Here is a 56,086-nt window from a genome sequence, read left to right as displayed (position 1 = left end):
CTTCGCGATGTTGTGATTTGAGACCAATGCGAACGTTCGCGCTACTCGCGTGTGCGGCTCGCTCCTGGAGCGAGCTTAATCAACCAAGGGCCGAGTTCTTCCATAACAACGCATACGCGAGGCGCACTGCGGTGGGCAGGAGCTGGTGTTCTAGCAGTGCGCGCATCAAGCACGACCGCTATGTCGCGCTGTTCGAAGCGGCTGCGCTAGTCCGGTTTCGTCACTTCGATCGGGTGAATGGAAATCGGCCGAACATAGACTGCGAATATCCGCTTACCAAGGATCTAGCATCAAAAGCGGAGGCGTGACCTTTCCGAGCAGGAACAGGAACCGGCAAACTGAGGCTCCATTGGTTCCTGAGGTGAAATCCCCAAGGGCCATGGCCGGGAGCCTTGTTCACAGTGAGGGACACTGGAGATTCTGAAAAAGGACGGCCAACTTGCACAGTTCCCGTGGCATGCTGGCAGGTCGCCGTATCGAGATGCATGTCCACGATGGAGCAGATGTAGGATCCGTCGGTTGCAAGACCGACGAGCGGTTGCTCGAGTGTTCTGCGTATGGCGAAGATGTCTGGGAATCGAGCTATATCTCCAGGCGAGCCTTCACGATTGAAATGTCCGCCTACTCTAGCGATAGGGCCTCGGACCTCGAAGGAGTCATTGTCGGAACGTATTCGGGCGAGCTGCTTATTGAAACCGTACATAGTTTGCCCAATGACAACGGGCGGTAATTGATCGAGCAGCAGATATGGCATGAAGCAAAATCTGACTTGTCGCAAATAGGGTACGTTCTCGAGCTCAATATCTGGAACGATATTGAATATCTCACAGTAGTTTGTGCCGCCGAACGGCAAAATTCCTGGGCGGACGTTTCGCTGATGAGCAAATACGAGTACGACTTCGTGAGTTTTCGCCGACTTGGCCCCGTGGAGTTTCATGCCCACGGGCAGCATCGATTTAACAGCGTCGATCGGCACGTCTACGATCACGCAGAAGGCGCTCATGTCGCCAACTCCGCCGGCCGATCGACTGGCAACCTCTCGCAAGACTTGCAGGCCAGGAAGAATGGCCATGGGGAAGTTGAAATCTTCGAAATCCGTGGCATTGGGCATGCTGATTTTAACTCCCCTGATTGCGCCAGCGGCCGCACGGCCCGCCATGACGGAAGCTTCCACACATCCTGCGTTGAGTCCTGTCCGGACCCAATCGCCTGCCAGATAAAGATTCCCTACACCGGAATCGTCCGCCCTAATTCGGTTAGTTACGCTGCCCGCAACCGACAGGACGTAGCGATCTGAAGGGTTTATGTTCACCCTCAAATACTGGGCGGCGAGCCGCGCCTCCCCGCAACGGCCTTCAGGATCAAAAAACAAGTCCCACTGCAAGCCGGCGGTCGTGACTAGGTTCGGCCAGAGTGCTCCAAGTCTCGTCTGCACCCACTCTCGGGCAAGCGCCCTCGCATATTCAAGCTGCCTCTTTGGATAGTCTGGGTCCGGAGCCGGTGGAGGCGGTGATTTGGTCTCAGGAAAGCTTCCAACGAAGTACGCTAAGCCGCGTGGCGGCGCCGTTGTCCACGTTTCAGTTGGCAGCATCAACGACAGGTCACCCCAACTGTCGAGGGGTCTCGCAAATCCGGACAGGATGGTTTCGTCGCCTCCTTTCCAACCCAATTCCTCCGTCGTCTTGGTTGTCCAGAGCTGCAGTGCCATAGTTGGCGTCGTCCTGATCGCACCAACCATGCTTTTCCATGCAGGAAGATGCTCGACGAGTTCTGCACAAATTCGATCGAGCGCACCGATCGAGATTCCAAGTACAATTACATCGAATTCACTGCCAACCCTGAGAGATTTGTGATCGACGTCTCTCCATTCCGTCCAGGCCGATTCCAGGTCGTACGGTGCGAGAGCATGGTCTTCATTTAGCAGCTCATATTTCGGATGGGTGGGCCATGTATCGAGGGCGATGCCCGGGCCATTCGGAATCGAGATCAACGGGCAGTACGGGACGTTTCCTATGGTTGTTGCCTGGACGCCAACTTCAATTCTCTCGATGAAAGTTGCGTCAGCTGAAAGGACAAGGCTATCCACCCGATGGAAGAACTCGAATGTTACGCCCCGCGCCCGCAACAACCGAAACAGCGGCGCAAAGATGAGTTCTCCCATAGTCGCTTTCATGACATAGAAGAACGATCCTTTGTACCCGAACATCAGCTTAAGCAATACGCGTGTCCCTGTTCCGGCGCCGACGTTCTGATTACCGCGCAAGTATCCGAACACATAGTCATAGCAGCCTCGTACGACGGCTGAGTTCAGAGCATCATCTGAGCAAAGATGGGACCGCATCCAGTCTGACCACTCGAACTCATCGATGTGATCAAACCCGTACCACATCACTCCATCAGCGAGCATCCCCAGCGCGATCGTGAAGGCGAGTTCGATGAGGATGAACGCGTGTCGCAGATCATCTCGGCCAACAATATCGCGTTGATACTCGCGAAGCGCATCTAGTGCAGTCCGTAATCTCTTCTGTAGTATCTCGCTTTGTGCGGCGGAGATGTCCTTCGGATCGTCCGGCAATGTGTCGGCTTCGAGTTGCACATCTTCAAAGGCACGGGCGAGACGTCTAGCGGACATAGCAGCTGAGGCATCATGAACATCATGAAACTCGGCGGGTAAGTCCGCATTCTGAATATAGCTGACGGAGGCCCCAATCAGAGATTGAAGATAATCGACGAGTGTGACGAATTCGTCCTCATCGAATTCTCCCGGCTTACCCGCGCGCGGCGGTAGATCAAACGACCAAGGATGCCAGTCTCCTCCAAACTCTTCCATCAGCGTGCAGCGATCGAGCGCACAGAATGCGGCATCACGCGAGCCGAAGGGAACCGCATACCCCAAGCGCTGCAAGGCGTCGTAGCAACGGTCTACTAAAAAGAATGAATTGTCATAGAACCCGGTCCACACATGTAGGCCGTGTTCCTCTGCGCGATAGCCCCAGTGGGCATCGCGTCTCCCAACTGCTCCCTTTCCGCCAAGACGCCAACCCAGAGTGTAGACTGTGATGTCAAACATCTCGCCGCTGCTATCGAGTTCTGTCAACTCGAATGCAGCGCTCAGCGCTCCGATTCCTCCCCCGAGCACCGCGACTTTCTTCTTGACCATGATTGAGCGTTCCTTACAGGCCTATCTGCGCGAGTATGGCCAAGACAGTAGAGCGCGCAATCTCGCATGGGCCGTAAGTCTGGTGCTGCATATGCAAGAACGTTTCGCCGGGCACAGGTCGTTCCTCTCCGGAGATCGCTCTCGCAGCCTGCATGCCGGACATCACCGCTGCCTCAATGCATTCGGTGTTCAACCCGCTTCTTATCCAGGATCCGCAAAGAAAAAGGTGCTCGAATCCAGACTCGTCAGTCCCTAGACGGAAAGCGGTCGTGCCAGCCGCTGTGGCAATGCAGCAGTCTGATGGATTGACGTTCGCTCGGACGACTTGGCCGGCTAGTCGCTCCTGCCCCTTTTCGTTGCCCGGCGAATAGAGAACATCCCAGTCAAAGCCTCCCCGTGCAAGTACGGCGGCGGGCCAAAGCGTGGCTGCCTTTTCTTGAAACCAGTAGACAGCGAGAGATTTTCCGAGTCGTGTGGCGTGTTCTGGTACGTCGGCCTGGGTCGCGGGGTTGCGATAGAGCTGGGTGTCCATGACATCGCAGATGTAGTGCAGAGATTTTGCTTCTGATTCGAACCTGCCAAGCAATTGAGACATGTCCGCCCAGACGCCGAGCGGCTGGGGTGTACAGACCATGGCAGGCTTTGGTGCTGTCCAGCCAAGTTGACTTAAGGTCCGCTTGCTCCAAACCTGGACTGAAATACTTGGTACAAGAGGTAGCTTTTCCGCCATTGTTCGGAAGCGCTGGTTTATCTCAAAAAGCTGATTGCAGGGGCCCTCCGCAGAGTTGAGTTTTTTGAAAGCGCCCAGCGGAATAGCGAGCACAACGTCGTCAAAATCCTGCCCTAGTTCGCGGCAGACCGAGCCAACCCTTTGACGGCACCAGTGCGACTCCAAGTCTGTCCCCGCGGCTTTGAGCTCCCTGCCGTGTTCGATCACATCCCAATCGGGTGCGGCACCCCATGTCAGCAAACCGTCGCGAAGCTCGACCGGTTCGTAGTCGGCGGGATCAATGCTGAGCTTTACCTGTTGATCGAAATGAAGGCGTTCGATGGACCTGTGGTCGGCGCTGAGATCGATGTTTGTGAGCTTATGAAAAAAGTGAAACCTGACTCCTCGATGCTGCAGGACTCGAAATAGCGGTGCGATGAGCACGTCGCCCATACCGGCGTAAAGCTCCCACGCCAGGGCGCCCTGATAGGTGCCTAGCATCCGCAAGACGACCTGCAAGGCGGTGCCTGCGCCATAGCTTGCGCGCCCTCGTTGCCCATCGGGGTACTGAAACATCGTGTCATAGAGAGCGAAGAGAGCTGGCGATCGGCTCACGGAATCTTCCCTTGCGCCATGGATTACCAGCCACTGGCGGAAGTCCAGCCTGTCGAGGTCGTCAATCTGACGCTCTGCAAACAGCAAATCGACGATTAGCCCATTGGCAAGGGCCGAAACTATGTCGAGCGTCTGCGCAAGAACCTCACCTGTGCCAGTTCGCGAAAATTCAATATCAAGGACAGCGCGAGCTGAATGGCGAAGTGCGCCGGCAATGCCCTGGATCTGATCGAAATGTGACCAAACCCGATCTTCTTCAATGCACTTGCCCCATCCGATCACTGTCCTGAGATATTGACTAACGCGCATCGGAGTTTGGAATCTTACTGGATCGGCCTCGGTATTCCAGTCTACCGCAAGGAAACGTTGGAGAACCTCTACTGAAAATTGAGGCTCCAGATGCGCCAGGTGTTGATCCGATTGGATCTGCATCTCAAAACAGCTGGCAAAAAGCTCGAGGATTCGGACAAGGCTGCTCCAGACGCTGAGATCTGCCGATCCCGTCCCCGGCAACTCGTCATTGGTCGGAAATGACAGCTCGTAAACCTTCGGCTCGCCATCACCGCCGTTCCCAATCGGTGTGAAACGCTGTGGCTGAACAGCCTGCTCAGCGCAGATTATCTTTTGTCCGTGCGGAGGCTTCCATTCTTTGTACACTTCCCGCAATAGCCGAAATGCATTCTCGTAATATCCGAACCAGATGTGGAGGCCGTGCTCGACGTTACGACCGCGCTCATCCCTGCCGCTCGCGCATTTGCCCCCGAGCCGCCAACCCATCTGATAAACAGTCACACGATGCTTCGCTCGAAGGTCAGGGGTACGCGTGAGTTCGAAGGCGGCGCTCAAGCCCGCTATTCCTCCGCCCACAATCAAAATTTGCCTTTCCGCCAAGTGTGGTCCCCGCGCAAGCTTCGGCCACTATTGCAAAGCGCACCTCACGTGAGATGCTTCGGCACTAGCGCCAATTTGTTCAAAGATGGATTCAGCTCGATTTAGGTAGGATAGTCTCGCCGGATCGTTGATTGCCATTGAGTTGCCAATCTCATAGAGGGCTCTTGCCCGCTCGTGGCTCATTTCCAGGTGCCGTGCGGTCGCAGCGGCACGCTCCAACTCCCGCCGTGCCTTCGTGGGCCGCGATAGACGCAGTTCCAGCCTTCCCCTCATCAAATGAGCGAATGGTCGGCATATCGGAGAAGTTCGTGCCAATCGCGAAAGATGCTGACAGGCAAGAACGGCCCGCTGGCGAGCTTGCGAGGCATGTGGTTCCGCGTTGCCAGCTAGCTCCAGGCAATTCAAGGAAACGTCAGCGACTCCAGCGGCGCCATAGGCATAACCGCCCCACACAACGCTACATTCCCGGAGAACCTCCAGACCGCGATCGGCCGTTTCTGCTGCCTTGTCTATCTCTTTTCGGTGAAAGTGCGCGACGGCCCCAATGCCGAGACAAAGTAAACGATCGGTACGAATCTGTCTTTCATCGGCGATTTCCCGCAGCAAGCGCAAATCATCGGCACTTGAGCGCCCGGTCAGCGTATCAATGAGAACGCGGGCGGAAAGGCTCCAGGCGCGTACTTGCGCCGAAGACCTGTCCGATATGTCTGCACTTATGCTTCGAAGTCGGTTGTTTGCACTCTCGATGTCGCCGCGAAGGATGGAGACAAAGATGGCCATAACCTCGCTATTGAGCGCGCGGGTGCGGTCTCCGAGCCTGGAATAAAGCGCGGCGGCGGCATTCGCATGCTGCTCGGCAATGGACCATTCACCAAGCCCATATGACAAGACTCCAACCACAAGCTCAACACGAGCCTTTTCAGGCAACCCCCCTCGCTCATCAGCGAGCTGTAATGCGTGACGGCTGTAATAGCCCGCCGGACCGACAGCTCCCGACATGGCAAGACCAAGCGCCAGGGCGCCGTAGCCTCTAATAATTTCCGGAAATGAGTTGCATTGCTCGGCAAGATTGAGCGAAGCCAACGTACCGTTAAGTACAGCTAACGAATCATTTTGAAAGAAATACTGCTCGGAAAGATGCTCATAGATGTGAGACGCACGCTGTAGCCTGATGCGTTCACGATCATTCGATTGTTGATGGGCTCTTCGCCAAAGCCGTGCGCCAAGTTGAGCTGAGCCATTGTATATTGCGGCGCGGACCTTCTGCGCGGTGGTCGCGGGAAGCGGCTTTTGCAGAATGATCATGGCTCGACCATAGTGCTCCGAGGAGCTGCCATACTCGGACAACTCGTGATAGGCGTCGCCGAACATGATTTCCCATCCGATCAACCGGTCCGGATCAATGTTTAAGGTTGCTCGCTCGATGAGCTCGAAAATCCGGTCCAAATATCTGATCGAATCTCGATTGCCGTAATTATGAAGCGCCTGTTCAGCAGCAAGTTCAAGATAGCGAACGGCCCGCATCGGCTCCTCCGCCTGCCCCCAATGGCGGGCAAGCTGAGCGTAATATGATTGCAGATCGCCGGATTGCGATTCCTCAATTAAGGTTGCGATCTGTTTGTGTAGCGTTCTTCGCTGCGCAAACGACAATAGGTTATAGATTGCCTCCTGGCTCAAAGAATGTCGGAAAGTGTAAGTCGCTCCGACTCCGGCTCCCTGTTGAGTTGTGAGGAAGTCATTCTCAACGAGCCGTCTGAGTGTGTCACTTATCGCTACATCATAAGGCTGCTCCGGCGCGACCTTCAGGAGCATATCGACGTTGAAGGCATCGCCAATGACGCTTGCAATCTTGAGCGCGAGTTGATCTGTCCTTGATAGGATATCGACGCGGCTGACGATCGCGCGTTCGAGGGTTGTCGATAGCGCTATGCTTGCCTCGCGGGGCTCGTCAAATTTGCAGACACCATGAACGACAGATAGCTTACCTGTATCGCGAAGAGATAGCACGAGCTCCTCGCAAAAGAACGGGTTTCCTGCGGCATAGCGATCGACGAAATCGACCAGAGATCGAGGAATCTCAATTGCATGGAGGCGCTCTCGGATAATCTCGCCAAGTGCAGCGCCTTCCAATGGCTTAAGTTCAATCTCAAGGGTCGGAACAAGCTTTGACAATTCCGGTGGCGGCGGTGCTTGCGGGGCAAACTTGCGTCTGGTCAGTATGATCAGACAGTCACGAAGTCGACGTGCGGCAACGCCCAACAACTCTAGTGACGAGCTGTCAAACCAATGAAGGTCCTCGAGTATCAGGATTCGGGATGATGATCTTGTGATCAGCGCAATGATCACTTCTTCGATAGCGGCGGCACGCGCTGCGCCGCTAATTTGCTCGGTGAGCTCGGTTTGCGGAAATCCGAGCGGGATTACCTCATCAAGCAGGGGCAGCCAGCTTAGGAGCTTAGAGTCGTCCGTTAGGAGTTTCGAAGCTAGGCTACGAGCTGGAGTTGCGTCACTGTTTGGATGAAATTTGAGGATTTGCCGCAGGACATTCCGCCAGACGAAGAAGGGCGTGGATTTGTCTATCGCCGTAGCGAATCCTTGGAGAACGCGACGGCCGTTCGCTTCGCAGGATGAAAGAAGATCTGCAATTAGATTTGATTTTCCGATGCCAGGGTCGCCCACGACCATCACGAGCTGCCCACGCTCGAGTTTCACGTCATCGATACATTGCTTGAGGGTTGCTCGCTCAAGATCCCTACCGAATACTCTGCAAATAGTGCTGCGTCGAATCGAATTTGCTGGGGCAATCGGACTAAAGCCGAGGACTGGTGTCGCAATCCCCTTGATGTGCAAGCGGGGCAGCACAGCGAATGCGATCCGCTGACCCACGGCCTCGGCCGTGGCGGAATCGCAAATTACCTCTCCCTGGGCTGCATCGGCAAAAAGGGCCGCGAGGTTCATTGCATGCCCATTCACTCCGTATTCTCGACGCGTTCGTCCACCATACGTGCCGCAGAACAGACGGCCAGTGGCGATTCCGACGGACGTGTTGATGCCCTGTGCAGTCAGTTGCCGGCGAATAGCAAGGGCAGCTTCAACCGCCCGCAATGGATCTTCCTCGTGCGCAAAAGGCGGGAGACCGAAGATGAGCGTAACGCTCAGCCCTTTGTCGTCCATAATGACCTGATGAAGGGTGCCCTCCAATCGTTCTGATATAGATTGCACCTCCAACAGGCCTTGCTGTACGCGGGATAGCGTTTCAGGGTTGAACCGGATGTCGAGCAGCGAGATTCTCACGATTGTGAGGGTTCGAAATTCACCGATCCAATCGTCGCTCCCTGAGCCAATGCGATCACGCAGGACTCTGGGAATGAGCCTATCGATCACCGCGTGAGGAATATCGGATGGAGAAGTGTGCGGCGGAAGGTTTGACGGTTTCATCCCGACGAGGCGAATTCCTTGAGAGGTGAGTTCGCCATCAAACTGCCCGTCCAACATAGCGGCAGCTGCATCACAAAGCAAAATTTCTCCGACGCTAGCTTTGCGATAGGCCGTGCCAACTTGATAGATTGGTTCGCCAACTACAAAAAAATGCCAGTTGTTGTTTAGCCCGCCCATTTTGCAGAAGTGAACGCTGCCTAGATCAATTGCCGTGCGCTGATTGATTTTTCCATGACGCGCGGCCACGGTTTTCATGGTTTCGCGCAGCGCAAGCGCGCATTGCGCTGCCCGTCCAGTGGCTTGCTTCAGGTCACTATCGGCCCAGATAGCGAGAATTGCATCACCAGCGAAGGCGGCGATGTCACCGCCATATGCGTCGATCACGTCTGTCAGTGGTGAAAAATAGTCATTGAGGAGATCGCTGAGTTCCTCGGCGCCGTGCTTGCCCAGTTGTTCGGTCTTGCTCGTGAATCCTGCTAGGTCAAAGAGCAGGACGGCCGCCTTCCGCTCTTCAACCCACGGCTCGTCAGTGCAATAGTTGCCGCTGCACAAAAATGCGCGGACCCATTTGGGGAAAAAGGCGGCGAATTCTCTCACAGGCGTGCCCATCGGCTTCAAACCCGGTCTGGATTTGCGAGCGTCCTGAAGAAGCGCATCGCATTGGAACCCCAATCTTGATCAAAATCAACAACTATGCGCGCAAAACGGTCAACCCGAGACGTAAGCAACCCATTGACATGCCCATCGGGTTCTGGATCGGCAGACTTTGCCGCTTGCCACTGCTGCAGCAGCGATGGACGCAATAGGTCGCATGACCTCGGCAGACCTGGTGGACATGGCCTAGCTGAGGCTGGGCGGTCTGAAACGGTGGCTTTAACATCTTAGGTCCGAGTAGCGATCGCGGCAGACGGAGCCCGCGAGATTAAACATGATGCCTGCGGGGGCTCCGAAATGAGCATTGGCGGCGGAACGCAGGCATTCCAATAACCTCAAGTATTGCCAAAGTCGGATATTCCCGAGCCCGAGAGAGCCTCAGCTCGTACAGAGCGAGGTGCTCTCGCCCTACCGAGAGCACCTGGATGCCACTGGCCTTTGGACTTTCGTGGCCGAACTCGACCACGACAGCCGCATGGCCTTGTTTGCGCATTGCACGGCATTGACCGTCAATGCGGTGAGACTGCCGTGGGAGCGACGGCCGCGAGCGATGGCAACAGCGGATCGGCTGGCGGAAGCTGTTTCCCTCGACATGACCGGCTATTGGCGGCCGACGGTCCGCAGCTATCTTGGCCGTGTCACCAAGGCGCGCATTCTGGAGGCGGTCTGCGAAGGTGTGAGCGGCGAGGTCGCCGAGCGAATGGTGGATATGAAGAAGGTCGATATGGCGGAGGCTGCCGAACAGTTGCTGGCCCCGACCGGTTGGCTGCCTTCGCTCCTGAGAACGGGGAAGCCGGAGGATCGGACCGACGCTTCAACTGACGCGCAGGACAGCGACGCGTATTCGGAGGCCGCGGAATGAGGACTGAGCCGGGGCCGTAGGCGGGCCCCGGCGGGTTCTAAATTTTTGGCCGCGCGCCTGACCAGCGCGCGGCCAAGCCTTTTGCGCACAGCGGCGAACACTGAAGCCTTGTCATGATGGCGGCCACGATCGCTCTGATCTACTTTGGCTGCGATGGAGCAAGGGCTGCGGTCGTGAAGGCCGATCAACAGCGAGGGATGAGGCCGGTCGATTTGATTGTATGATGACCGAGGTCTGCGAGGGCCTGCCCGGTGGATCACTCCGGCAGCACTTCATCCGACACGCGGGAATGCGACGAAGGGGCGCTAGCGTTTGCCAGGATGCGTCTTTCTTGCCTTTGATGCGCGGCCGTCAGCGTGTGTTCGACCGATCCAAGCGCGTCCTTGTTCTGCGTCGGTGTCGGCCGCCATGGTTGTCTCCGTCAGTTCGTTCATCGGGAGCGTCCAACGCAACCTCGAATGGGCTGATCAGGCCCGAGGGCCGGCTAACGCCTCGATCGCCTTCCCGCAACGGCTGCGCCTGCTTTTTTCCCCTGCCGCGAAGTGGCGGCATTCCTCGCGGGAAGACAAAAAAGCAGGCTATCGCCGTCCTCCGCTGGCGCTGCGGGCCTGACGGCTGCGGGCCGATCGCTCCTCGGGCCAAGGATCGCCATCGAGGCTGCGATGGGCGCGGCCCGAGCAACAAACGGAGACCACCATGGCTACCATCGGCACCTTCACCGCTTCGGACAACGGCTACATCGGTTCGATCAAGACGCTGACGCTCAACATCAAGGCAAGGTTCGCCCCGTCCGAGAAGGACAACGACAAGGCGCCCGACTACCGCATCTTCGCCGGTACGACCGAGTTCGGCGCCGCCTGGAAGAAGACCGCTCGAGAAACCGAACGCGAATACCTCTCGGTCAAGCTCGACGATCCGAGCTTCCCGGCCCCGATCTACGCCTCGCTGGTGAAGGTCGAAGGCGACGAGGGCTTCACCCTGATCTGGTCCCGCCGCAACGGCGACTGATCCCTCGGGATCATCGGCCCCGCCTCCTCGGAGGCGGGGCTTTTTGCGTTTCTTGCGCCGCTTTGGAAGGAAGCAGAAGTGCATTTTCCTTTTGAAGAGAGTGCTAAGGGCTCCGCCCTCGCGCGGGCAAGGGTGAAGCACACTTCGTGTGCCGGCCGGAGCGGTCTCCCCGGTCTTCCGCGCAGGAGATTCATGACGACGTCGTCGTCAGGCGCGTGCAGACGCGCAGCCGCTGGCTGCGCCCTTGGCAGGCGGGTGATCCCCCTCCGCTCCGGCTGCCCTTGCCCTTGCTACCCCCGGTCTCGCCGACGGGCAGAGTTGCAGCGCAGCGCTGCGCTTCAACCTCAGCCCATAGGAGAATGACCATGAGCATGATGACCTTGTCCCAGAGCGAACAGCCTGTTTCGGGCGGTTTCCACGTGGATGTATCGCGTGGCCAGCGTATCGGCCGTGTGTCGTCCGAGTGGTTTGCGCGACCGGACGATGAGCGTTACCTGAATTTACCGGACCTCTACGAAGCCGTGCGAGGTCGCGCCGAGCGCGCGCAGGCGCGGACGGTGGAAAGCCGGGCTATCCGGGTGGAGGCGAGCCGCGAAAATTCCGAGCGGCTTGCCCTGACGGTTCCGGGGCGTGACGAGCCGGTGTCGCCAACCCACTGGAGCTTTGGACAATTGTGCACGCTGGTCGGCGCGCCGACCTCTTACCTGCGGCAACTGCCCGCAGCCCTATCGGCCATCAACCTGCAACACGGCTTGCTCTCGCATCGCGCCGAGCTCGTGAAAACCTTGGAGGCCGATAACGGACGGGTCGAGCTTCGTGCTGTCACCGGGCCGGACTACGGCCGCATCTGGGATCATGAGTTGGTCGCGGCCGTCATGAAGATCGCGGGCAATGGCACGGGTGACACGCGGTGGAAGGTGCCGGGCGTGATGGACTGGTCAACCATGACCCACAATCCCTTTGTGGACGTGACCAAGGACACGACGACGCTTTACGCCAGTGACCGCGACGTGTTCCTGTTTCTGGTCGACGATACCAACCCGATCGAGGCGGGGCGCCTGCCGGATGGCTCGCCGGATTTGTATTTCCGGGGGTTCTACTGCTGGAATAGTGAAGTCGGCAGCAAGGCCCTCGGGATTGCCAGCTTCTACCTCCGCGCCGTCTGCATGAACCGCAATCTGTGGGGCGTGGAGAATTTCGAGGAGATCACCATCCGGCATTCCAAATTTGCGGCTCAACGTTTCGCCCATGAAGCAGCACCCGCGCTGACGAGCTTTGCCAATTCCTCGCCTGCGCCGTTCGTTGCAGGCATCAAGGCCGCTCGCGAGCGGATCGTTGCCCGCACCGACGAGGACCGGGAGACTTTTCTCCGCAAAGGCGGGTTTTCCAAGTCCGAGGCCTCAAAAATCATCGAAACAGTTCTCGGCGAAGAAAACCGTAAGCCGGAAAACATCTTTGATTTCGTGCAGGGCATTACCGCGTTTGCTCGGGGCAAGGCCCATCAGGACACGCGACTTGAACTGGAAGCCAAAGCAAAACGCTTGATGGAGCGTGCAATCTGAGACGTGAGCCGCGCACTCGGGAACGGTTGCGCGGCGTTGCTCGATGCCTGGCGCATCGCCGCCGATCCGGCAAGCCGGATCGGCGGCGATGACGCGTATCCGCGTGCGCTCGCCGGGCCTGCGGCCCGGCTCGCGATAGCAAAGAATAAATTTGGGCGGACGCTCGTAAACGCACGCCGCGGATCAGCGCCTCGATGTCCGCTGCGCGCGCTCTGCCGCCGAGAGGGGCGGAATTCCGGGCATCTCTCAACCGCCGCCCAAGAGGGACATTGCCGCCACGGCTAGGTGCCCAAGGCTAGGTACCTAAGGGAATAGCTGCGACGGCGGTCGTCGCAATGAGAATAACTGTCACGAGGGCCCCTAAAACATAGAGAATCGTTCTGATGCTGCCGCCTTTGGCCGCTTTGCCGCCGCCCAGATAGACCGCGACGTGGATGAGACGAATTGCGACATAGACCCAGACGAGCGCGGCGAGCGTAAAGGCACTGACCCCTACCATCATGGCCAGGATTGCCGGGACGATAAACGGCGGCAGTGCCTCCACCGTGTTCATGTGGACGCGATCAATCCGGTAAAGCAAGTTGTCGTCATCCGCCGGCAGGACAGGCCCGGAGAGCGCGCCGGCCCTGCCTTTGGACGATCCTGAATGAATCGCCAGCAAAATGGACAAGAGGCACAGGATAAGCACCCCGACAACACTAGGCGAGTAAGCTGCCATGCAGGCCTCCGCAACTGCGATAACGTGGCATTGGATACGCGAACATCATGTCTCGCGAGCAATCCGCTCGGCGAACCGTTTCAGATAGAGCGGCCAACCCTGATCGCCTTCGATGCCGTCGCGCACACCTTCCCAACCTTGGCCATGTCGTTCGAGGTGACGGTGCTCAAGCTCTAACCTTGTCCGGCTTGGCGTTTCGGCGATGAACCGGACCTCCCATTCACTTGTCTTGTCGGGATCGGTCTCGATCTGCCATCGTGGGCTGATATCCCAGCTTAGGAGCACGCGATCGGGCGGCTCAAAAGCCAACACACGCGCCCAGCGGCATTCGCTGCCGTCCGCGCCACGATCATATACGTAACCGCCCACACGAGGCTCAAACACCGTCTCTACGATGGGAACGGAGAGCAGATTGTGTTCACGTGGCTTGAAGCTGCCGAAGTCTTCCGTGAAGATCTTGAACGCGCGCTCAATCGGCGCCTCGACCACGATCGATTGTTTGATGGGCGCGGCCGATACAGTTCTGCTCACTGCTAGTCCTCCCGTGATCTTTCGACGGCGATCTTGTAAGCCGCCAGTGTGTTGCTCCAGAACCGGTCGAGCCAAGCGCGCATCTGGCTGAGCCCTGCCGGATCGATGTGATAAACATTGCTGGCGCCCTTCGGCTCAGCGCGAACCAACCGAGATTCGCGCAACACCTTGAGATGCTGGGAGACAGCTGACTGGGAGACGGTTAGCTCCCTAGTGATTTCAGCGACAGTGCGAGGCCTTGCCCCCACCAGTTCGAATATTCGTCTACGGGTCGGATCCCCTAGAGCAGCCAACTGCACACTATCTTTGGCCATGGCCGGCCGACCCCCACCCGCCAACGTTACGGGACTTTGCCGAACGGCGACGTCTCGCAAGATAATAAGCGATAGCTAATGATTAGCCTAAACTTATGAACGCGTCAATGTTCTGAGTGAGGTTTCTTTCGTAGGCGAAAACTTCAGCTACGGATCAAGAGGCTAGGAACTCATGGCCATCTGGTTCGCCTTCCTCATGGAGCAGACGTCAATCCAAGGGGCGTTACTTCGCTGAAGGGCCGGAAGCGAAGTGGGTGTGGCTTCTAGCCTGCTGGCCGATCTGATCGTACGTGTGCAGAAACGCACATTCGAAGATCAGGCATACGGGACGCGTCGCGTCTCGGGTTGAACTTCCGGTCATTTCTGCCATCGCGCAATTTCGTGGACATAATGCTGGCGGCGAGGCAGTTAGTCTGGCGGAGGGCCGATGCCGGCGCGGTACGCCCGACCCTAACCTCTCGGATCGCCGAGCTTTCACCTGAGGCAGACCTTACGACGACATGAAATATCTCGTGGCCTCGTCATTCGCTGCATTGCAGCTCCTCGGCTTCATCTTTCTCTCTGGTGCCGGCCACGGCTGGCTCGCTGGCGCGTTTAGTTGTCTACCGTTGGCCCCTATCTCGTTCGCAGCTTGGTTCAATGCACTCCGCGCCGAGCCATCACTTTCTATCTCCAATTACCTGCTCATCGCCGCTGGCCTGGTGCTCGCGGCTACTGCATTTGCAACGCGAGCGGAAGGGACGAGCCATTTTTTTGCGTACTGGCGGGTGCAAGGTCCTTTAGCGGGAGCGATCATTGCTCTCCTCTACTTCAATTGGATATTCGCTTGCGGGCTGACTTGGTGGCGCAATCGCAGCTTATGATGTAATCAGCCTTCCGTCCGGCGCATGAACCTTCGCTTCTTGCGGCTCGGCAATCTGGATATCCGCCCCCTCTCAGCGGTCCTCTCGCAAGCGTACGCCTGGCTCGAAGGAAAGCGCAGAAATCCGGGCGCTTCTCGCCAAGATCGAGACCGGGCTGAAGTTACTCGGCACCGAGGATCCCGGTGCTGCGGACGAAGACCAATAGCCGTTTTTGGGGAGCAGAGGAGTGAGAGCGCCAGCTTCACTCAAGCCTTTTGCTCGCGGCGCTTCCCGATGAAGGCCCCCAGCTCGGGGAGCAGGGGCTATGAGCTGGGGCCTGTACGGGGTTCGCCCCTTGGGGCAGGGCGTCGGGAAACCTGGCACTGGCGCCATCGTTCCTCTGAGCGCAATGAAGTTCTTCGGATCCGGTCGCGCGGAAGGAGCCGAGTCTGCACGTCCGCGACGCCTTTCGTTGACGCGGGATCGGTAGCCGCCTTCAGGCTTCTCCGGAGCCGGAGAATAAAACTGTCGGAGGCATGGCGCGCTGGGGCGGCAGGGACCGCCCGCTCGCTGCGCCTGGCCTGCTCTTGAGATCGTAACGCTTGGCCAGGTCGAGCAGCCGCCGCTTAGTGAACGGATCCGCATTCTCCGCAAGATCGCGCGCCCGTTGCGCAAAGCCCATGTAGAACTCTTCCACGACACACCCCCCGCAACATCACCGAAAGCCCGATTTCAATAGCTTGCCGAACGTACGTCAAGCCTAGATCGAGGCGCTTGCGAAGCCATTGAGGGTGCGACTAAGATCGGGACAGCGGGGGAAATTAAGATGCGTTATCTGATCCGGAAGGCGTGCCCGGGGTGCGGCAAGCCGCTGGTGGCTGTGCCGGATGACGTCGCCGGGGGCCGGTTACGCTACGTCTGTACCGTTTGCGAACAAGACCCGCTGCACAACCCGACCGTCCGCAACTGGGCCGACAGCCCGCTGAGGCCTCCGGAGAAGTAACGCTCGTGTTCAGTGTCGGAGAGCGGGACCCGGAGTGCCTAGGAGTCCGGGCTCCGCCTCGCCACGCCATCGGGACCGAAGTGCCGACGCGAGTCAATCCTAGGCTTGGTCCTTCGGTTCGCTTTGACCCACCTCAACTTCCCGAGAGGGCACTAGGTAATCATCCGTAATTTCGTGGGCGGGGCGCAAGGTGCATCGTGAAACCGCATTCGGTTCGGCCGCGTTGTCGAGGAACGCAAGATCGATCGCCACCGGCGTGTCGTGTCATTTGCGCCCGGCAGCGTCTTTGCCTTCGTCCGTTGGACCTCCAACGACTTTGGGACAATCATTTCGAGGATCGACATCTTGCGCGCGGTTGCGCCTGGCCAGCGCTGTTCCACCGTCCCTTATGTGAGGCCCGGCGGAGAGATTCTGCTGCGCCTGTCAGGCTGGCCGAAGGTCGAGCGCCTGCTGCAGATGATCGATGCCGTTGAGGCACTCGGCATCGATGCCGCTGATGTCGCGCCTGATCATTGGCATCACGTTCATAACCGCCTCTCCGTCAACGAAAACCCGCGTCCCTACACGAAGGCGCGCCACCAGGCCTGGCTTCACCGTCAGAGGGTAATGCGATGACGGGACGCCTCAAGATGCTGGCCACAACGTTTGGGGCCGCTGCTGCGCTCGTCGCGACGGTCGTCCTGGAACCACTTCCGCTCTACATTTGGATCCGCGAGCGTGCCGATCGGTCTCTATCGCCTGCGACCTGCGGATCAATTCCAAGTCACTGAATTGGTCGCGGTGCAGCCGCCGGAGCCGCTTGCGACTTTCCTCGACCTGAACGGATATCTGCCGATTGGCGTCCCCATGCTCAAACGCGTGCTGGCGCTCCCCGGTCAGACGGTTTGCAGAATCGGCCTCACGATTTCGGTGGATACCATCGCGATGGGCGAGGCGAAGGATCGCGACGGACGAGGCCGGCCACTGCCAAAATGGCAGGGTTGCCGCCTCGTTGGCAACGGCGAGCTTTTTCTCATGAACTGGCAGTCGAACGACTCTCTTGATGGCCGCTATTTTGGATTTCTTCCAGCATCGGCCGTGATTGGCCGAGCGCTGCCGGTGTGGACCTGGGAGGAGTGAACGTGCCTGTTCCACGTGTTCACCCCGCCATTCCTCTGTTCGATCGATTGCGGGATCATTCCTCCGTCCCGATCAATGTCTGCAAGGCCGGCGCGCGCAGCGGCAGTCCAGGGCGGCCGGATGGCCGGCGCGAAGCGGCTTTACCCTGGACGGGCGCGAGCACGACGGCATACTTGGCTCAGTCGGGCGTGCGTGTTCGGGCCGTCGTATCGTTGCTGCTGATTTTGATCGCGCCGCATAGTACTGCTCTGGCGGGGAATGGATCGGCTGCGCTTCGAGCGGTCTCCCAGGCGAGCAACCCGTTCGCCGCGTTCGTCGACGAAGCCTCAAAGCGCTTTCCAGTTCCGGTGAACTGGATCGTTTCAGTCATCAACGTCGAGAGCGCTGGAGACGTGCATGCCAGGTCGCCAAAGGGCGCAATGGGCCTGATGCAGATCATGCCGGCGACCTGGGCGGAGCTTCGCGAGCGCTATAATCTCGGCAGCGATCCCTACGACCCGCGCGATAATATTCTGGCCGGCACGGCATATCTCCGTGAGCTACTCGATCGCTATGGTTCGCCTGGCGTGTTTGCCGCGTACAATGCGGGACCATCTCGCTACGAAGAGCATCTCGCTGGCGGCCCCTTGCCAGACGAGACGCGAGCCTATGTAACAAAGCTTGCAAATCTGCTTGCCATCGAACTGCCGCCGACGTGGATCGCCGGCCGGCAGTTATCGACAGCTGCAACGTTGTTCGTCTCGCGATCCGATCTGATGAAAACACGCGATCGGCCGCCGACGCTCATGCCTTCGAGCAGCGGCAAAACTGCAATTTCGGTGCGCGATGTTTCGCAGATTGTGCCCAAGTCTAATGGCGTCTTTGTCGCTCGATCAAATTCGGGAGCATCGCAATGACCGGGTGGGCGGGTTCGCAAGGGATGGCGCGCTTCAGCGAGCAATTGGCGGAACGGCGAGAGCAGTGGGCAGGCACGACAGCAGGACGGCTCTTCAAATCGGGCTTCGAAATAGCGGTGCACGGGGATAATGCGGCCGTGGCCAAATCCGGATCCTGGTGCAACGACTTGGAAGGTCGTTGCCACACAGGAGAGCTCCGATGAAACTCTATGTTGGATTGGACGTCGGTCTTGAAGAAACCAGCCTTTGCATCGTCGACAGCGAGGGCCTCACGGTCCGCGAAGTTAAGGTCAGCACCGAGCCAGAGGCGATCCGCTTCGCTGTGGAGAACTACGCGGATCGCCTCGATAGAGTTGGAGTCAAGGCGTCATCGCTTGGTATCTGGCTGTATCGCGAATTGCAGCCAGCTGGACTTCCAATCATCGTCGTGGAGGCACGCCACATGCGCGTTTCGCTGTCGACGATGCGCAACAAGACGGACCGAAGCGATGCGCGCGGCATCGCGCAGATGATGCGGTTGGGCTGGTACCGCGCCGTCCATGTCAAGAACATCGACATGCAGAAAATGCGCACGTTGTTGACCAACCGGAAGCTGCTCAAGCGCAAATTGATCGACCTCGAGAACCACGTTCGGGGGGCACTGCGGGCCTATGGATTGCTGGTCGGAGCGGTTGCCCGAGGTGCCTACGAAGCTCGCACCGCGAACTGATCGAGCATTGCGACCCGGTTTTTGTGATGTCTATCCAGGTCATGTTGGACGTGCGCCGCGCTCTCCTCGAGGGCTATGATCGGCTACATCGCGTGCTCCTGCAGGTCGTCCAGCATGATCCAGTTTGCCGGCGTCTGATGACGGTTCCAGGCGTCGGTCCGGTCGTTGCCTTGTCATTCAAAGTTGGCGTTGATGACCCTCATCGCTTTACCCGATCACGCACCGTGGGCGCCCATTTTGGGCTGACGCCGAAGCGTCACCAGTCTGGGACGTCGATCGATTTTGAAGGTCATATCAGCAAACAGGGCGATATCTCCGTGCGGGAGGCGCTCTGTGAGGCGGCTGCCAGCCTGCTGCTTCGGGTCAGAAAATGGTCGGCACTGCGAGCGTGGGGCCTGCGGATCGCCAAGCGTTCGAGCATGCTCTGTGCGATTGCCGCGGTGGCGCGAAAACTCGCAGGCATTCTGCATCGGATGTGGGTCAGCGAGACCGATTTCCACGTCGGATTCGGTGCCAAGATCACGCAGCGGCTGCGCTTAAAGCCGGCGCAATAATCACTGCGCAGGCGAGTCAGGAAGGCGCTGGGGTTACGCCCAGCATGTTGAGGAGGAACGAAATTAGAGATCCGCGCGCGCGGTGAGCGTCCCCCTGGCGGGGCCGCGAAGCGGGGAATGTCCGCTATCTCTTGCCTGCTGCCGCCCTTCGGGGACGAGAGCGCAAAACTGCTTGGATCGCCCTGTTTACGAACCTGATGAAGAGCATGCGACGGCCTAAGTGCTGAACGCGAAGGAACGCATGGACCCCGCCTGGTGAATGCTGACCGCAAGCGCGATGTGGTGACGTTTGTGCGTTGTTGATGCAGGGAGTCTGTAATGGCTGAAGCGCGAAGAGTCGAAGAAAAGCGTAGGAATGAGTGGACTTTGAACGCCCGATTAGGAAGGCGAGATAAAAGGGCCTCGCCTGTCGAACCGCAAGCCATTGACATGGCTTGGGTTCGGGCGTGCCGGTCGGTCGGGGCGCGTGCCGCGCCCGGGATTTTCGCCAGTAGATTCAAGCATCTTTTCGGCAATGTAGGCGCCGTTGCGCTTTTCGAGGCCCAGTCATGACCGTGGGCGACAGCGATCTGCGTATTCGGCCCGGGCGCATTCGCGGCACCCGCGCGCCGAAGCCCAAGAGCTTCATCAACCAGGTGCTACGCGCAGCGAAGAAAGCCGGACACACTTCGGGTCAGGCTGCGGCTGGCAGACGATCTGCCGCCTATGGGCGCTCGACGTTTGGCCGCGGCCGGCTTGCCTTTAGTCGCAGCCGGTTGTTCAGCCCGACACGGCGCGTCATGGTGAAGGCGCGCGTGGTTCGACATAAAGGGCGCGCCTTCCGCTCAGCACCACTGACGGCCCATCTCTCATATTTGAAGCGCGATGGCGTGACCCGAGGCGGCGAGCGAGCTGAGATGTTCGATGCCGGCAGCGACCGTGCAGATGGCACGGCTTTCGCAGAACGCTGCAAGGAAGACCGGCATCATTTTCGGTTCATCGTCTCGCCCGAAGACGCCGGCGACATGACCGACCTCAAGGCTTTCACCCGCGATCTCGCCAGGCAGATGGAGACCGATGTCGGCACGCGGCTCGATTGGGTGGCCGTCGATCACTGGAACACGGACAACCCTCACGTCCATTTTCTCATTCGAGGGGTCGACGAGGAGGGAGCCGATCTCGTGATCTCCCGTGACTATATCAGCCGGGGCCTGCGCTCACGCGCCGAGGAACTGGTTGCGATCGAACTGGGTCCAAAGCCGGAGCACGAGATCCGAAATTCGCTGGAAAGAGAGGTCAGGGCAGAGCGATGGACGCGGCTAGATCAGGAAATCAGGCTGGCCGCTGACGAAACCGGCTATATCGATGTTCGCCCCGAACATTCTGGCAGTTCTGATCCCGAAATCCGGCGCCTGATGGTGGGTCGCCTTCAGCACCTGGAAAAGATGGGCCTTGCCGCGTCCGCCGCACCCGGGGAGTGGATGGTCGGGCTTGAGGCCGAGCGTAGCCTGCGCGACCTCGGCATGCACGGCGACATCATCAAAACCATGCACCGCGCCTTTACCGAGCGTGGGGAAGCGCGCGGCGTTGCCGACTACGTCATCGAAGGTGGACAGCCATTGTCCCAGATCATCGGACGACTGGTCGATCGGGGATTGCATGATGAGCTGACGGGCGAGGCCTACGCCCTGATCGACGGAACAGATGGACGCGCGCACCACGTGCGCTTCCGTGGGGTCGAGTCCTTCGAACAGGCGCCGCCAGTCGGCGGCATCGTCGACGTCCGGCGCTTCGGCCAAACCGGCGATCCGCGCCCCACCATGGTGCTCGCAACCCGCTCCGATCTCGATCTCAGCGGGCAGGTCACCGCAAGAGGAGCGACCTGGCTCGACCACCGGCTGGTCGAACGCGACCCCATGCCGCTTGCCATGGGCGGGTTCGGCCGCGAGACCCGCGACGCCATGGAAGCCCGTACCGAGCATCTGGTCCAGGAGGGCCTGGCACGGCGGCAGGGCCAGCGTGTCATCCTGCAGCGCGACCTCCTCAACACGTTGCGCCGACGCGAACTGGACGAGGTGGCAGCAAAAATCTCGGCCAATACCGGCCTGCCTCGGATGAACGCCGCCGCCGGAGAGCATGTGGCGGGCACGTATCGCCAGCGCTTGACGCTCGCCTCGGGACGCTTCGCCATGATCGACAACGGACTCGGCTTCCAGCTCGTGCCCTGGTCGCGCGAACTCGAAAAGAAACTCGGCCAACACGTCACCGGCGTCGTGAAGGACGGCGGTGGCATCGAATGGGGCTTTGGTCGGAAGCGCGACCTTGGCCTGTAGCTATCTCGGCAATTGAGTTGAGGAAGGGCGTTCGCGATGTCCGGAACCAAGATCCTCTGGGGACAGGTGATCGTTGTCGTCCTCATTATTTTTCTGGCCATCTGGGGAGCAACCGAGTGGACGGCTTGGCGGCTCGCCTGGCAACCAGAGCTTGGGCGGCCCTGGTTCGAACTGTTGAGCTTTAAGGTCTACTATCCGCCCGTCTTCTTCTGGTGGTGGTTCGTCTACGACGCCTATGCGCCACAGGTCTTTGTCGAGGGTGCTTTCATCGCGGCGTCGGGGACCTTCGTTTCGATTGCCGTGGCGATCGGCATGTCGGTCTGGCGGGCGCGTGAAACCAAGGATGTCGCCACCTTTGGGTCGGCGCGCTGGGCCGATGCTGAAGAGGTTCGAGCGGCGGGACTTCTCGGTCCGGACGGCGTGGTGCTGGGTAAGCTCGACCATGACTACCTCCGCCATGACGGACCCGAACATGTGTTGTGTTTCGCACCTACCCGCTCCGGCAAAGGCGTCGATCTTGTCGTCCCCTCGCTGTTAGCCTGGCCCGGCTCGGCCATTGTTCACGACATCAAGGGTGAGAATTGGCAACTGACCGCCGGCTTCGCTCGCGGCACGGCCGCGTTCTGTTGTTCGACCCGACCAACCCCAAGTCCTCAGCCTACAATCCGCTCCTCGAGGTCCGGCGTGGGGAGTGGGAGGTTCGCGACGTCCAGAATGTCGCCGACGTGCTGGTCGATCCCGAAGGCTCCCTCGACAAGCGGAACCATTGGGAGAAGACCAGTCATTCGCTCCTGGTTGGCGCCATTCTCCACGTCCTCTATGCCGAAGTGGACAAGACCCTGGCCGGCAACGAAGCAATCGAGGAGTAACGATCATGAAAACCTACCTCATCAATCACCTACGCATTCCCGGCGATGTGCCGAACGGTGCCGCTCTCGATTATCTGGATCAGGTCGAGGCGACGGTGGCGCCTATGAGGGCAAGTGGCTTGCAATGGGGCCGGGGACGGTCGCAGAAGGCACCTGGCCGTGCGCGGTCGTGCTGATGAAGTTCCCGAGCCGGGAGCAGGCAGACAGGTGGTACCATTCGGCGGCCTATCGGAAAATCCTGCCGTTGCTCAACAACGCGATATCGGACGTCATATTCATCGACGCGTTGCCGGAGGGCTTCACTGTCAAAGCCTATGCGGCCGATGTTCGCCGCCAGATCGGTGCGACGCCCCATCCGGCCGGCTGATCGCCGATATCTTTTCCGAAACCTTAGAAAGGATCGTCCGGTATCGGCGCGGTCTACGCCGAGCGCCTCTCCAAGCGCGGCTTCGATCTCGTGCTCGTCGCCCGTAGAAAGGACAGACTTGCGGAGGTTGCCGATCTGGTTCGGTCGGAGACGGGGAGCAGGGTCGAGACGGTCGTCGCTGATCTGGCGGACGCGACTGATCTCGCGCGCATCGAGGCGGTATTGCGCGACGACCGCGTGACATGCTCGTCAACAACGCAGGCATTGCCCGCGACCGGTCCACTGCTCAAATCCGATGTCGACAAGATGAGCGCCATCATTGCGCTCAACACGAACGCGCTCACCGGCATTGGCGAAGTACCGATGCCCAATCGTGACGTGAGATATTCTCTTATTGCGTTCTTACCTGTTGCTCCAAAGATCGAAGCGCGATGCTGAGAGTCTTGCCGGCGGTTCCAAACCTCGGAGATTCCGATGAGCTTCTACAACGACTTAGTGCTGCCGAGACTTCTCGATCTGGCGATGAGCAACAAGCAGCTCCTGCCCATTCGCGAGCGCGTTATCGGCGCCGCCGAGGGCCGCGTTCTGGAGATCGGCGTGGGGGCTCGGGCCGCAACTTGCCGTTCTATCGTTCGCCCGCGACGGAAATACTGGCGCTCGAGCCCTCTCCCAAGCTGATCGCCATGGCTCGCGGAGCCGTGAATGCGAGCTTGCCCGTGCAATTTTTCGAAGCTTCCGCGGAAACCATCCCACTCGACGATGGCACCTCGACAGCGTCGTGACGACCTGGACGTTGTGCAGCATTCCGCAGGCAGCTTCAGCGCTGCGCGAGATGCGCCGTGTGCTTCGGCCCGGCGGCAGGCTCCTATTCGCCGAGCATGGCATGGCGCCTAGCGGAAGCGTGCGTTGGTGGCAGGACCAGTTGACACCGGCTTGGCGGCGCATCAGCGGCGGCTGTCACCTCAATCGTCCCATCCGCTCCCTGATCGAGGACGCAGGATTCCGCATCGACCGGATCGAGGCCGGCTACATGCCCGGACCGAAGCCGATGACCTTCATGCACGAAGGCAGTGCGCGGCCCGGCTGATTGAGCTTGCACGACGCATGGGGCTCGCACTGAAATTCACGCCAATTCCGTGATGAAATCCGATGGCGACGATGGTGAGGTCCCTTTCGGGGGCTCGCCCGACAGGTTTTTGAGTCTCTAGGCGAACGATCGGAGAAAATATCGCAGATTTGGCCGGTGTGGGGAAAGGCGGTAGCGCTCTACTGACTCGAACCCCCGACAGATCATACCGGAGTGTGACAGTCTAACACGCGGCGCGGGACCGGTTGTCTTCGACGCTTGGTCAGTGAACCTCGCCCCAGTCCCATCACTCCCCCCTAAGATCATCTCTGCCTCTCTGGGCCGTTCTTCTTCAGGAACGCCGCAACGATATCGCAACGAATTAGGTGAAACGACCGTGAACAAAACGGGACGGGAGCGTCGCCATCGCAAGAAAATCAATAACTTAGAAGATGTTCACTGCGTTCGGGACGCTATGTGCGGTGAACGGCTTTGCCTAATGCTTCCCGATCAGGCTACCGCTTGAAATAGCAATTTGAGATGGTTGCATGTCCCCGATTTGAACCTATCAATCGATGGCCTTGTAGTCGCAGTTGACCCTGTCAATAATGCGCGTTCAGATCACTCCGCGCGATTTGGATGTCGGATTGAGTGATCGCTTATTTCGACGCGTCCCTGACTATCTTGTGGCCTCCCAAAAAGATAGCAAGCACGAATTTCGGTGCCGAGATTCGCACGGTAGTCCCCGCACGCGCGTTGGCCCTCACTCCATCCACTCAAATGCTCGGACGAGGTATTCTCTGCCGTTCCGGAATTGGCATTCACCGTGCGCCATCACCACCATCGAAGGATCCCAGGACAGCATCTTTTCCCTGGCCACGCGGAGCACTTTCCGTCGCAGAAAAGTGGAGCGCCAATCATGAGGGGCATAACCTTTCCCTTCTGTAATGCCTGAAACATGCGCGAGCCAGCGTTGCCAGGGTCGCCAATGTTCGAAAAGCCACTTGTTCGAGAAGTTCTCTGAAAGATCCGCCAGTATTACCGTGCGAGATCTCCGGTGAAAGAAAACAATCTCATCCATCATAAACGAACCTCGGACCCAGCATTGGTCGATCTGGTCGGCCCAATGGCATGGTGGATCATGGACAAGGGCTGGCTCGAAAGAGAGATCAGGCCGCTTTCTCACGGTAGAGGCTGGCCCCCATAGTCTCGCGTGAGGGAATTCCTTCTGCCAGTTCTCCAAGTAGAGATGGTGTAGTTTGTTGGGGCTGACCAGGTGCATTGGCGGACCAATAGCGGTAACCTCCTGCCGAACATGATTGGTCAGCTTTACAGGTGACCAAATCCAAACGGTCCCATTTTGCAGCCTGATGACCACGCTCCGGGTTGGATATGGAAACCCGTAAAAGCTGACAATATCGCCTTCGATGATCCAGATGTTCTCGCCGATTGAAACCAGGGAATTGTCCTCCATCAGTGAGCGTGAGGCCTGCTCAGCGCGCGTGGGCTACACCGACATGAGATAAATGATCCGGCCAAGAGCCCCCAGGAGCAGCGCGAGTGCCGCCATGGCTTGAATGAAGAAGCCCGGAAAACGCCGCTCAGCGGCCGACGCGTAGCCTGCAAAATAGATGACACGACCAAGGATCCATACGGTGCCGAAAGCCGCCGCCCATGGCGTGCTCCAATACATTGCGAACAACCATAGAGCAGGCAGGAAAATCGGCATCCATTCGAGTGTGTTCTCGTGGGCCCGCACCGCACGTTCGAGTGCTGCATCGCCGGTCATCGCCGGTGGGAAAATTCGTGACTTGACGCGCGCTCGCGTAACGGCAATTCCCATGCCGGAACATAGCAGGCCCGACAGCAGCGTCACGATTGCGACGGGATAATAAGTGCTCATGATACGTCTTCTAGGAAACTAGATTACGCCACGCCAAGGGGCTCGAGCCAGTACGTCAATGACGTGTGAGCGCGCCACCCCGTCGGCGACTGCTCGTCCCGTTTGGCGGAAAACTCAGCATACCCCTTCAGACCTTCGAGCTCGCCGGTCCCTGAACCAGCGACGACCTCCCAATGGCCGTGCACAACGGCGCCGGGCTCCATGGCGCCTTTGGCTTCGAGCAAGAACGAACCCTGGCGCCCGCCGACTGAACCCGTGATCCGTTCGTAACAGATTAGTGTGCCAGTCCCGTCAGAACGTTCGAGCCTCAGGTGCGTGGCGTCGCCCTCGCCAATAATGCCACCCGCGAATTTTTCGATAAGGCGCGTTTCGACAATGGCAAGGCCGCTCGCGTCCGGCTTATTGAGGACCGACCTGTCGTACTTTTCGACGTCGACGTCGCTGTCCACAACGCGCGGCTCGGCATCCTTGTCGCCAGCAATCTTCGAACCGCTTAGCGCTTCGGGCACGGATTGCAGGATCCGGTCGAGGACAATAGCCGCCTCCCAGGCCCTTACCGTCGAGTATTCGGCGATCACATCGAGTGCTTCGTTGAGCTCGGCGCGAGTAATGCCCGCACTGGCTGCCATGCAAATATCTGCAGCGAAAGCTTGCCCGAGCGTGCCGCCTGCGACATCGACAGCCAAGCTCGCAAGCAGCCGCTCGCGATGGCTCAATCCAGGTCGGACCCAAAGCTCAGCCGACTGCTTTCCAATAGCCTCTGCGAGCTTGGGATCCGCAGCCCGCAAGCTCCCAAGCGCATCTGCAGGATAGGGTGTGAGGGGATATGGCGCTGGCGTGCGCGTTGCAGCGCTGTCTGAGTCTTGGCCCAGTTCTGCGACCACTGCTGCCAATCGTTCGAATGCGCGTGAGGTAGGGTTGAGTCCGGTTGCCGGTGCGACGTGACGCAAGAGCTCACGAAGGTCCTCGACAGACATGTTGGCCTTGTTCAAGGCCATCGCCATATGCAGTTCGAACGGCAGACCGAGCTCTCGCACGGTAACATCTCCGGCTAGAAGCAGCACGGCCTTTTCACGCATCGAGAGCTGCGATGGTGACCATATCTTGCGACCGGCCTCGAGCCCCATCGCGCCGAACACTGGGTCAAGCCGCATGACGCGGTCAGGTGAAACGAGCTCCATAACAGTCTCCTTTCATTTGAAATGCGGCGCGACCTGGGACCGCGCTCTCATCAGTAAACGCCTGGCAGAAGGCGAGCGGTACCAGCGCGATAGGTCCGGTATTCTTCGCCGAACGTATCGACGAGCAGTGCTTCTTCGGTATTCATGCGCGCGACTACTGGAACGATCATGGCCACCGCGAGAGCCACTCCCGCGATCGAACGAAAGGTGAGTGCCCAGCCCAGGACGCAGATGAGCATGCCTAAGTAGCTCGGATGGCGGATATGCCGATATGGGCCAGTGGTCACGAGGCGGTGTCCCGGTTGGATGGCAACGAGCCCGCTGAAGCGATTGCCGAGCACGAACACAGGCCAGAGCCTCACCACTCCACCTATCGTGTAGATCACGACGCCGGTCCAGCGCACTCTATCGCCATCGGTGGTCCCCCAGTTCAGGCGATCGGTAAATGCCGGAAGCCAGCCGATAAGAAGGCCGAGGACTGCGAAGGCGGCCAGAACCCAGCGGTTCGAGCGATCTTCACGTACGCCCGAGTTGAGGTTTCCACCAGAGAACATGGCCGCCACCGTCAGCACGGCCGTCACGACCGTTAGTGCCGTAAGTGGCGCGTGTGAGAAAAAAGGCTGCAATCCACCCCAACCTAGAATGGCCAGAGCGAGAAAAGCGCTCGTGCCGAGCACGGCGGTGGTCGCGAGGCGCAGCGCGGGAACTTCGCCGGTTCGCCCTGCAGCTTCCATCGAATTTACAACGCTAAGTGATCGCTCCCCGCGAGGTCCGACTATGACGGCGAAGAGGATCAGAACAAGTGCCAGCAGCGTCATGCCGGCGCTTGCGGCGTGAGCGTATTCCCATTGCCGCCGTGCAGCTTCGAACTGGTTCGGCATCTGCGTCCAGTTCTTCGTAAGGGAGTTCATCGGGTAGATGAAGGACCAGAAGATGATTTGCGTGCCGATAAGCGAAGCGAACGTTGCGAGCGACAGCCAACGCGAAAAAGGATTGCGCCACATTGCGACGGCATGACCGAAGGTACAGCCGAGCGCAAGGGCGATTGCCATGCCGAAGAAGGCCCAACCGTCGTAGCTCCTCTGCACCATCAAGTAGTCGTCCGGTGTCAGCTTCAATTTGTTGAACATCTCGAAGAAGTGGGCGCCTTCGGGGACCAAATAGATCGCGACAGATACGACGGCGAAGAGTCTCAACATGTCGAGTCGAGTGAGGTCCGTGGTCCTCTTACGCATCTGGGAATCCCCCCATTCAACTGCTCTCGCGTTCCACTTCTTCGCAAACGTGCTTCAGTTTGTCTGGATTGCGCACGACGTAGATGGCTCTGATTCTGTCGGAGACGATTTCCAGAGCGATCGTGAGGATGTCTCCCCTCGCAAGAGTCGCCAGGCATCCCGGCAGCCCATTGATCGTTGCGGGACGAAAATCGCCGAGAGGCTCTCGCCGCTTGCGCGCCACGCCCGCAAGGAGCGCCAGAATTTTGGCGCGGCCGACGATCGGGTTGAGCGCCGCCCTTCGCTTGCCGCCGCCGTCGGTGTGCAACACAGCGTCCTCCGCGAGGATATTCGCCAAAGCAGCGATGTTGCCGGTCCGATAGGCCTCCATGAACGCCTGGAGAATTTCGTTGCCCTTGTCAGAGTCAACCGGAAATCGCGGACGTGATCTGCGGACGTGGGTACGCCCCCGCGCAGCCAGTCGGCGGCATGCTGCTTCATTTCGTTCGAGAAGCTGCGCGACTTCGTCGAAGCCGACGTCGAAAACGTCATGCAGCAGGAAGGCGGCTCGCTCGAGCGGAGACAGTCGCTCAAGCGCCAACATCAGTCCGACGGACAAGTCGGCTGCGTATTCGTTCGCCGTCTCAGCGCCAAGGGTCTCGGCATTCAACACCGGTTCGGGCAACCATGAGCCGACATAGGTCTCTCTTGTCGCCCGAGCCGATTTCATCTGGTCGAGGCAGATGCGCACGACGATCTTGGCCAGGAAGGCGCGGGCCGAGTCGATGTTTCCCTTCTCGCACTCATGCCAGCGAATATAGGCCTCCTGCACGGCATCCTCGGCCTCGACCATGGAACCAAGCATGCGGTAAGCAAGACCCGTCAGATACCGGCGGTGGCGCTCAAACTGCTCGGCCACTCCGAGCCCGTTCTCGCGAAAGTCTCCAATCGGGCCTTCTTGCGCGGTATCGGTCATCATGCATTCCCAGGAAGTTGACCGCGTCAAATGGTCAAGCGGCCTTGCGCACGTCAGCGGGATGTTGCGCGCGAGCTCCGATCGCAAGCCGGTTGAAGGCATTGATCATGGCGATCGCGACGGAGAGGGCCACGATCTCGTCCTGCGAAAAATGTCGCCGCACCTCTTCATAAGTATCATCAGGAGCGTGGGTTTCCGCAATCCGAGTCAAAGCCTCAGTCCAGGCTAATGCCGCCCGCTCACGGTCCGAGAATAAGGCGGACTCGTGCCATCCATCCAGCAAAAGCAGACGGGAAGGGGTCTCACCGTGCTTGAACGCCTCGCCGCTGTGCATGTGCAGACAGAAGGTGCAGCCGTTGATCTGCGAGGCTCTCGTTTTGACGAGCCCCAGAAGCTTCGGCTCGAGCTTTGTCTGGGCCCATCCATCGGCGGCGCGCATGGCCTCGATCCCCTCGTTTGGGGAAGCAAGATTGATGCGGGGTGTCATTCAATGTCTCCTTGGCGGTTCGACGACCGAGAGACGAGTGAGGACATCCTTTCGTGACATGCTTTCTGATCAATTCTTGGGAGACAAAAACACATGGCTTGGGCCCGGGCCGAAAATCGGTATCTGCGTCGCACATCCTTCCAAGGGAGGCAGTCCGTGTACGAGCGCGCGCATGGAACCAAGGTGGGTGTTCATCCGCGCCATCTGAGGCGATAGCTGCATTGCTCGGACCGACAGGCGAGCGGCGGCGTGGTGCATTAGGATGCTCCGCCTTGCTGTGCTGAAGGCCCTTGGCTGGAAGCCGATAGTGACGGAGCGATCTGACCGGCCGCGGCCGCTAGGCATCGATCTCGGGCACTGCAAGTTCGCAATCGCGAGAGCCACGCGTGGATGGCCCGCTGGCTTAGAACCAACCACCGGCGAATACCTGAATCTGGATCCGCGATTTGACCTAACGGGATCTGCCGATATGCTAGGCAGGCTTCTGCGTTTAAGGGAATGAAGAAGATGCTGACCGGCGGCTGCGCCTGTGGAAATATCCGTTATGAATGCTCAGGAAAACCGATCGTTCAGTTGATGTGCCACTGCCGAGACTGCCAGCGATCGAGTGGCACTGCATTCTCCGCGATGATGATGTTTGCCAGCGACAGATTTCGCTATCTGAAGGGCGAGCCGGTCTTCCATGAGACCGTTGCGGAAAGCGGCCGGATAATCCGAAGGGGCTTTTGCAATAAATGTGGCAGTCCGATTTCGGCTCACTGGCCGACGAGGCCCCAATCGCTAATCGTCACTGTTAGTAGTCTCGACGATCCGTCAAAGTTCGACCCGGCTCTCGAAACCTGGCTATCGCGCGCGGCGCCATGGCATCCTCTCCATCCCAGCACCGCCAAGTTCAGCGAAGGTTCCCACTGAGAGACTGCGTTGCCACGCCGTTGGCGGGTGCCTGGCGCTCCCATAGGCGGTTGCGCTGCAGCCTTTTTAATTCCGAGGTGCGCTGCACCGCGGCGCTGAGCACCAAAGCTAACCGGCCTATCATCGGCCCAATACGTCGCATGAAAATGAGCGTGTGGATTTCTTTGAAAGCTCTGGCGAGCACTTTCCGAGTGGTCGGGCAAGGCAAACAAGACAGTGAGCGTGACCATCGCCGCCGAAGCGCGGGGCCGACGAGACGTCGCTGAAGGACCAATTCCCATCATCGATATCTTCGGCAGGACAGCGCTCCGCCGCGTCGCGCCTGGATTTCAATTTCCGAATGAAGCAGGTGGAGCTGAACCGATCGGGGAGCATTTCCGCCGCGGCATGTCTCGGGATCGTCGTCGTGGCGGTCGCGCCTGATTTGCTAAGACTGTGCGGCTACTCGGAGCCATGTGGGTTTGCTGCCAGAAACCGCCAGAGCGCTTCGATTTACTGCGGGGCGGTTCAGGCGGCTTCCGTATCACGCAGCCCGCGCATACTCTCCGCGTTTGGACGAGGGTACGGTGGGGAGCTTGGATAAGGCGGCCGTGCCGCCGTCAAGGTCGATCAATGCATCAATGGCTTCATCGAGCTGCGACTCCGCGCCCGATCGTATGCCGTCGGGCGCGGCCACCACAAGGCGGTAAGCGTCTAACGCCCACTGGCGGAGCAGATCTCGCTTCTGCTCCTCGCGCAATTTCGGGTCCTGCAGGACCTCGCTTGGACGGGCATAGCCACCCGCAAAGTTGACTGAGACGCGGTCATGGCCCGCTGCGCCTTTTGCGGCCGCAGGTTGGGATGCGTTTGGGATCACGGCGTTCGTCGAAGTGCGTAGCGTGCCTCTCAGCTCGCTCACCTCGCATGGCCTGACATCTGGAATCTGGTCAGACATATAATCCTCCCGATACTGCGGGAGCAGGGTCCACCTGGCAATCGACTTGCGATACGCATTCCGTGGCGTTGCGCCGGCTACTCGGAGCCGAACGCCAGGGGAGGGTGACGAGCACCTAGTGAGCCGGTTACGGAATTTCAAGGAGGACGACCGGCCCAACGGTGCTCGGCTTGATGCAGCACCGCAGGAGAGCTTCGATGCCATCTCTGAGGCCGTGCTGCGCCTGCGCACGCCGCAGGCGCACGAGGTCGCTACGCTCTCGATGCCGTCATTCACCAGATGACGGCCTTATCCGGCAAACCGGCCGGGCGGTGAGGAATACTTGAACTCTGCTCGACTGCATCTAAGTTGATTGACAAGCCGAATTGCAATTCGGCGAAGCGGAGCATTTGGTAAGAAAAGCGCGCGTTGCGCGAAAGACAACTTGAGGGAAGTGACATGAGAAAGCTTGCTCTTGCAACGGTAGCGGCAGCAACGCTCCTCATCGGATCAGTTGCACCGGCTTCTGCCCACTGGCGTCATCACTATTGGGGCGGCCCGGGACCAGGTCCCGGGCTTGCGCTCGGGCTGTTTGCCGGAGCATTGGCTGCCGCAGCCGCACCTCCGGTCTATTATGGACCGGTCTACGGCCCCCCACGCTACTACTATGGTCCCCGGGTGGTTCGCTACTATCCGCCTGCTTATCCCTATTGGTGGTGGTGAAAACAAAGGCCCGGTTCCAGCCGGGCCTTTTGTTGTCGGGCATGTCAACGCACGTAGCGGCGTTCCCGCCTCTCAAAGGCTTACTGACGCATATCGCTTGCCGCTGAAACCAAACCTGTTCTCTCCAGTTGTTCCGGCCACAACTCGAGTTTGGTGCATGACCCAAAAGAGTCGGTTCAACCTCGCATATGCGGTTTTCGCTGCCTGCGCGTTGTTCTTCATTCAATACGTTATCACCACGGCAAACAGGATCGCCGTGATCCCCTACAGCGAGTACCAACAACTGCTCCGCGATGGGAAAGTTGACAGCGTCGGCATTTCCGATCGCACCGTGCAGGGCCTCCTGAAGGAGCCGCTGCCCGGAGGACAGAAGCAGTTCGTGACGACGCGTGTCGACCAGGACGTCGCGCAGGAGCTTGAAAAATATCATGTCCGATTCACCGGACAGATCGAGAGCACGTTCGTTCGTGACCTGCTCTCATGGATCATGCCGACGCTCCTGATCGTTGGTATCTGGTGGTACATCGGCCAGCGCGTCGCACAGGGCGGTCTTGGCGGCGGGCTGATGCAGATTGGCAAGAGCAAGGCCAAGGTCTACGTCGAATCCAACACCGGCATCACCTTTGCGGACGTCGCCGGCGTCGACGAAGCTAAGGACGAGCTTCGCGAGGTCGTGGATTTCCTGAAAAATCCCACCGACTACGGCCGCCTCGGTGGCCGCATGCCGAAAGGGGTGCTGCTGGTCGGTCCGCCCGGCACGGGCAAGACATTGCTGGCAAAGGCGGTGGCCGGCGAAGCTCGGGTGCCCTTCTTCTCGATCTCGGGATCCGAATTTGTCGAAATGTTTGTCGGCGTGGGCGCAGCCCGCGTGCGGGACCTATTCCAGCAGGCTCACGAAAAGGCGCCTGCGATCATCTTCATCGACGAGCTCGACGCGCTAGGCCGAGCCCGCGGAGTCGGCCCGTTTGCCGGCGGACACGACGAGAAGGAGCAGACCCTGAACCAACTCCTGGTCGAGCTTGACGGTTTCGACTCCCGCTCGGGCCTGGTGATCCTGGCTGCAACAAATCGCCCAGAAATACTCGATCCGGCCCTACTCCGCGCCGGCCGCTTTGATCGCCAGGTGCTGGTCGATCGGCCGGATAAGAAAGGCCGTATCGAGATCCTGAAAGTTCACATGAAGAAGGTGCAGGTCGCGAGCGACGTCGCTCCGGATGCCGTCGCCGCATTGACACCGGGCTTCACCGGCGCCGATCTCGCGAACCTCGTCAACGAGGCGGCACTCCTGGCCACGCGACGCGGAGGCGATGCGGTCAGCATGAGCGACTTCAACAATGCCGTAGAGCGCATGGTCGCCGGTTTGGAAAAGCGCAACCGGTTGCTCAATCCCAAGGAGCGGGAGATTGTCGCCTATCACGAGATGGGCCACGCGCTGGTCGCTCTCTCATTGCCCGGCGTGGATCCGGTGCACAAAATCTCGATCATCCCCCGGGGCGTCGGCGCGCTCGGATACACCATTCAACGGCCCATTGAAGATCGCTTCCTGATGACCAAGGAGGAGCTCGAGAACAAAATGGCGGTCCTGCTGGGCGGACGAGCGGCGGAGTTGATCGTCTTCGATCATTTGTCGACCGGAGCGGCCGACGATCTGCGCCGTGTGACCGACATCGCCCGTAGCATGGTGACGCGCTACGGCATGTCGGAAAAGCTCGGCAGCGTCGCCTACGAGCGCGATCCTGGCAATTTCCTGGCGAGCGCGGACCGGCCTTACCCGGTTCGCGAGCATGATTATGCAGATGAAACGGCTGCAAGCGTCGACCGCGAGGTCAAGGATATTGTCGACCGGGTTCTGGAGCGGGCCAAGGGCATCCTGACGACACGTCGTCCGATCCTCGACCGTGCGGCCAAGAAGCTCCTGGAAAAGGAGACGCTGGAGCAGAACGAGATCGATGCCCTTATCCGAGAGATGCCCAAAGAAGGGCTGCGGGCCGTGTGAGCGGGATGGCCGCGCTGGCAATGCGCTCAGCCAGCGCTGTTACTGTCAAAACCTCGGCGCGTCTCAGTCGTGCTCTCATCTGCTGACGGCGCGTGTGAAATCAGGGCCGGCGACGCCTGTGGCGGTTGCGGCGGATCGAGCGACCGGCTTGCTGGTGTTGGATGGTGCTCGATGTAGAGCTGCCCCGCCACCAACATGATGCCTGCACACAAGAGCGTCAGGCTCACAATTACGAGATCCCGATAATCGTCCATCCCTCTCACCACAAGATCGATCCGCAGGGGAACATCGCCGTTTACGCCTCCGTCCAAACGTGCCGGGCATGTGCTCTTGTGTCACTTATTCGGCCAGGACGCTGGATCGGGATCGCGGCGCTGGTTTTGCCACGCCGCGTGGAGAAATCGTCTGCGCTGGACTCGAAGGCGTGCGACTGGGCGCGGGTTGATCCTCTGCCTTGTCGAGCCGTTCCGGTAACGCCGGCCTGATAAGGCGAAATGCAATTGCCGAGCCGGGGATTGGATCTTCGCCCGCGCGTTTGAGTAGCCCGCGCTCGATGAGGTGTTTCAAGGCGAGTGCTAGCTCCTTCGGCCGCCCCGCGATGCCGGCGGTGGCCGCCAGACTCTCGATCGTCATGGCTCGGCCATCCGCGGCATGACGTTCGAAAGCTGCAAGAAGCTTTCCCTCGATCTGCTGGAGGTTCGTTGACGTCCCGCGTTCCATGGCTTTCTTCCTGCGATGCCCGCCGAGATCAACAGCAATCGCCGTCCGGCCGAAGCAGCCAATATTCTTCCCCCGCGCAAGGGGCGGCGCGGGGGAAAGCGGCGGCCGGAAGGCTCAGGCCGTCTGCTTGTGCTCGATCGTCTTTTGGTTGTCGTTGCCAGCCTGGATCGGAATCTGGCGCGGCTTCATGGCTTCGGGAACCTCACGTACGAGGTCGATTGTGAGCATGCCGTCCATGAAGGAAGCGCCCTTAACCTGCACGTATTCGGCCAGGTTGAACTGTCGCCGGAACGGGCGAGACGAGATTCCCTGATACAGGAATTGATGGGCGCCCTTGTCGGCCTTACGGCCCTCGATGGTCAGCACGTTCTGCTCCGCTGTGACGGTCACCTCGTCAGGCGAGAAGCCGGCTAGAGCGAGCGAGATTTGATAGTGATCCTCGTCGCTTCGCTCGATATTGTAAGGCGGGTAGTTGTCGCCCGTCCATTGGGCTGAATCTTCGAGCAGATCGAACAGGCGGTCGAAACCGACGGTCGATCGCCAGAGTGGGCTGAAGTCAAAAGTGGTCATAGCCACATCCTCCTTTCGAGCAATATGGTTACGAGCGCCCGGACACCGTGTCCGGCGCCCGATAGCCGGGTCCTGAGAAGGCACCCGGAGCAGCGCATCCAGCGCGCTGCAGCCTTGGAATTAGAATGGGCAGGGCCATTTTCAAGGCCTCATACCTCGCAAGCCGAACTCGGCAATGAAAAGCAGATACAGCTTTTGCTCGACCGCGGTTGACGCGTGTTCACAGCTTGCTGCTGAGCCCTACCTTTCAACACCCGGCGCCTGCGCGATCTGCGCCGCGAGATAGTCGACCAGGAGGCGCACTCGGGCGATGCCCGATCGCTCGGGGACGATCAGCATGTTGACCGGAACGGGAGACGGCGAGAAGTCGGGCAGCACCACTTCGAGCTTATTGGCGGCAAGAAGATCCTCCACGAGCCAGAGATGTGCAGGCGCGATCCCCCGTCCGGCCGCCAGCGCCTCGCGTGCGGCAAGTCCATGATCGACCCGCAAGCGCCCCCCGAACGGCACCACGTGTTGGCCGCCGCGCCGCCCTTGGAGTACGAGCAGATCGCTGCCGGCGATGTTGGACATCCTGACACCCTCATGGCCTGCCAGGTCTTGCGGGCGCGCGGGCTTGCCGCGCGCGGCGAGATACTGAGGTGCGGCAACGAGCACCCGCCGGGATTGGCCCAGCGCTTTCAGCTTCATCGAGCTATCACCAAGCGGTCCAAGCCGAACGGCGATATCTACTCCTTCTTGCACGAGGTCGATGCGCTCGTCCGTGAGGCTGAGATCAACCAGGATGTCTGGATAGCGGTCCTGAAAGGCGAACAGGAAACGGCTAACGTGCAGCACTCCGAAGGCCGCAGTGCAGGAGATGCGCACCGTACCCGCTGCCGCGCCGCGTGTACTGCGCGCCTCCTCGCCCGCCAGATCAACCTGGCGCAGAATCTGGACGCAGTGGCGATAGTAGCGCGCGCCCTCTTCCGTCATTGTCACCCGGCGCGTGGTCCTGCTGAGCAGCGGCACCCCGACCGCGTCGACTGGCCGACGTTGAGCTCGCGCGCCACCGCGGACAGGTTGGCGCGCTCGGCGACCCGGACAAAGCTGCGCATGCGCTCGAGCGTGACTTCTGATTTATCCATTTCTCGGCATAATCATATCCATTGCCAATATCTACTGAATCCTGGCTTCGCACGCCACCTGGTCGATGTCACAACATCAGGAGGTGCTGCTCATGAACGTCTTGATCGTTTTCGCCCATCCGGAGCCGCGCTCGCTAAACGGCGCGCTTCTTGACGTCGCTGTCAGAGAGCTCAAGCGGCTCGGTCACGAGGTGCAGGTGTCGGATCTCTATGCCCAGGGCTGGAAATCAGAGGTCGATCGCGCCGACTTTCCCTCACTGGCGGACGGTGAACGGCTCCAGCCCGCCGCGGCCTCCAAGCAGGCTTTTGAGGCCGGCACGTTGACGCCGGACGTGAAAGCCGAAATCGAGAAGTTGTTGTGGGCCGACGTCCTCATCCTGCAATTTCCGCTGTGGTGGTTCTCGATGCCGGCGATACTCAAGGGTTGGGTCGATCGGGTCTTCGCCTACGGCTTCGCGTATGGGGTCGGCGAACACAGCGACAAGCGGTGGGGCGATCGCTATGGCGACGGAACCTTGAAGGGCAAGCGCGCCATGCTGGTCGTGACCGCCGGCGGCTGGGAGGAGCACTACTCGGCTCGCGGCGTTAACGGACCCATCGACGACCTGCTCTTCCCCATCAATCATGGCGTTCTCTACTATCCCGGCTATGAAGTCCTTCCGCCGTTCGTGGTCTACCGCGTGGACCGACTAGACGATGCTGGCTTTGGGCCCATTGCCGAGGGATTGCGTGAGCGGATGCGCACGCTCGCGACCACCGCGCCCATTCCGTATCGGCGACAAAATGGGGGCGGCTACCTGGTCCCGAGCATGCAGCTCCGCGCCGGGCTGGAAAATCCGGGGACAAGCGGATTCGCGCTTCACCTCGATCGAGCCCGTAACAGCGGGCAGGGTGGTAAGCCACGCCCGTTGGGCTCCTTCCCTCGCCATGCGGATAGCGGCAGCTCGACGGTCGACGATCTTGCCACTTGACCGAGATTTTTTCCGAATCTGCCAAGCGGACGAGGAACAACCCATTGGGCTTGCGGTTCTTTTTGCGCCGCCGGCCTGAGTGCCGTCGGGCGCCCTTGGGGCCCGCCTAGGTCAGGCGATACGGCGGTTCGTACCATTTTGCTCAATGGAGGATTTGGATATGAAAACCACCTGTCTCTGCGTTTGGCTGTCCGCCAGCCTGAGCCCCGTCGGTGGGCTCTCGCGGCTGCTTCTTCCCTCTGGCCGCTCATTAGGCCTCAAGAACGGCAATGGCTTCTGACGGAGGGTAGGTCATGTCGATCAAGTCAGCCCTCCCTGCCATCCATTCGGAAGCCGGGTTGTCCCGATATCTGCAAGAGATCCGTAGCTTCCCATTGCTCGAGGCATCCGAAGAAGTCATGTACGCAAGGCGTCTTCGGGATTCTGGGGATCGCGAAGCTGCTTACCGTCTGGTGACGAGCCATCTACGACTGGCTGCCAAGATCGCGCTGAAGTATCGGCGCTACGGTCTGCCGATCGCCGACCTTATCTCGGAAGCCAATGTCGGACTGATGTTGGCCGTCAAGCGGTTCGACCCTGAGAAGGGCTTTCGCTTGGCGACCTACGCCGCTTGGTGGATCAAGGCGTCCGTGCAGGAATTCGTTCTGAGGTCATGGTCGCTGGTGAAGCTCGGCACGACCGCGGCGCAAAAAAAGCTGTTCTTCAACCTTCGGAAGTTGAAGAGACGCCTCGGTGCGCCGGAAGATGGTGAGCTTTCCCCCGAGCAGGTGAAGCAGATCTCTGAGCATCTTCAGGTCAAGCAAACCGACGTCGTCGAGATGAACGGGCGGATCCGCGGCGACATGACGCTGAATGTGCAGCTCAGTGACGAAGAAGGCGAACAGTGGCAGGACAGGCTCGCCGATTCATCCCCTGATCCTGAAACCCTGCTCGTCGAGGCCGGAGACCGTGAACGGCAGAAGGCCGCACTCTCGGAAGCCCTGAGCGCGCTTTCTCCACGAGAACGCACGATCGTTGAGGCGCGTTACATGGCAGAAGAGCAAAGAACACTGGACGATCTTGCTGCCACGTTCGGGATCTCTCGCGAGCGAATTCGCCAGATCGAGCAGCGTGCTTTGAAACGTATCAAGTCGATGATCTGCGCTCGCCTGCCGGACCTTGAGACTGCCTCAGTTAGCGTACACTAGAAGCAGAACACAGAAGCCGCTGACCGGCTGCTGATCGAGGATCAGCAGCCGGTGCAGATATTCGGTACCATGGCTTCCGCTGAGAAATCACCATCCTTGCGGCCATCGGACTTCGTTCTTGCGGGCTTGCCACGCGGCTGGCCGCTTTGATTGCTGACGAATTGCTTAACGGCGGCGTCCGAGTTCGTTAGCCCTCGCGATGATTCTACTTCTTTGGCCTGCAGCGAAACCACCATGCCGAGTAGAGCAGCAGCTACCATTAAGGTCCGCATCTTTAGTCTCCTCCTTTCGACGATGCTCCAAATTGCTGCGTAGAGCCGCTCCGCAGCCGAGAAAACATCTCGGTGTGCTTGCTTAAATTTTCAACATGCGTGCAGTTAGCAAATGCGGACGCTTGGGCAGACTCGCCGGGGCGCCGGATCGCGAGCGAAGCTTTCTATCTTGGCGCGAGCTTGGGAGAGAAAATTTTCGTGCTTCCTCTTGAAAGTTGATCCCTCGCTCCTAGGTGCTTTTTCGCCCGGGGGCCGCTACGGACCCGGACTTTGGACATCGCTAATCTACCCAAGGAGGATGTGCATGCATTTCCGTCCCTTGCACGATCGCGTGCTCGTGCGACGTCTAGACGCCGAAGAGAAGACCGCTGGCGGCATCATCATTCCAGACACCGCAAAGGAGAAGCCGCAGCAGGGCGAGATTGTCGCCACTGGGCCCGGCGCACGCAACGAACAGGGCCAGCTCGTTCAGCTCGACGTCAAGCCCGGTGACCGTGTCCTGTTCGCGAAGTGGTCTGGTACAGAGGTCAAGATCGACGGCGAAGAATTCCTGATCATGAAGGAAAGCGACCTTCTGGGTGTCATCGAGCAGGCACCGTCAAGAAGGCAGCGTAGCGCGCTGACAGTCATAGAGGAAAGGAGAAACAAAAATGGCTGCCAAGGACGTGAAGTTCGCAACCGAGGCCCGAGAGCGCATGCTGCGGGGCCTCGACACACTGGCTAACGCGGTGAAGGTCACACTCGGTCCGAAGGGGCGCAACGTCGTCATCGAGAAATCGTTCGGCGCGCCACGCATTACCAAAGATGGCGTGACCGTCGCCAAAGAGATCGAGCTGGAAGATAAGTTCGAGAACATGGGCGCGCAGATGGTGCGCGAGGTCGCATCGAAGACCAGTGATGTTGCGGGCGATGGCACCACGACGGCGACCGTGCTCGCTCAAGCCATCTTCAAGGAGGGCAGCAAGTCCGTCGCCGCCGGCATGAACCCGATGGACCTGAAGCGTGGCATTGACCTGGCTGTCGAAGCCATCGTCGACGATCTGAAATCCCACGCCAAGAAAATTACCGCCAATGACGAGATCGCCCAGGTCGGCACAATCTCCGCCAATGGCGACGCCGAGATCGGGCGCTTCCTGGCCGATGCCATGAATAAGGTCGGTAATGAGGGCGTGATCACCGTCGAGGAGGCCAAAAGCCTACATACCGAGCTCGAAGTGGTCGAGGGTATGCAGTTCGACCGCGGCTACATCTCGCCATACTTCGTCACCAACACCGAGAAGATGCGTGTCGAGCTCGAAGATCCCTACGTTCTGATTCACGAAAAGAAGCTGTCCGGCTTGCAGACCATGCTGCCGCTGTTGGAGCAGGTCGTTCAGTCCGGGAAGCCGCTCCTGATCATCGCCGAGGACATCGAAGGCGAAGCACTTGCGACATTGGTCGTCAACAGACTGCGCGGCGGGCTGAAGGTCGCGGCCGTCAAGGCGCCGGGCTTCGGCGATCGTCGCAAGGCCATGCTGGAGGACATCGCGATCTTGACCGGCGGCAATGTCATCAGCGAGGACCTCGGCATCAAGCTGGAAAAGGTAACGGTGAAGATGCTCGGGTACGCCAAGAAGGTGTTCATCGACAAGGACAATACCACCATTGTCGGCGGCGCAGGGTCCAAGAAGGACATCGAGGCGCGCGCTCAGCAAATCAGGCTCCAGATTGAGGAAACGACCTCCGACTATGATCGCGAAAAGCTGCAGGAGCGCCTGGCGAAACTTGCCGGCGGCGTTGCGGTGATCCGCGTGGGTGGTGCGACGGAAGTCGAAGTCAAGGAACGCAAAGATCGTGTTGATGACGCCATGCACGCTACTCGCGCGGCGGTGGAGGAAGGCATTCTCCCCGGCGGCGGGGTCGCCCTCCTGCGCGCCCTCAAGTCTTTGGACGGCCTCAAGACCGCGAACCCTGACCAGAAGGCCGGCATCGACATCGTTCGCCGCGCCATCCAGATGCCGGCTCGGCAGATCGTGCAGAACGCCGGTGAGGACGGCTCAGTGGTGGTTGGCAAGCTTCTTGAGCACCAGAGCTACAACTGGGGCTTCAACGCGGCGACCGGCGAGTACGAGGATCTCGTTAAAGCCGGCGTGATCGATCCCGCCAAAGTCGTTCGCACCGCGCTACAGGATGCCGCGTCGGTCGCCTCGCTGCTGATTACCACCGAGGCACTCGTCGCCGAGAAGCCGAAGAAGGCCGAATCAGCTCCAGCAGCCGCTCCCGCCATGGACTTCTGAACAATAGAGCCCGGCCGACCACGGCCGGGCTCGACCAATTAGAGGAGAATACCGGTTCCAAACACGGAGTGTCGCATGAACAGGTCTTATCGTCGTCGGCTCAGGATGAGGCAGGACGCGATCCATTGGTTCATGTTCTCCCTGAGTTTTGTCACCATCGCCTGGATCTGCTTTCGAACAATTGGAGGAGTATAGATGACGAGCCATCACCATACGTTCTCCGCCCGGACGGAGAACATCCGCAATTTGCGGCAACGCTTGCTCGCTCTAGCAATGGGCAGCGCAATGTCCCTGACCGCCTTCGGTGCCTACGGCGTGGAGAGCCCGCGCGGAGCTGAGCCGACGCAGGGTGCCTTCACAGGGTTGCCGCTCCCTCCAATCCCGTATCTCGATACGATGCCTTGGCTGAAGTGGCAGCCTGCGGCGGCAACGATGAAGATCGACATCTTACTGCCGCCGACCTCCGCGCCGACCGGCATCTGGCCGCAGCCGACGACCCGTCCCGTCGGACTGGCGGCGACAAGCTGAACATCGGTGAGCGGCCCGCGAAGGCCGCTCGCTACCTTATGCAAGATCGTCAACAGCGAGCGACAACAATGACCGGAGCGAGTTCGGCGAGGCATTCCACGCGCGGGACCTCCGACGCTGCCCTGAGGGCAGCAGAAGGAACCGTCGTCCGCGACTTTCTTATACGGGGCAGCCAGAAAGTGATCGGTCACTACGAGCGCCTGCTCTCAACTGCGAAGAGCGAGCAAGAGCGCCAGCTTTATAAAGCTCGGATCGAGCGAGAGCAGCGAGTAATTGATGATCTAGGCCGGATCGCTTTTCCGGATCGCTTGGTCGCGTAGTCACCGCGCCACCAAGCGAGCTTCGTGCAGAAAAAAAATCTCGACCTCTTGAACTCTCGAACGTCAATTCTAGTTCGTTTCTCGACCGCGACAGCGGTGTGCCGAGCGCCAGGCCGGGCTCGGCACGAGGCGCTGGACTGGGGTGTTCGACCATAACCGAAACTCCCATCCTGCCTTGCTTCGTATCCATATTGCTCTTTGGAGGACTTGGCTATGAGGACACTTGATTTTACGCCATTGTGGCGCACCAGCGTCGGCTTCGATCATCTGGCTGGCCTTGTCGACGGCATGTCGCGCCAGCCGGCTGAGGACAACTATCCTCCCTACAATATCGAACGTCCCGGTGAGGATCACTATCGAATCACGCTGGCCGTGGCGGGCTTCGGCGTCAACGAGATCTCCGTCACGGCCGAGCAAAACGCACTCACGATCGAAGGCAAGAAGTCCGAGGGTGCTGCGCGCGAATATCTCTACCAGGGTATCCCGGCGCGCCCGTTCCGGAGAGTCTTCAACCTTGCCGATTACGTTCAGGTCAAGCAGGCATCCTTCCAGGATGGTCTCTTGATCGTTGATCTCGTTCGGGAGATTCCGGAAGCGATGAAGCCGCGCAAGATCCAAATCGGAAGTGGAACGGCTGCTTCGTCCCAAATTGAGCCGAAGAAGGCAGCTTAGGTAGCCTCGATCCATGGACCGGCGACATTTCAACAGTGGGTGGCGACATCGAATACGCCGCTACCCAAATCTCGAGCACCATCCCTTTGGAAAGGAGTGAATAGGGAGGCGAGCCATGACTAACGTAAAAATCGCTGGCGGTGGTCTGCAACCATTCTTCCATCCCGCCGCTCACTACGTTTCTCCGGCAGAAGTCCTGGATGACAAGGAGCTCTCAACGCCTGAGAAGCGGATCATCCTGTCCTCGTGGGCGTCGGACATGTACGCCGTGGAATCCTGTCCCGGCCTGCGGGAGATCCCCGGAACGGGCCACGCTGCAAAGCTGGCCGACATACTGGCAGCGTTGCGTCAACTTGACGGAGACGGCGATGATGATCCGCCCCGTGGCGGTGGCGTTCCCATGCGGATGCGGCGGCCCTGGGCCGCCGCACAGCGGGGGTCGCTGTGATGATCACAGAAGCTGTCATCGCCATCGTGCTGATTGGCCATGCCGCGGCGTTCTGGGCGATTCCGATAGCAGCATTGCAACGAGCGATTCTGCCGCTGGCTGGCGATCCACGCAAGGGTGATTGAAATGTTAGGACGGCGAACAATAACAATATTGGCGTGGCTTCTGTTTGTTGTGCTCTCCGCGTCTCATCCGGCATTAGCTCAAGCGCCGGATTTGAAGACGGGCGGTTCTGTGCCAACGTTGGCGCCAGTGGTTCGACAGGTGACGCCGGCCGTTGTCAATATTTCCGTGCACGGCCGCGTTCGTGAGGACAATCCACTTTACCGCGATCCGTTCTTTCGTGAATTTTTCGACATTCCCAAGCAGGTCGAGAAAGAAGTTAATTCGACGGGTTCGGGCGTCATCGTCGATGCCAAGCGCGGCTATGTGCTGACCAATAATCATGTTGTCGAAGGCGCCTCCGCCGTTCAGATTACGACCAAGGACGGCCGCCAGCTATCTGCGAAGGTGATCGGACGCGACCCGCCCACCGACGTTGCGGTGCTGCAAATCCAGAATCCTGGCGGCCTTCAGGGGCTTCCTTTCGGCGACAGTGATGCGCTTGAGGTCGGGGATTTCGTGCTGGCGATCGGCAATCCCTTTGGTCTCGGCCAGACTGTCACGTCCGGCCTGGTCAGTGCGTTGGGTCGCACAGGCTTGAGCAAGGAAGGCTACGAAGACTTCATTCAGACAGATGCAGCGATCAACCCAGGAAATTCCGGCGGCGCATTGGTGAATCTCCGCGGCGAGTTGGTCGGCATCAACTCCGCGATCATTTCGCCGGGTGGAGGTAATGTCGGTATCGGCTTTGCAATTCCGGCGAATATGGCGCGGCTGGTTATGGAGCAGATTGTAGATAAGGGACGCGTCGAGCGCGGCCGAATAGGCGTGTCACTGCGGGACCTCCAACCGTCGACAAAGCCAGGCCGCAACGAATGGGCAGTGATTGCGGAGGTCGCGCCGGAGTCTCCGGCTGAAAAAGCCGGCTTGCAGAAAGACGATATCGTGATCATGGCAGACGACCGTCCGATCCGCACCGCCTCGCAACTTCGTAACAAGATCGGCCTTGCACGTGTCGGTCAGGATGTGAGGCTTACCATCGTACGGGGCGATCACACCAGTTCCGCAGTCGTCAAAGTCGCTCCGCCCGTCCAGGCAAGCAGCACACCCACTCGCCTGTTGCGCTAATGCGAGCGGGTTCAAGACAATGTGGCCGGTCTGACGCAGCCAAATCCAAAGGTGAGCAATGCTCTGGCGGGCCGTTGGCTAAAGGCCAGCCCTTCTGCTTCTAGGGCAGCCATCTAACTTGCTCAACCTTGTAACTCTTGTCGCCGCCTGGGGTCTCGACGGCTACGACTGAGCCTTTGGACCTGCCTATCAACGCCCGTGCGATCGGTGAGCTGACTGAGATCTCGCCTCTGGCCAGGTTGGCTTCCGGCTCGCCGACGATTTGGCAAATTCGCTCCTCGCCCGTATCCTGGTCCGTCAGCGTGACCGTCGCGCCGAACTTGATGGTTTCGCCGGACAGTTTGGACACATCGATAATTTCTGCACGTGCAAGCTTGGTTTCTAACTCGGCTATGCGAGCCTCGTTGAGGGCTTGGTCGGTTAGCGCAGTCTGATATTCCGAATTCTCAACGAGGTTGGGTTCGTCGGCAATCGCTTGCTGAATGCGCTCGGCAAGATGCGGCGCTTGATTCTAACGCGGTCGGCTAGTTCGTCATTAAGAGCGGCATGACCGGCCGCAGTCATCGGGAGGTTTGGCACCGATTCGCTACCGACTTCTAAGAGCACTGCCGAGAGCTGAAGGCGGGCCGCGCCGTCGTCTGCCGGCCCACGTACCTCGTTGTTATTGGGCTGGCAACTATGCTGACCGTCGCCTGTTCCAAGGAGCGCCCGTACCCATAGTGATAGCCAATGAACAAAGGAACTGACGTTCCGTTCGTGAGTTTTGCGGGCATCCAGAAGGGACTCCGGCACGCTCGGTCGAGCGCCTCGGAGCGTCGGCTTCGTTGCATCGCGACAATGAAGATAGGGGGGCCGACCAATGTACCAGTATCCAGAACTCACGCCTCCGATGACGAGCGTGGCAATCCTCCTGACGCGAAAACAGCACCTCATCAGCCGCCTAGAGGAAGATGCTTTTGCCGGGCCGTGTGGCTCGGTCGGTGCTACGGGTGAAAACAAAGGCAGCAACTGCTCGGCGGGCATGGCGTTCTGATAACCGCTCAGGCTGTCGAGCATCACGACCCGGACATTCTCCGCCTCGACGCACCGGCGGACCATCCCGGCAACTGGCATCAACGTCATGACGCGGGGTCTTGTCTTCGCGAAATCACGACAAATACCAAGCGATCGCAGCTGACAATCTGGATGCGGCGCTGGCAACACTTTCCGATCAAGCCATCGATTTGGCGATCATCGATCTCGCGATACCCGGCGTCTCTGGACTGGACGTTGGACTTGAACTTCAACGCCAGCAACGCGGCTTGCCCATCGTGTACTGCAGCGGCCGTCCGGATCTCAACGAAGAGACTGGCAAGCGTATCAACGGCAGCATGCTCCTCAGCAAACCGTTTTCCTCTCGAGAGCTCTCGGCCAAGCTCAAGGCGATGCTACGCACGAGAGCCAGCCAACATTCTGCTTGAGCCGGTCGCACGCGAACGGAAACGGAATCCGTCGGACTCAATCGAGACCGGTCCGCACCATAGCGCGAGCCAGCTCGAGTTCGCTGATTGCCTGGCGCAGCGATCGACGGGCCGCCGCCTTATCTCCGTTCGCACAGGCGACTTTCAGTTCCTTAATGTGTTGAGCCGCGATCTCCGCATGCGCAACGACTTCAGCGGCGCCTGCGAAACTGGATTTCCGCTTTGTGTCCATGTTTGGGCACATCCCCGAGACGGTTTGCTTTACTAGAAGCAGGACGGGAGCGAAAACCGCTCCCGCCGATTTGCGTCATTTCAAGTTGATCGCAATACGCTTCACCTTGGATTCCGCTTGCGGCAGCTTTGGCATGGTGACCGTCAGCACGCCGTTCTTGAACGCAGCAGAGATCTTGTCCTGGTCCACGTCGTCGATCGGGATGCGCCGTTCGAACCTGCCATAGTAGCGCTCACTGAACTTGCGATCCTTGTCTTCCGTCTCGGTTTTCTTTTCTCCCTTGATCGAGAGAACGCCATTGGCAAGTTCGACCTGGACGTCTTTCTCGTCGAGGCCCGGCAACTCCGCCGTGACCTTCACGTCCTTGTCACTCTCATTGACCTCAATGCTCGGCCAATTCATCGACTGCTCGAAAAAGCTGCCGCCAGACGGGGCCACATCGAAGCCCCGGAAGACATCATCGAATAGCCGGTTCATCTCCCGATGCAGGGTTAGAACCGGATTGTAGTTTTCGGAGCGACGGGTGGTCAGATCACGACCGCGGCCCCAAGGGATCAGATCGGTGATAGCCATAGGGTTTCTCCTTTCTTTGTTCCAAAGGTTCGCGAGGCGGCGTGGATACGCCGCGCAATTCAACTGCGGCGCAGGCGGTGTTAGGCGGCTTGCTTGTTCTCGACTTGCTGGTGATCGCCCTTGCTGATCGCAATCTGGCGCGGCTTCATCGCCTCGGGAATCTCCCGTGCCAGATCGATCTTGAGCATGCCGTTCTCGAACGAGGCGCCCTTCACTTCCACGTATTCGGCCAGATTGAAGATCCGCCGGAATGGGCGCGAAGAGATGCCTTGATAGAGATATTGATGGCTGCCCTTATCGGCCTTTCGACCCTCAATGGTCATGGTGTTCTGCTCGGCCGTAATGGAAACTTCCTCAGGCGTGAAGCCCGCAAGAGCCAGCGAGATTTGGTAGTGGTCCTCGCCGACGCGTTGGATGTCGTAGGGGGGGGTAGTTGTCCCCGCCGGTCCATCGGCCGGAGTCCTCGAGAAAGTCGAACAACCGATCGAACCCAACTGTCGATCGCCACAGGGGAGCAAGATCAAGCGTGGTCATAGCCATATCCTCCTTTGAGCAACATGGATAGGAGCGCCTGGGCACCTGCCGGGCGCCCGCTGACCGGGCCCTGCGGAAGGCGCCCGGTATGCCGTGCGATTACTCGCCGGTCACCCATCAAATTAGAAGCAGCCTCGATCGTTTCAAGTCCCCAGCAGTCCCTTGCGAAAACACCCGTGCCGCACCAATGTTTTTGGCGGGTCCGGCTGAGACGATTGGAAGGAGTTCCTGCCGTCCTGCGCCTCGGCCGGGCCCTCCAAGCGTACTTACCCAACGCGAGTGACGATGGCACCAGCAGTCCAAAACGACGTGGTCGAGACGGCGCTTCTGGAATCATTTCCTGCGAGTGATCCGCCGTGCTTCGCCGCGCTCGGTGTCAGCATCGGCTCTCCAGGCCGGCTTGGTTCGCCGGTAGCGCAAGGGGCCGAGGCCAAGCGCGAACGCAAGAGCCGCTTCCCGGCGGCGGTGCATGATGACTTCCCGGAACGGCTAGCTCCGTCTGAGGTCGCAGCGCCGCCGCGTATCGGCGCAGCCGTGGTGGCAAGGCCGGCTAGACCTGAAGTTGTACTGAGCATGAACCGATTGGAAGCACGGAGAACGGAATGAAGATCGCGCAGATTGCCCCGCTATTCGAGAGCGTACCACCCCGGCTTTATGGCGGTACCGAGCGGGTCGTGCATTACCTGACGGAGGAGTTGGTCAGACAGGGTCACAAGGTCACCCTGTTTTCGAGCGGGGATTCCATCACCTCAGCCGAACTCGTTCCGTGCACGCCGCGGGCCCTGCGGCTCGATCCGGATGTTCAAAATTCCATCCCGCACCAAATGGTGCTCCTCGACAAGGTCCGGGAGCGCGCTGGGGAGTTTGACGTCCTCCATTTCCACGTCGATTACTTGCACTTTCCGCTGTTTCGGACGCAGGCGGCACGAACAGTAACGACCCTGCACGGGCGGCAGGACCTGCCTGACCACCTGCCGTTCTACGCCCATTTCCCTGAGATGCCCTTGGTGTCGATCTCCAATGCTCAGCGCGCGCCACTGCCGCGAGCCAATTTCATCTCAACTGTCTATCACGGGCTGCCGCTGGATCTGCACAAGCCGACCTATCACCCGGGCGGTGGCTATCTCGCCTTCCTTGGGCGAATTTCTCCGGAGAAGCGGCCTGACCGCGCCGTCGCAATTGCGCGAGCGGCAGGACTTCCGTTGAAGATCGCGGCGAAGGTCGACCATGCCGATGAGACCTATTTTCGCGACACTATTGCGCCGCTGCTTGACGTACCGGAGGTCGAATTCATCGGCGAGATCAACGAGAGCGAAAAGACGAACTTTCTAGGAAACGCCGCAGCGCTGCTGTTTCCAATTGATTGGCCGGAGCCATTTGGTCTCGTCATGATCGAGGCGATGGCATGCGGCACACCCGTTTTGGCGTTCCGCGGAGGATCGGTCGCTGAGATCATTGAAGACGGCATTACCGGACGCATCGTTGAAAGCGTAGACGAAGCCGTGCAAGCGGTGCCGAACTTGCTTTCGCTGGATCGAAAGGCCGTTCGCGCCCGCTTCGAGGACCGCTTCTCCGCAACGCGCATGGCAGCAGAGTACGTGAAGCTTTATCAGAAGATGCTTAGAATGCGTGCATCCGAGCATCATCTGTTGAGTATGGCTGGGCATTCGGCCCGCCGTTCCCATGCGGGAGCTGCAGTCGCAAATGAAGTTAATTGAGCATGCTAAATGGGGGAGATCTGGCGCGGCTATATTGCCGGGCGCTTGTTGGAAGCTACCGAAGCTATGCGAGTGCGCGCGCGACATAGTAGACCCACTTGCGTTAAAAAGATTCCGCAACAAGATATTCAGTGCGCGTCCGACCCTATCGCAGGTTGCCTCGGGCCGCCACGAAGGCGCCAAGGCGGAAAAGGCCGTGCCGTTCCCGACCGCCTGCGATCGGGCCGATGAAGTTCTCATTCGGCGGACGCCATCCACGACTTGATCGGCGAGCTGACGTTTTCCTCGTCCATCAATCCGGCGATAGTGCATACCGCGCTCAGCGCGCTGCTGTTATTCAGCGCCCAATGTGACCCCCGATCGGCTCTGAAGGTTCACCCATCCGGCGCCAGCGAAGCTATTGCACGATCATCAGAAGGCCCATCCCTAACGGGCTCTGATGTTTCCTTCCATGTCTCGCGCCTCGACGTGAGTCTTACGATATCGCGCCCCTAGACGAGGATCAGCACGACGAGACCGTGCCGAGGCGATCTCCGGATAGAGTCGGCCCGGCCTTGGCCGCTCTGCAAAGCCCCCAACAGGCGAAAATATTTTCGGGAGAGTCGGCGCCGCCCGTTGACGCAACACGTAGCCCGTTCCCCGCTTTTTCGAATTTTTGTTTCGCGGAGGAGCAGCCATGCAACGGGAACTCGCGGTAAAGCTGTAGCGTTGCCCGAGTGTCAATCATGCCAGCCGCCGAGGCCGTCTCGCACATCGATTCTGCGCGTCGATGATCCGACGTCCTAGCGGTCGTGTCTCCAGGATCGGCCGCCAGCGCGTAGCGGCGCGCTCCGCAGGGTCAGGATTATCGATGAGCGAAATTGATGAAGATCAACGCAGCCGGCTCGAAATCAGTGCGCCCCAATGGCGGCAGATCGTCAATGGCGCTACCGACACGGCGATCATCAGCACGGACGAACATGGCCTGGTTACGAGCTGGAATACAGGCGCAAGCCGCATCCTCGGCTGGGATGAACGGGAGATGCTAGGGAAGTCCCTTGGTCGCATCTTCACCGAAGAGAACAATCAAGCCCAACTGCAGCGCGAGATCGCTGATGCGACCGCCAAAGGGAAGGGCGGTGGAGAAGAAGGCTGGCGCCTTCGTAAGGACGGCAGTCGCTTCTGGGCCGTCGGCGAATTGAGTCCCATCCGCGAGAACGGAAGGATCATCGGATTCGTTAAGATTTTGCGGGACCGCACCGCGCAGCGGCAGACGGAAGAGGTCCTACGCGAGGAGCGCCGCGCCCTCGAAATCCTCAATCGTGCTGGCTCTGCACTGGCCGCTGAGACCGATGTTCAGCGCCTTGTTCAGATCGTCACGGATGCTGGCGTCGAGTTGAGCGGAGCCGAGTTCGGCGCGTTCTTCTATAACCTGACGAATGACGCTGGCGAAAGCTACATGCTCTATACGCTGTCAGGCGCGCCGCTGGAAGCCTTCTCCAAGTTTCCGATGCCGCGCAACACCGAGGTGTTCGCTCCGACCTTCAACGGCGAAGGCATCATCCGCTCGGACGACATCACGAAAGACGCCCGCTACGGGAAGAATTCGCCGCGCAAAGGTATGCCGGAGGGCCATCTGCCGGTACGTAGCTATCTCGCGGTGCCGGTGGTATCGAGATCGGGAGAGGTGATTGGCGGGCTGTTCTTCGGGCACGGCAGGCCGGGGGTTTTCGACGAGCGATCGGAGCGTGGGCTTACCGGACTTGCGGCCGAAGCCGCCGTCGCGATCGACAACACTCGTCTTTCCCAAGCGACGCAGAGGGAGATCGCCCAGCGAGAGCGCGCGCAGCAGGCCCTGAGGGAATTGAATTCCACCCTAGAGCGGCAGGTGGCCGAACGGACCGAGCAACTGAAGCGCAACGAAGAAGCGCTGCGCCAGTCACAGAAAATGGAAGCGGTGGGGCAGCTCACCGGAGGCGTCGCACACGACTTCAACAATCTCCTGCAGGTGATTATCGGTAACCTCGACACCTTACAACGCAACCTACCGACGGATTCGGCACGCCTCCAGCGTGCGATGCGACATGCGATGAATGGCGCGCAACGCGCGGCGTCTTTGACCCAGCGGCTGCTCGCCTTTTCACGGCGGCAGCCGCTTGACCCGAAGCCGCTCGACGTCAACATGCTGGTGAACGGGATGTCGGATATGGTTCACCGGACGCTGGGCGAGATGATTTCGGTCGAGACGGTGCTCGGGGCTGGATTGTGGCGTGTGGAGGCAGATCCCGGCGAGCTCGAGGCGGCTATCCTCAACCTCGCCGTCAATGCGCGCGACGCGATGCCTAAAGGGGGGCGCCTGACGCTGGAAACAGGCAACGCACACATCGACGAAGCCTATGTTGCCGCTCACACGGAAGTCGTGGCTGGCCAATATGTAGTGATCTCGGTCACCGACACCGGCGTCGGTATGGACGCCGCGACGATCGCTCAGGCCTTCGAGCCGTTCTTCACCACCAAGCCGGTCGGCAAGGGTACGGGTCTCGGGCTCAGCCAGGTCTATGGGTTCGTCAAGCAATCCGGCGGCCATATCAAAATCTATTCGGAGCCGGGCGAGGGCACGACCGTCAAGCTGTACCTCCCGCGCTTGGCCGGCGATGCGGCGGACAACGCAGCTTCCGACGAACCGCTCAACCCCGAAGCCGCGCAGGGAGAAATAATTCTGGTTGTCGAAGACGACGATGACGTGAGAGCGTATTCCGTCGACAGCTTGCGCGAACTCGGCTATCGCGTGCTGGAGGCTGACGATGGGCCGGCGGCTCTGCGCATTCTTGACCGACAGCCGCGAGTGGACCTCCTGTTCACGGATGTTGTGCTACCGGGAGGCTTGACGGGCGCGCAGATTGCCTCCCAAGCCAAAGCGTTGCGTCCGTCGCTGAAAGTGCTGTTCACGACGGGCTACGCCCGCAATGCGATCATTCATAATGGTCGCCTCGATAAGGGCGTGCAGCTGATCGTCAAGCCCTTCAGTTTCAACGACTTGGCCGCGAAGATCCGCGACGTGCTCGACCTGCCCGAGAAGCCGGCCGACGGCTGATTCCTGCGCGCTCGGCGGTCGCGGACCATGCGGGCTCCTTTGCACGGCTGAAGCGGTGATCGATCGGCGCTGATTGAAGGAATGTCCGCCTAGGCCGCCCTGGATTCTGCGGAGCAGCCTTCGCGCGCAAGCGGAAGGATGGCACCTTGATAAATGTCGTCGGGAACTTTCGCGAAGAACATCGTGCCGCCGGCTCGTGGGAGCGCAGCCTGGCCTGCCACCGGCCGGTCGGCCTGCGGCCGCTTGAGGCGAGTTCGTCACCGCGAGGGCCTCGGACCAGCTGAAGCCACGCCGGTCCTCCCGGACCGCGTTTCCGCCGGCGAGAGAGTCCTCTCTCAGACCGGCGACCGCCTTGTGCGGCCCGTGCCCTCGCCTTTCTTGGACAGATCCGGTGAGCGGCTCAGCCCATGGCTGGGCAACGTAGTCGGCCCCCGCGCCGAAGCCAGTAGCATCAGAAACAGCGCACGGGTTGCCTGGTAGCTGGCGGCAGCGCGGGTTGCTTCGGAGCCTTGCATGACAACACGGCCCTCGCCAGTGAACAGATACCACCTGCAGCCCCTGCGACGGGTCTGCAGGCGAAAATCGAAAAGTGGAAGTCGATAGGACATAGCCAGCCTGTCGCTCAGTCGTGCTGTACGGTCGTCTCGGTTTCGTAGGAGTTGGTTCAAGAATTAATGAAAATGCTTTTGAAGAAAAGCGCGGCGCCGGATAGCTTTTGTCCGTCCCCCGCACCGACGCGAGCGAGACGCCAGTTCACGTCTGGCGACGCTTGGAACTGACGAGCGGGGAGCCGAGGCGATGCCGTCTCGGTCAGGCCAATCGAGCAACCAGGATGTCCGCAGCCAAGATCACGGTGCTCATCGATGGTCCCAATCTGTACGCCACCACGAGGGTGCTTGGGTTCGACATCGACTACAAGCGTCTGTTGAAGGAGTTCAGCGACCGCGGCGTGCTGGTCCGCGCCCTCTATTACACGGCGGTCATGGAGGACCAGGAGTATTCGTCGATCCGTCCGCTGGTCGATTGGCTGGACTACAACGGCTACACGGTGATCACAAAGGGCGCCAAGGAATTCGTCGACGACCTCGGTCGGCGCAAGGTCAAAGGCAACATGGCCGTCGAAATCGCCGTCGACGCGATGGAGCTGGCCGAACGGGTCGACGAGATGATCCTTTTGTCCGGCGACGGCGGTTTTCGCTGCCTCGTCGAGGCCGTGCAACGCCGCGGAGTCCGGGTCACGGTGGTCTCGACGATCGCCAGCCGGCCGCCGATGGTCGCCGATGAGCTACGCCGACAGGCCGACGTCTTCATCGATCTGGTCGAACTGCGGTCCAGGATCGGCCGCGATCCGCTTCCGGTACCGCGTGAGGGCGACGAATTAAGGTCCTGAAGTCGGGCGTCGCCAAGCCTTGAGAACGCCATGCAACGAAAACGCCATGCAACGAAAACGCCGCTGCGCAAAGACAGCGGCGTTTGCCGGATGAAATTGGACCGTGCTGAAAATAGCCCCGGCGAGCCGAGCCAAGCAGAACGACATCCAGATGTTGAGTCCGGGAGATTACGGGTTGGGGCGGTTCCTTGGTTCCGATGCTCCTGGGCGACCGCGGTCAAGTGCTCGCGGCGGCGCCTCGTCCCGCCGGTGACGTCCCTTCTCGGTTCGGGCGAGATATGATGGCACTCGACGAGCCACCGTGGCTGCATCATGAGCATCAGTCCTACGCGCATCGATTTGAGAGGCAGTTCACACGTCAAGCCTCCGGACCGGACTATGCTGTCCGTCACGTCCTTTCGGAGGAGCAGGCAGATGATGGCCGCGTTGACGAAGGTGCTCTCGCGCACGACCGGCGCGGATGTCGATATCGAGGATCTGAAGATCGTCCTGATCTTCTGCGGCGCGGGCCTGCTGCTGTCCCTTCTGGCGGCCATGACCGACGGCGTCGGCCCTAGTCTCTTCTGAAGCAACCGGTAGCGCCCCGACCCGGGCGAGTCCAGAACGGCCTTTATGAGGCATTGGCCCTGGTCCGCTCGCGAGCCGCGCGGCGGCGCTGAAGGCGTGCATGGCGGCGCCGTCCGACTTCGGCTGGCAGGCGCAGCGGTGGTGCGGCTAATCCGGGCGCGGGCACCTCTTCGGACGACGCCGCCTGAGTGTCCGGCCGGGCTTCCATGAACTCGAGCACGGAGCGTCCCTTGTCGGTGATGCGCCAGCCGCCGTTCAGGCGTTCGATCAGGCCATGCGAAAAGATATCCAGATCCGGAACGCGCGCGGCGAGCCGCTTCGTGCGTTCGGCCCAGTCCCGTCCGCTGGTCGCAAGGATCGCCATGTCGCGCTTGAGGTCCGTCATCGGAGCAAACCCGTCCGGATAGCTCACCAGGATCTTCAACACTGTCACCTGGAAATTCACCGGACGCTCCCGCGATCCGCCGTTACCGCCACATCGTCGGCGCTTCGGAGAGAGCCCTGCGACCGACGAATTTCAGGCTTTCGGGCGAGGTCTCGCCCTTGGCCGCGGCCTCCAAGATCTTGGAGGCGACCCGCGCCTTAGCGCCGATCTCGTGGCTGGAAATGCTTCCGCAGACCTCGTCGAGGACGGCGCGCAAAAGCGCCGTGGTGGCCGCGTCGAACATGCTGCGGCCCTCTACTTCTGAGACGCCGGCTTCGGCATCGCCGACAGCGACGAGGTCAACAGGAAAAGACATGAGACGCCCGCTCGCAGCATCGAAATCCTCCACGAAAAATGCGTTGTTCTGAAATCCGTCCCGACCGAGGACTTCATTGATCTCACATCAATTTGGGTGGAACGGCAATCGATTCCGACGCTGCGGCGCAAAATCTCCCTCGGCGCGCCTCATCTGGGAAGCTCGGCACCATCTGGACCTTCATCTCCGGCCGAAAAGGTGTAGCGTCGCCCTTCGATGGCTGAACCGCGTGGCGTGGGCTGCGAGACATCTCGCCCGCAGCATCGGGCGCCTCATCGCCGCGATCGATCCGCAGATCCACTGTTCTTTGAGGTCGGCGGCTTTTCGACCAAGGCGCCTTATTTCCGTCTGTGGACCTAGAGCCGAGTGGGCGGCTTCAGCGGGCTCTCGACCCACTGCCGGGCGGTAGGATCGTGCAGCGGATCGTCTTGCACTCGGGACAGACGTAGCGCTCGGCGACTCTGGCGTCCTGGACAAGCTTCATCGGCCGCCCGCAATGAGGGCACCGCAGAAGTGCCGCGACCTAGCGGGTATTCCCTGTCCTTAGCAGGTAAACGCGCCTACTTGAGCGGGAGAAGCCCCGTTTTTCTTAAAGGCGCTCCTTATTAGGAACGAGCTCCCGACTTCGACATTCCATTCGAAATGCAATCGGGAGCCTCAGCATGGCCACGCAAATCGTTATGGATCACAGCGGCGACAGCCGGCACTTCTTCGACAACTCCGAGGCAGATGCCTTGGCAGAAGCGGAGAGGTTATTCCTAGAATTCACCAGCAAGGGTTATACCGCGGCGGTGCGGACAGGCCCTGGCGAGGTAACCAGGATCACCACATTCGATCCAGCGGCGGAAGAGACATTGTTTTTCCCGCGGCTTGTCGGTGGGTGAGCACGTGAAGAATGTGTCCCGTCGCGCAGGTAGTTGGAGTCTGCGGAGCTTGGCCGTTGGTAAACTTTATCAAGCGGCCAAGGACGAGAA

Annotated in this window: 54 protein-coding genes and 8 pseudogenes (1 of these 62 cut by a window edge); 37 read left to right on the top strand and 25 right to left on the bottom strand. The window is 59.8% G+C overall.

The window, feature by feature from the left end; translation table 11 throughout:
- Window positions 1–220: 220 nt before the first annotated feature.
- From K3F49_RS25990 to K3F49_RS25980, 3 genes are read right to left on the bottom strand one after another with little or no spacing between them, the layout of a single operon-like run.
- On the bottom strand, window positions 221–3,160 hold the full coding sequence (locus K3F49_RS25990) for an NAD(P)-binding protein (protein WP_234683759.1): 2,940 nt from the start codon (window positions 3,158–3,160) through the stop codon (window positions 221–223).
- 13 nt (window positions 3,161–3,173) lie between these two features.
- Window positions 3,174–5,351 carry an FAD-dependent oxidoreductase gene (locus K3F49_RS25985; RefSeq protein ID WP_346657355.1) on the bottom strand — a complete coding sequence of 726 codons (2,178 nt, stop codon included), beginning with the start codon at window positions 5,349–5,351 and terminating at the stop codon, window positions 3,174–3,176.
- A 51-nt stretch (window positions 5,352–5,402) separates the two neighbouring features.
- Entirely contained in the window at window positions 5,403–9,422 is a 4,020-nt protein-coding gene (locus tag K3F49_RS25980) for an AAA family ATPase (protein WP_234683757.1), read from the bottom strand.
- A gap of 469 nt (window positions 9,423–9,891) precedes the next feature.
- On the opposite strand from K3F49_RS25980, the pseudogene K3F49_RS25975 reads away from it, so the two are divergent.
- The 4 genes and pseudogenes from K3F49_RS25975 to K3F49_RS25960 all read left to right on the top strand — a co-directional run.
- Window positions 9,892–10,329: pseudogene (locus K3F49_RS25975) on the top strand (chromosome partitioning protein ParB); the annotation flags it as partial.
- A 408-nt stretch (window positions 10,330–10,737) separates the two neighbouring features.
- Entirely contained in the window at window positions 10,738–10,941 is a 204-nt protein-coding gene (locus tag K3F49_RS25970; protein ID WP_234683756.1) for a hypothetical protein, read from the top strand.
- An 84-nt stretch (window positions 10,942–11,025) separates the two neighbouring features.
- Window positions 11,026–11,337 carry a DUF736 domain-containing protein gene (locus tag K3F49_RS25965; RefSeq protein WP_234683755.1) on the top strand — a complete coding sequence of 104 codons (312 nt, stop codon included), beginning with the start codon at window positions 11,026–11,028 and terminating at the stop codon, window positions 11,335–11,337.
- A 371-nt stretch (window positions 11,338–11,708) separates the two neighbouring features.
- Complete coding sequence (locus K3F49_RS25960; RefSeq protein ID WP_234683797.1) at window positions 11,709–12,899, top strand: DUF932 domain-containing protein; 1,191 nt, start codon at window positions 11,709–11,711, stop codon at window positions 12,897–12,899.
- 295 nt (window positions 12,900–13,194) lie between these two features.
- Here K3F49_RS25960 and K3F49_RS25955 read toward each other — a convergent pair whose 3' ends face one another.
- From K3F49_RS25955 to K3F49_RS25945, 3 genes are read right to left on the bottom strand one after another with little or no spacing between them, the layout of a single operon-like run.
- Window positions 13,195–13,617, bottom strand: a complete 423-nt coding sequence (locus K3F49_RS25955; protein WP_234683754.1) for an MAPEG family protein — start codon at window positions 13,615–13,617, stop codon at window positions 13,195–13,197.
- Window positions 13,618–13,662: 45 nt separating this feature from the next.
- A complete protein-coding gene (locus K3F49_RS25950) occupies window positions 13,663–14,148 on the bottom strand; it encodes an SRPBCC family protein (RefSeq protein WP_234683753.1) in 486 nt (161 codons plus the stop codon).
- A gap of 2 nt (window positions 14,149–14,150) precedes the next feature.
- Complete coding sequence (locus tag K3F49_RS25945; RefSeq protein WP_234683752.1) at window positions 14,151–14,462, bottom strand: ArsR/SmtB family transcription factor; 312 nt, start codon at window positions 14,460–14,462, stop codon at window positions 14,151–14,153.
- A 500-nt stretch (window positions 14,463–14,962) separates the two neighbouring features.
- Between K3F49_RS25945 and K3F49_RS25940 the strand changes: the two genes are divergently transcribed.
- Window positions 14,963–15,325, top strand: coding sequence for a hypothetical protein (locus K3F49_RS25940; RefSeq protein ID WP_234683751.1), 363 nt, complete (start codon window positions 14,963–14,965; stop codon window positions 15,323–15,325).
- A gap of 475 nt (window positions 15,326–15,800) precedes the next feature.
- On the opposite strand, the gene K3F49_RS25935 is transcribed toward K3F49_RS25940, so the two are convergent.
- A complete protein-coding gene (locus K3F49_RS25935) occupies window positions 15,801–16,001 on the bottom strand; it encodes a hypothetical protein (protein ID WP_234683750.1) in 201 nt (66 codons plus the stop codon).
- Window positions 16,002–16,130: 129 nt separating this feature from the next.
- Here K3F49_RS25935 and K3F49_RS25930 point away from each other — a divergent pair, with 129 nt between their 5' ends.
- The 11 genes and pseudogenes from K3F49_RS25930 (at window position 16,131) to K3F49_RS25885 (ending at window position 24,220) form a co-directional block, all read left to right on the top strand.
- Window positions 16,131–16,307, top strand: a complete 177-nt coding sequence (locus tag K3F49_RS25930; RefSeq protein WP_234683749.1) for a hypothetical protein — start codon at window positions 16,131–16,133, stop codon at window positions 16,305–16,307.
- A 207-nt stretch (window positions 16,308–16,514) separates the two neighbouring features.
- Window positions 16,515–16,922, top strand: coding sequence for a DUF2840 domain-containing protein (locus tag K3F49_RS25925; protein WP_234683796.1), 408 nt, complete (start codon window positions 16,515–16,517; stop codon window positions 16,920–16,922).
- Window positions 16,919–17,426 (top strand): annotated as a pseudogene (locus K3F49_RS25920) (S26 family signal peptidase). Before K3F49_RS25925 ends, K3F49_RS25920 begins: the two are co-directional and overlap by 4 nt.
- A 2-nt stretch (window positions 17,427–17,428) precedes the next feature.
- Complete coding sequence (locus K3F49_RS25915; protein WP_234683748.1) at window positions 17,429–18,322, top strand: lytic transglycosylase domain-containing protein; 894 nt, start codon at window positions 17,429–17,431, stop codon at window positions 18,320–18,322.
- A gap of 199 nt (window positions 18,323–18,521) precedes the next feature.
- Entirely contained in the window at window positions 18,522–19,031 is a 510-nt protein-coding gene (locus K3F49_RS39695) for an IS110 family transposase (protein ID WP_452101121.1), read from the top strand.
- 26 nt (window positions 19,032–19,057) lie between these two features.
- Window positions 19,058–19,585 (top strand): transposase, encoded by a 528-nt coding sequence (locus K3F49_RS39690; protein ID WP_452101120.1) that lies wholly within the window; start codon window positions 19,058–19,060, stop codon window positions 19,583–19,585.
- Between the two features lie 548 nt (window positions 19,586–20,133).
- A complete protein-coding gene (locus tag K3F49_RS25905; RefSeq protein WP_234683747.1) occupies window positions 20,134–21,897 on the top strand; it encodes a relaxase/mobilization nuclease domain-containing protein in 1,764 nt (587 codons plus the stop codon).
- A gap of 36 nt (window positions 21,898–21,933) precedes the next feature.
- Window positions 21,934–22,745: pseudogene (locus K3F49_RS25900) on the top strand (type IV secretory system conjugative DNA transfer family protein); the annotation flags it as partial.
- On the top strand, window positions 22,717–23,133 hold the full coding sequence (locus K3F49_RS39255) for a DUF1330 domain-containing protein (protein WP_276575423.1): 417 nt from the start codon (window positions 22,717–22,719) through the stop codon (window positions 23,131–23,133). The pseudogene K3F49_RS25900 and the gene K3F49_RS39255, both read left to right, overlap by 29 nt.
- 42 nt (window positions 23,134–23,175) lie before the next feature.
- Window positions 23,176–23,571, top strand: a complete 396-nt coding sequence (locus K3F49_RS25890) for a Rossmann-fold NAD(P)-binding domain-containing protein (protein WP_346657354.1) — start codon at window positions 23,176–23,178, stop codon at window positions 23,569–23,571.
- Between the two features lie 36 nt (window positions 23,572–23,607).
- Window positions 23,608–24,220: pseudogene (locus tag K3F49_RS25885) on the top strand (class I SAM-dependent methyltransferase).
- 742 nt (window positions 24,221–24,962) lie between these two features.
- On the opposite strand, the gene K3F49_RS25880 reads toward K3F49_RS25885, so the two are convergent.
- The 6 genes from K3F49_RS25880 to K3F49_RS25855 are packed head-to-tail and all read right to left on the bottom strand — an operon-like array spanning window position 24,963 to window position 29,960.
- Window positions 24,963–25,673, bottom strand: coding sequence for a DUF4336 domain-containing protein (locus K3F49_RS25880; protein ID WP_234683744.1), 711 nt, complete (start codon window positions 25,671–25,673; stop codon window positions 24,963–24,965).
- 33 nt (window positions 25,674–25,706) lie between these two features.
- Window positions 25,707–26,102 (bottom strand): MAPEG family protein, encoded by a 396-nt coding sequence (locus tag K3F49_RS25875; protein ID WP_234683743.1) that lies wholly within the window; start codon window positions 26,100–26,102, stop codon window positions 25,707–25,709.
- Between the two features lie 23 nt (window positions 26,103–26,125).
- Window positions 26,126–27,283 (bottom strand): DUF3224 domain-containing protein, encoded by a 1,158-nt coding sequence (locus tag K3F49_RS25870; RefSeq protein ID WP_234683742.1) that lies wholly within the window; start codon window positions 27,281–27,283, stop codon window positions 26,126–26,128.
- Window positions 27,284–27,333: 50 nt separating this feature from the next.
- Window positions 27,334–28,518: a methyltransferase family protein gene (locus tag K3F49_RS39105; protein WP_249794929.1), complete on the bottom strand. Its 1,185-nt coding sequence runs from the start codon at window positions 28,516–28,518 to the stop codon at window positions 27,334–27,336.
- A 16-nt stretch (window positions 28,519–28,534) separates the two neighbouring features.
- Entirely contained in the window at window positions 28,535–29,473 is a 939-nt protein-coding gene (locus K3F49_RS25860) for a sigma-70 family RNA polymerase sigma factor (protein ID WP_234683741.1), read from the bottom strand.
- 34 nt (window positions 29,474–29,507) lie between these two features.
- Window positions 29,508–29,960: a carboxymuconolactone decarboxylase family protein gene (locus tag K3F49_RS25855; protein ID WP_234683740.1), complete on the bottom strand. Its 453-nt coding sequence runs from the start codon at window positions 29,958–29,960 to the stop codon at window positions 29,508–29,510.
- A 498-nt stretch (window positions 29,961–30,458) separates the two neighbouring features.
- Between K3F49_RS25855 and K3F49_RS39685 the strand changes: the two genes are divergently transcribed.
- Entirely contained in the window at window positions 30,459–30,872 is a 414-nt protein-coding gene (locus tag K3F49_RS39685; protein WP_452101119.1) for a GFA family protein, read from the top strand.
- 523 nt (window positions 30,873–31,395) lie between these two features.
- Here K3F49_RS39685 and K3F49_RS25850 read toward each other — a convergent pair.
- Window positions 31,396–31,806, bottom strand: a complete 411-nt coding sequence (locus K3F49_RS25850) for a hypothetical protein (protein WP_234683739.1) — start codon at window positions 31,804–31,806, stop codon at window positions 31,396–31,398.
- A 118-nt stretch (window positions 31,807–31,924) separates the two neighbouring features.
- On the opposite strand from K3F49_RS25850, the gene K3F49_RS25845 reads away from it, so the two are divergent.
- From K3F49_RS25845 to ftsH, 3 genes are all read left to right on the top strand, one after another.
- Entirely contained in the window at window positions 31,925–32,089 is a 165-nt protein-coding gene (locus K3F49_RS25845) for a hypothetical protein (RefSeq protein WP_234683738.1), read from the top strand.
- Between the two features lie 155 nt (window positions 32,090–32,244).
- Complete coding sequence (locus K3F49_RS25840) at window positions 32,245–32,508, top strand: hypothetical protein (protein WP_234683737.1); 264 nt, start codon at window positions 32,245–32,247, stop codon at window positions 32,506–32,508.
- 157 nt (window positions 32,509–32,665) lie between these two features.
- On the top strand, window positions 32,666–34,504 hold the full coding sequence (ftsH, locus tag K3F49_RS25835) for an ATP-dependent zinc metalloprotease FtsH (protein WP_234683794.1): 1,839 nt from the start codon (window positions 32,666–32,668) through the stop codon (window positions 34,502–34,504).
- A 26-nt stretch (window positions 34,505–34,530) separates the two neighbouring features.
- Here ftsH and K3F49_RS25830 read toward each other — a convergent pair whose 3' ends face one another.
- The 4 genes and pseudogenes from K3F49_RS25830 to K3F49_RS25815 form a co-directional block, all read right to left on the bottom strand.
- On the bottom strand, window positions 34,531–34,758 hold the full coding sequence (locus K3F49_RS25830) for a hypothetical protein (protein WP_234683736.1): 228 nt from the start codon (window positions 34,756–34,758) through the stop codon (window positions 34,531–34,533).
- A gap of 85 nt (window positions 34,759–34,843) precedes the next feature.
- Window positions 34,844–35,224, bottom strand: a complete 381-nt coding sequence (locus tag K3F49_RS25825) for a hypothetical protein (protein ID WP_234683735.1) — start codon at window positions 35,222–35,224, stop codon at window positions 34,844–34,846.
- A gap of 114 nt (window positions 35,225–35,338) precedes the next feature.
- A complete protein-coding gene (locus tag K3F49_RS25820; protein WP_234683734.1) occupies window positions 35,339–35,794 on the bottom strand; it encodes an Hsp20 family protein in 456 nt (151 codons plus the stop codon).
- A gap of 240 nt (window positions 35,795–36,034) precedes the next feature.
- Window positions 36,035–36,921, bottom strand: a pseudogene (locus tag K3F49_RS25815) (LysR family transcriptional regulator).
- A 92-nt stretch (window positions 36,922–37,013) separates the two neighbouring features.
- On the opposite strand from K3F49_RS25815, the gene K3F49_RS25810 reads away from it, so the two are divergent.
- Window positions 37,014–37,892 (top strand): NAD(P)H-dependent oxidoreductase, encoded by an 879-nt coding sequence (locus tag K3F49_RS25810; RefSeq protein ID WP_234683733.1) that lies wholly within the window; start codon window positions 37,014–37,016, stop codon window positions 37,890–37,892.
- Between the two features lie 293 nt (window positions 37,893–38,185).
- Window positions 38,186–39,079, top strand: a complete 894-nt coding sequence (gene rpoH, locus K3F49_RS25805; RefSeq protein WP_234683732.1) for an RNA polymerase sigma factor RpoH — start codon at window positions 38,186–38,188, stop codon at window positions 39,077–39,079.
- Window positions 39,080–39,120: 41 nt separating this feature from the next.
- Here the strand turns inward: rpoH and K3F49_RS25800 are convergent, their stop codons facing one another.
- Window positions 39,121–39,351: a hypothetical protein gene (locus K3F49_RS25800; protein WP_234683731.1), complete on the bottom strand. Its 231-nt coding sequence runs from the start codon at window positions 39,349–39,351 to the stop codon at window positions 39,121–39,123.
- Window positions 39,352–39,655: 304 nt separating this feature from the next.
- Between K3F49_RS25800 and groES the strand changes: the two are divergent.
- The 7 genes and pseudogenes from groES to K3F49_RS25770 form a co-directional block, all read left to right on the top strand.
- Window positions 39,656–39,952, top strand: a pseudogene (gene groES, locus K3F49_RS25795) (co-chaperone GroES); the annotation flags it as partial.
- 49 nt (window positions 39,953–40,001) lie between these two features.
- Complete coding sequence (gene groL / locus K3F49_RS25790) at window positions 40,002–41,627, top strand: chaperonin GroEL (RefSeq protein ID WP_234683730.1); 1,626 nt, start codon at window positions 40,002–40,004, stop codon at window positions 41,625–41,627.
- Window positions 41,628–41,822: 195 nt separating this feature from the next.
- Complete coding sequence (locus tag K3F49_RS25785; protein ID WP_234683729.1) at window positions 41,823–42,155, top strand: hypothetical protein; 333 nt, start codon at window positions 41,823–41,825, stop codon at window positions 42,153–42,155.
- Between the two features lie 533 nt (window positions 42,156–42,688).
- The gene (locus K3F49_RS25780) at window positions 42,689–43,147 is read left to right on the top strand and encodes an Hsp20 family protein (RefSeq protein WP_234683728.1); all 459 of its coding nucleotides are present in this window, start codon (window positions 42,689–42,691) and stop codon (window positions 43,145–43,147) included.
- A gap of 115 nt (window positions 43,148–43,262) precedes the next feature.
- Window positions 43,263–43,595: a hypothetical protein gene (locus K3F49_RS25775; protein WP_234683727.1), complete on the top strand. Its 333-nt coding sequence runs from the start codon at window positions 43,263–43,265 to the stop codon at window positions 43,593–43,595.
- The gene (locus K3F49_RS39250) at window positions 43,595–43,720 is read left to right on the top strand and encodes a hypothetical protein (RefSeq protein WP_276575422.1); all 126 of its coding nucleotides are present in this window, start codon (window positions 43,595–43,597) and stop codon (window positions 43,718–43,720) included. Before K3F49_RS25775 ends, K3F49_RS39250 begins: the two co-directional genes overlap by 1 nt.
- A gap of 1 nt (window position 43,721) precedes the next feature.
- Window positions 43,722–44,825 (top strand): trypsin-like peptidase domain-containing protein, encoded by a 1,104-nt coding sequence (locus tag K3F49_RS25770; RefSeq protein ID WP_234683726.1) that lies wholly within the window; start codon window positions 43,722–43,724, stop codon window positions 44,823–44,825.
- Between the two features lie 100 nt (window positions 44,826–44,925).
- Here the strand turns inward: K3F49_RS25770 and greA are convergent.
- Window positions 44,926–45,404, bottom strand: a pseudogene (greA, locus tag K3F49_RS25765) (transcription elongation factor GreA).
- Window positions 45,405–45,684: 280 nt separating this feature from the next.
- Between greA and K3F49_RS25760 the strand changes: the two are divergent.
- Both K3F49_RS25760 and K3F49_RS25755 read left to right on the top strand, forming a co-directional pair.
- Window positions 45,685–45,858 carry a hypothetical protein gene (locus K3F49_RS25760; protein ID WP_234683801.1) on the top strand — a complete coding sequence of 58 codons (174 nt, stop codon included), beginning with the start codon at window positions 45,685–45,687 and terminating at the stop codon, window positions 45,856–45,858.
- Between the two features lie 100 nt (window positions 45,859–45,958).
- Window positions 45,959–46,285, top strand: coding sequence for a response regulator (locus K3F49_RS25755; protein ID WP_234683725.1), 327 nt, complete (start codon window positions 45,959–45,961; stop codon window positions 46,283–46,285).
- A 37-nt stretch (window positions 46,286–46,322) separates the two neighbouring features.
- On the opposite strand, the gene K3F49_RS25750 is transcribed toward K3F49_RS25755, so the two are convergent.
- The 3 genes and pseudogenes from K3F49_RS25750 to K3F49_RS25740 all read right to left on the bottom strand — a co-directional run bounded on the left by K3F49_RS25750 (window position 46,323) and on the right by K3F49_RS25740 (window position 47,624).
- Window positions 46,323–46,517 (bottom strand): hypothetical protein, encoded by a 195-nt coding sequence (locus K3F49_RS25750; RefSeq protein WP_234683724.1) that lies wholly within the window; start codon window positions 46,515–46,517, stop codon window positions 46,323–46,325.
- Between the two features lie 75 nt (window positions 46,518–46,592).
- Window positions 46,593–47,090 carry an Hsp20/alpha crystallin family protein gene (locus K3F49_RS25745; RefSeq protein WP_234683723.1) on the bottom strand — a complete coding sequence of 166 codons (498 nt, stop codon included), beginning with the start codon at window positions 47,088–47,090 and terminating at the stop codon, window positions 46,593–46,595.
- A gap of 80 nt (window positions 47,091–47,170) precedes the next feature.
- Window positions 47,171–47,624: pseudogene (locus tag K3F49_RS25740) on the bottom strand (Hsp20 family protein).
- Between the two features lie 602 nt (window positions 47,625–48,226).
- On the opposite strand from K3F49_RS25740, the gene K3F49_RS25735 reads away from it, so the two are divergent.
- The 4 genes from K3F49_RS25735 to K3F49_RS25720 all read left to right on the top strand — a co-directional run bounded on the left by K3F49_RS25735 (window position 48,227) and on the right by K3F49_RS25720 (window position 54,372).
- Complete coding sequence (locus K3F49_RS25735) at window positions 48,227–49,342, top strand: glycosyltransferase family 4 protein (RefSeq protein WP_234683722.1); 1,116 nt, start codon at window positions 48,227–48,229, stop codon at window positions 49,340–49,342.
- Between the two features lie 850 nt (window positions 49,343–50,192).
- Entirely contained in the window at window positions 50,193–52,415 is a 2,223-nt protein-coding gene (locus K3F49_RS25730; protein ID WP_234683721.1) for an ATP-binding protein, read from the top strand.
- A gap of 832 nt (window positions 52,416–53,247) precedes the next feature.
- A complete protein-coding gene (locus tag K3F49_RS25725) occupies window positions 53,248–53,805 on the top strand; it encodes a LabA-like NYN domain-containing protein (RefSeq protein WP_234683720.1) in 558 nt (185 codons plus the stop codon).
- Between the two features lie 414 nt (window positions 53,806–54,219).
- The gene (locus K3F49_RS25720) at window positions 54,220–54,372 is read left to right on the top strand and encodes a hypothetical protein (protein ID WP_234683719.1); all 153 of its coding nucleotides are present in this window, start codon (window positions 54,220–54,222) and stop codon (window positions 54,370–54,372) included.
- 43 nt (window positions 54,373–54,415) lie between these two features.
- Here the strand turns inward: K3F49_RS25720 and K3F49_RS25715 are convergent, their stop codons facing one another.
- Window positions 54,416–54,817: a hypothetical protein gene (locus K3F49_RS25715; RefSeq protein ID WP_234683718.1), complete on the bottom strand. Its 402-nt coding sequence runs from the start codon at window positions 54,815–54,817 to the stop codon at window positions 54,416–54,418.
- 22 nt (window positions 54,818–54,839) lie between these two features.
- Window positions 54,840–55,040 (bottom strand): hypothetical protein, encoded by a 201-nt coding sequence (locus tag K3F49_RS25710; protein ID WP_234683793.1) that lies wholly within the window; start codon window positions 55,038–55,040, stop codon window positions 54,840–54,842.
- A 734-nt stretch (window positions 55,041–55,774) separates the two neighbouring features.
- Between K3F49_RS25710 and K3F49_RS25705 the strand changes: the two genes are divergently transcribed.
- Together K3F49_RS25705 and K3F49_RS25700 are read left to right on the top strand one after the other, a co-directional pair.
- Window positions 55,775–55,996 carry a hypothetical protein gene (locus K3F49_RS25705; protein ID WP_234683717.1) on the top strand — a complete coding sequence of 74 codons (222 nt, stop codon included), beginning with the start codon at window positions 55,775–55,777 and terminating at the stop codon, window positions 55,994–55,996.
- Between the two features lie 49 nt (window positions 55,997–56,045).
- On the top strand, window positions 56,046–56,086 hold the beginning of the coding sequence (locus K3F49_RS25700) for a hypothetical protein (protein WP_346657349.1). Its footprint extends 388 nt past the window's final position; the window shows 41 of its 429 coding nt (coding positions 1–41); the start codon lies at window positions 56,046–56,048; its stop codon lies beyond the right edge, outside the window.

The organism is Bradyrhizobium monzae (assembly GCF_021458635.1).
GTDB lineage: Bacteria > Pseudomonadota > Alphaproteobacteria > Rhizobiales > Xanthobacteraceae > Bradyrhizobium.
Note: the sequence above shows the minus strand (reverse complement) of the source record. Positions and strands in the feature narration are given on the sequence as shown.

Excerpts from the sequence above, each read along its gene's own strand:
- K3F49_RS25990 (WP_234683759.1), bottom strand. The coding sequence starts at position 3,160 with ATGGTCAAGAAGAAAGTCGCGGTGCTCGGGGGAGGAATCGGAGCGCTG.
- K3F49_RS25980 (WP_234683757.1), bottom strand. The coding sequence starts at position 9,422 with ATGGGCACGCCTGTGAGAGAATTCGCCGCCTTTTTCCCCAAATGGGTC.
- K3F49_RS25970 (WP_234683756.1), top strand. The coding sequence starts at position 10,738 with ATGGTTGTCTCCGTCAGTTCGTTCATCGGGAGCGTCCAACGCAACCTC.
- K3F49_RS25965 (WP_234683755.1), top strand. The coding sequence starts at position 11,026 with ATGGCTACCATCGGCACCTTCACCGCTTCGGACAACGGCTACATCGGT.
- K3F49_RS25960 (WP_234683797.1), top strand. The coding sequence starts at position 11,709 with ATGATGACCTTGTCCCAGAGCGAACAGCCTGTTTCGGGCGGTTTCCAC.
- K3F49_RS25955 (WP_234683754.1), bottom strand. The coding sequence starts at position 13,617 with ATGGCAGCTTACTCGCCTAGTGTTGTCGGGGTGCTTATCCTGTGCCTC.
- K3F49_RS25945 (WP_234683752.1), bottom strand. The coding sequence starts at position 14,462 with ATGGCCAAAGATAGTGTGCAGTTGGCTGCTCTAGGGGATCCGACCCGT.
- K3F49_RS25940 (WP_234683751.1), top strand. The coding sequence starts at position 14,963 with ATGAAATATCTCGTGGCCTCGTCATTCGCTGCATTGCAGCTCCTCGGC.
- K3F49_RS25930 (WP_234683749.1), top strand. The coding sequence starts at position 16,131 with ATGCGTTATCTGATCCGGAAGGCGTGCCCGGGGTGCGGCAAGCCGCTG.
- K3F49_RS39695 (WP_452101121.1), top strand. The coding sequence starts at position 18,522 with ATGAAACTCTATGTTGGATTGGACGTCGGTCTTGAAGAAACCAGCCTT.
- K3F49_RS39690 (WP_452101120.1), top strand. The coding sequence starts at position 19,058 with ATGTCTATCCAGGTCATGTTGGACGTGCGCCGCGCTCTCCTCGAGGGC.
- K3F49_RS25905 (WP_234683747.1), top strand. The coding sequence starts at position 20,134 with ATGACCGTGGGCGACAGCGATCTGCGTATTCGGCCCGGGCGCATTCGC.
- K3F49_RS39255 (WP_276575423.1), top strand. The coding sequence starts at position 22,717 with ATGCCGAAGTGGACAAGACCCTGGCCGGCAACGAAGCAATCGAGGAGT.
- K3F49_RS25880 (WP_234683744.1), bottom strand. The coding sequence starts at position 25,673 with ATGGAGGACAATTCCCTGGTTTCAATCGGCGAGAACATCTGGATCATC.
- K3F49_RS25875 (WP_234683743.1), bottom strand. The coding sequence starts at position 26,102 with ATGAGCACTTATTATCCCGTCGCAATCGTGACGCTGCTGTCGGGCCTG.
- K3F49_RS25870 (WP_234683742.1), bottom strand. The coding sequence starts at position 27,283 with ATGGAGCTCGTTTCACCTGACCGCGTCATGCGGCTTGACCCAGTGTTC.
- K3F49_RS39105 (WP_249794929.1), bottom strand. The coding sequence starts at position 28,518 with ATGCGTAAGAGGACCACGGACCTCACTCGACTCGACATGTTGAGACTC.
- K3F49_RS25860 (WP_234683741.1), bottom strand. The coding sequence starts at position 29,473 with ATGACCGATACCGCGCAAGAAGGCCCGATTGGAGACTTTCGCGAGAAC.
- K3F49_RS25855 (WP_234683740.1), bottom strand. The coding sequence starts at position 29,960 with ATGACACCCCGCATCAATCTTGCTTCCCCAAACGAGGGGATCGAGGCC.
- K3F49_RS39685 (WP_452101119.1), top strand. The coding sequence starts at position 30,459 with ATGAAGAAGATGCTGACCGGCGGCTGCGCCTGTGGAAATATCCGTTAT.
- K3F49_RS25850 (WP_234683739.1), bottom strand. The coding sequence starts at position 31,806 with ATGTCTGACCAGATTCCAGATGTCAGGCCATGCGAGGTGAGCGAGCTG.
- K3F49_RS25840 (WP_234683737.1), top strand. The coding sequence starts at position 32,245 with ATGAGAAAGCTTGCTCTTGCAACGGTAGCGGCAGCAACGCTCCTCATC.
- ftsH (WP_234683794.1), top strand. The coding sequence starts at position 32,666 with ATGACCCAAAAGAGTCGGTTCAACCTCGCATATGCGGTTTTCGCTGCC.
- K3F49_RS25830 (WP_234683736.1), bottom strand. The coding sequence starts at position 34,758 with ATGGACGATTATCGGGATCTCGTAATTGTGAGCCTGACGCTCTTGTGT.
- K3F49_RS25825 (WP_234683735.1), bottom strand. The coding sequence starts at position 35,224 with ATGGAACGCGGGACGTCAACGAACCTCCAGCAGATCGAGGGAAAGCTT.
- K3F49_RS25820 (WP_234683734.1), bottom strand. The coding sequence starts at position 35,794 with ATGACCACTTTTGACTTCAGCCCACTCTGGCGATCGACCGTCGGTTTC.
- K3F49_RS25810 (WP_234683733.1), top strand. The coding sequence starts at position 37,014 with ATGAACGTCTTGATCGTTTTCGCCCATCCGGAGCCGCGCTCGCTAAAC.
- rpoH (WP_234683732.1), top strand. The coding sequence starts at position 38,186 with ATGTCGATCAAGTCAGCCCTCCCTGCCATCCATTCGGAAGCCGGGTTG.
- K3F49_RS25800 (WP_234683731.1), bottom strand. The coding sequence starts at position 39,351 with ATGCGGACCTTAATGGTAGCTGCTGCTCTACTCGGCATGGTGGTTTCG.
- groL (WP_234683730.1), top strand. The coding sequence starts at position 40,002 with ATGGCTGCCAAGGACGTGAAGTTCGCAACCGAGGCCCGAGAGCGCATG.
- K3F49_RS25785 (WP_234683729.1), top strand. The coding sequence starts at position 41,823 with ATGACGAGCCATCACCATACGTTCTCCGCCCGGACGGAGAACATCCGC.
- K3F49_RS25780 (WP_234683728.1), top strand. The coding sequence starts at position 42,689 with ATGAGGACACTTGATTTTACGCCATTGTGGCGCACCAGCGTCGGCTTC.
- K3F49_RS25775 (WP_234683727.1), top strand. The coding sequence starts at position 43,263 with ATGACTAACGTAAAAATCGCTGGCGGTGGTCTGCAACCATTCTTCCAT.
- K3F49_RS39250 (WP_276575422.1), top strand. The coding sequence starts at position 43,595 with ATGATCACAGAAGCTGTCATCGCCATCGTGCTGATTGGCCATGCCGCG.
- K3F49_RS25770 (WP_234683726.1), top strand. The coding sequence starts at position 43,722 with ATGTTAGGACGGCGAACAATAACAATATTGGCGTGGCTTCTGTTTGTT.
- K3F49_RS25760 (WP_234683801.1), top strand. The coding sequence starts at position 45,685 with ATGTACCAGTATCCAGAACTCACGCCTCCGATGACGAGCGTGGCAATC.
- K3F49_RS25750 (WP_234683724.1), bottom strand. The coding sequence starts at position 46,517 with ATGGACACAAAGCGGAAATCCAGTTTCGCAGGCGCCGCTGAAGTCGTT.
- K3F49_RS25745 (WP_234683723.1), bottom strand. The coding sequence starts at position 47,090 with ATGGCTATCACCGATCTGATCCCTTGGGGCCGCGGTCGTGATCTGACC.
- K3F49_RS25735 (WP_234683722.1), top strand. The coding sequence starts at position 48,227 with ATGAAGATCGCGCAGATTGCCCCGCTATTCGAGAGCGTACCACCCCGG.
- K3F49_RS25730 (WP_234683721.1), top strand. The coding sequence starts at position 50,193 with ATGAGCGAAATTGATGAAGATCAACGCAGCCGGCTCGAAATCAGTGCG.
- K3F49_RS25725 (WP_234683720.1), top strand. The coding sequence starts at position 53,248 with ATGTCCGCAGCCAAGATCACGGTGCTCATCGATGGTCCCAATCTGTAC.
- K3F49_RS25720 (WP_234683719.1), top strand. The coding sequence starts at position 54,220 with ATGATGGCCGCGTTGACGAAGGTGCTCTCGCGCACGACCGGCGCGGAT.
- K3F49_RS25710 (WP_234683793.1), bottom strand. The coding sequence starts at position 55,040 with ATGTTCGACGCGGCCACCACGGCGCTTTTGCGCGCCGTCCTCGACGAG.
- K3F49_RS25705 (WP_234683717.1), top strand. The coding sequence starts at position 55,775 with ATGGCCACGCAAATCGTTATGGATCACAGCGGCGACAGCCGGCACTTC.